Annotated in this window: 56 protein-coding genes (1 of these 56 running past the window's edge); 25 read left to right on the forward strand and 31 right to left on the reverse strand. The window is 71.1% G+C overall.

Going from position 1 to position 55922, the window contains the following annotated elements; all coding sequences use genetic code 11:
* The 8 genes from FLX08_RS18850 to FLX08_RS18885 form a co-directional block, all read right to left on the reverse strand.
* Window positions 1-921: 13E12 repeat family protein (locus FLX08_RS18850; protein WP_142620187.1), on the reverse strand; the 921-nt coding region annotated here is incomplete at its 3' end.
* Between the two features lie 605 nt (window positions 922-1526).
* Window positions 1527-2684 (reverse strand): cysteine--tRNA ligase, encoded by a 1158-nt coding sequence (locus FLX08_RS18855; protein WP_142620188.1) that lies wholly within the window; start codon window positions 2682-2684, stop codon window positions 1527-1529.
* Between the two features lie 154 nt (window positions 2685-2838).
* Complete coding sequence (locus FLX08_RS18860) at window positions 2839-4704, reverse strand: sigma factor-like helix-turn-helix DNA-binding protein (protein WP_142620189.1); 1866 nt, start codon at window positions 4702-4704, stop codon at window positions 2839-2841.
* 55 nt (window positions 4705-4759) lie between these two features.
* Window positions 4760-6820 (reverse strand): UvrD-helicase domain-containing protein, encoded by a 2061-nt coding sequence (locus tag FLX08_RS18865; protein WP_142620190.1) that lies wholly within the window; start codon window positions 6818-6820, stop codon window positions 4760-4762.
* 3 nt (window positions 6821-6823) lie between these two features.
* Entirely contained in the window at window positions 6824-8470 is a 1647-nt protein-coding gene (locus FLX08_RS18870) for a hypothetical protein (protein WP_142620191.1), read from the reverse strand.
* A gap of 47 nt (window positions 8471-8517) precedes the next feature.
* A complete protein-coding gene (locus FLX08_RS18875; RefSeq protein WP_142620192.1) occupies window positions 8518-9294 on the reverse strand; it encodes a class I SAM-dependent methyltransferase in 777 nt (258 codons plus the stop codon).
* Between the two features lie 136 nt (window positions 9295-9430).
* Entirely contained in the window at window positions 9431-10528 is a 1098-nt protein-coding gene (locus FLX08_RS18880) for an ABC transporter substrate-binding protein (RefSeq protein WP_244312741.1), read from the reverse strand.
* Between the two features lie 86 nt (window positions 10529-10614).
* The gene (locus FLX08_RS18885; RefSeq protein WP_142620194.1) at window positions 10615-10845 is read right to left on the reverse strand and encodes a putative acetyltransferase; all 231 of its coding nucleotides are present in this window, start codon (window positions 10843-10845) and stop codon (window positions 10615-10617) included.
* A 97-nt stretch (window positions 10846-10942) separates the two neighbouring features.
* Between FLX08_RS18885 and fdxA the strand changes: the two genes are divergently transcribed.
* The 7 genes from fdxA (at window position 10943) to FLX08_RS18920 (ending at window position 16621) form a co-directional block, all read left to right on the forward strand.
* Entirely contained in the window at window positions 10943-11269 is a 327-nt protein-coding gene (gene fdxA / locus FLX08_RS18890; protein ID WP_142620195.1) for a ferredoxin, read from the forward strand.
* Window positions 11270-11340: 71 nt separating this feature from the next.
* On the forward strand, window positions 11341-12420 hold the full coding sequence (gene dapC, locus FLX08_RS18895; protein WP_142620196.1) for a succinyldiaminopimelate transaminase: 1080 nt from the start codon (window positions 11341-11343) through the stop codon (window positions 12418-12420).
* Window positions 12421-12431: 11 nt separating this feature from the next.
* Entirely contained in the window at window positions 12432-13079 is a 648-nt protein-coding gene (locus FLX08_RS18900) for a DUF4178 domain-containing protein (RefSeq protein WP_142620197.1), read from the forward strand.
* 48 nt (window positions 13080-13127) lie between these two features.
* Window positions 13128-13901, forward strand: a complete 774-nt coding sequence (locus FLX08_RS18905) for a hypothetical protein (RefSeq protein WP_142620198.1) — start codon at window positions 13128-13130, stop codon at window positions 13899-13901.
* Window positions 13902-13937: 36 nt separating this feature from the next.
* On the forward strand, window positions 13938-14993 hold the full coding sequence (gene dapE / locus FLX08_RS18910) for a succinyl-diaminopimelate desuccinylase (RefSeq protein WP_142620199.1): 1056 nt from the start codon (window positions 13938-13940) through the stop codon (window positions 14991-14993).
* Window positions 14994-15286: 293 nt separating this feature from the next.
* Window positions 15287-16033 (forward strand): LOG family protein, encoded by a 747-nt coding sequence (locus tag FLX08_RS18915; RefSeq protein ID WP_142620200.1) that lies wholly within the window; start codon window positions 15287-15289, stop codon window positions 16031-16033.
* A gap of 9 nt (window positions 16034-16042) precedes the next feature.
* Entirely contained in the window at window positions 16043-16621 is a 579-nt protein-coding gene (locus FLX08_RS18920; protein WP_142620201.1) for an LOG family protein, read from the forward strand.
* A gap of 9 nt (window positions 16622-16630) precedes the next feature.
* Here FLX08_RS18920 and FLX08_RS18925 read toward each other — a convergent pair whose 3' ends face one another.
* Window positions 16631-16903 carry a hypothetical protein gene (locus tag FLX08_RS18925; RefSeq protein ID WP_142620202.1) on the reverse strand — a complete coding sequence of 91 codons (273 nt, stop codon included), beginning with the start codon at window positions 16901-16903 and terminating at the stop codon, window positions 16631-16633.
* Window positions 16904-16946: 43 nt separating this feature from the next.
* Between FLX08_RS18925 and FLX08_RS18930 the strand changes: the two genes are divergently transcribed.
* Complete coding sequence (locus FLX08_RS18930) at window positions 16947-17369, forward strand: hypothetical protein (RefSeq protein ID WP_142620203.1); 423 nt, start codon at window positions 16947-16949, stop codon at window positions 17367-17369.
* The gene (locus tag FLX08_RS18935; RefSeq protein WP_142620204.1) at window positions 17363-17947 is read left to right on the forward strand and encodes a DNA-3-methyladenine glycosylase I; all 585 of its coding nucleotides are present in this window, start codon (window positions 17363-17365) and stop codon (window positions 17945-17947) included. Before FLX08_RS18930 ends, FLX08_RS18935 begins: the two co-directional genes overlap by 7 nt.
* Before the next feature lie 125 nt (window positions 17948-18072).
* On the opposite strand, the gene FLX08_RS18940 is transcribed toward FLX08_RS18935, so the two are convergent.
* Complete coding sequence (locus FLX08_RS18940) at window positions 18073-18852, reverse strand: enoyl-CoA hydratase-related protein (protein WP_244312742.1); 780 nt, start codon at window positions 18850-18852, stop codon at window positions 18073-18075.
* Between the two features lies 1 nt (window position 18853).
* Complete coding sequence (locus FLX08_RS18945) at window positions 18854-19627, reverse strand: PaaX family transcriptional regulator (RefSeq protein ID WP_142620206.1); 774 nt, start codon at window positions 19625-19627, stop codon at window positions 18854-18856.
* A 180-nt stretch (window positions 19628-19807) separates the two neighbouring features.
* Between FLX08_RS18945 and FLX08_RS18950 the strand changes: the two genes are divergently transcribed.
* Window positions 19808-19975: a DUF3117 domain-containing protein gene (locus FLX08_RS18950; protein WP_076433904.1), complete on the forward strand. Its 168-nt coding sequence runs from the start codon at window positions 19808-19810 to the stop codon at window positions 19973-19975.
* A gap of 78 nt (window positions 19976-20053) precedes the next feature.
* On the forward strand, window positions 20054-21490 hold the full coding sequence (locus FLX08_RS18955; RefSeq protein ID WP_142620207.1) for a leucyl aminopeptidase: 1437 nt from the start codon (window positions 20054-20056) through the stop codon (window positions 21488-21490).
* A gap of 71 nt (window positions 21491-21561) precedes the next feature.
* Here the strand turns inward: FLX08_RS18955 and FLX08_RS18960 are convergent, their stop codons facing one another.
* The gene (locus FLX08_RS18960; RefSeq protein WP_142620208.1) at window positions 21562-22191 is read right to left on the reverse strand and encodes an O-methyltransferase; all 630 of its coding nucleotides are present in this window, start codon (window positions 22189-22191) and stop codon (window positions 21562-21564) included.
* A 185-nt stretch (window positions 22192-22376) separates the two neighbouring features.
* Between FLX08_RS18960 and sigE the strand changes: the two genes are divergently transcribed.
* From sigE to FLX08_RS18980, 4 genes are all read left to right on the forward strand, one after another.
* A complete protein-coding gene (gene sigE, locus FLX08_RS18965) occupies window positions 22377-22985 on the forward strand; it encodes an RNA polymerase sigma factor SigE (protein ID WP_142620290.1) in 609 nt (202 codons plus the stop codon).
* Window positions 22982-23545 (forward strand): anti-sigma factor family protein, encoded by a 564-nt coding sequence (locus FLX08_RS18970; protein WP_142620209.1) that lies wholly within the window; start codon window positions 22982-22984, stop codon window positions 23543-23545. The genes sigE and FLX08_RS18970 overlap by 4 nt, the downstream gene beginning before the upstream one ends.
* A 106-nt stretch (window positions 23546-23651) precedes the next feature.
* Entirely contained in the window at window positions 23652-24941 is a 1290-nt protein-coding gene (locus FLX08_RS18975; RefSeq protein WP_142620210.1) for a S1C family serine protease, read from the forward strand.
* 88 nt (window positions 24942-25029) lie between these two features.
* The gene (locus FLX08_RS18980; protein ID WP_142620211.1) at window positions 25030-25380 is read left to right on the forward strand and encodes a sec-independent translocase; all 351 of its coding nucleotides are present in this window, start codon (window positions 25030-25032) and stop codon (window positions 25378-25380) included.
* Window positions 25381-25413: 33 nt separating this feature from the next.
* On the opposite strand, the gene FLX08_RS18985 is transcribed toward FLX08_RS18980, so the two are convergent.
* The 3 genes from FLX08_RS18985 to FLX08_RS18995 are packed head-to-tail and all read right to left on the reverse strand — an operon-like array spanning window position 25414 to window position 28267.
* Window positions 25414-26553 carry an Mrp/NBP35 family ATP-binding protein gene (locus FLX08_RS18985; protein ID WP_030507453.1) on the reverse strand — a complete coding sequence of 380 codons (1140 nt, stop codon included), beginning with the start codon at window positions 26551-26553 and terminating at the stop codon, window positions 25414-25416.
* A gap of 17 nt (window positions 26554-26570) precedes the next feature.
* Window positions 26571-27065: a DUF1003 domain-containing protein gene (locus FLX08_RS18990; protein ID WP_142620212.1), complete on the reverse strand. Its 495-nt coding sequence runs from the start codon at window positions 27063-27065 to the stop codon at window positions 26571-26573.
* Complete coding sequence (locus tag FLX08_RS18995; protein WP_142620213.1) at window positions 27062-28267, reverse strand: magnesium transporter MgtE N-terminal domain-containing protein; 1206 nt, start codon at window positions 28265-28267, stop codon at window positions 27062-27064. Before FLX08_RS18995 ends, FLX08_RS18990 begins: the two co-directional genes overlap by 4 nt.
* An 85-nt stretch (window positions 28268-28352) precedes the next feature.
* On the opposite strand from FLX08_RS18995, the gene FLX08_RS19000 reads away from it, so the two are divergent.
* Window positions 28353-29297, forward strand: a complete 945-nt coding sequence (locus FLX08_RS19000) for an EamA family transporter (RefSeq protein WP_142620214.1) — start codon at window positions 28353-28355, stop codon at window positions 29295-29297.
* On the opposite strand, the gene FLX08_RS19005 is transcribed toward FLX08_RS19000, so the two are convergent.
* Window positions 29298-29675, reverse strand: a complete 378-nt coding sequence (locus FLX08_RS19005) for a hypothetical protein (RefSeq protein WP_244312743.1) — start codon at window positions 29673-29675, stop codon at window positions 29298-29300.
* Between the two features lie 48 nt (window positions 29676-29723).
* On the opposite strand from FLX08_RS19005, the gene FLX08_RS19010 reads away from it, so the two are divergent.
* From FLX08_RS19010 to FLX08_RS19020, 3 genes are all read left to right on the forward strand, one after another.
* Window positions 29724-30662, forward strand: a complete 939-nt coding sequence (locus FLX08_RS19010) for an HpcH/HpaI aldolase/citrate lyase family protein (protein WP_142620215.1) — start codon at window positions 29724-29726, stop codon at window positions 30660-30662.
* Window positions 30663-30690: 28 nt separating this feature from the next.
* Window positions 30691-31782: a CPBP family intramembrane glutamic endopeptidase gene (locus FLX08_RS19015; RefSeq protein WP_142620216.1), complete on the forward strand. Its 1092-nt coding sequence runs from the start codon at window positions 30691-30693 to the stop codon at window positions 31780-31782.
* Window positions 31783-32556: 774 nt separating this feature from the next.
* Window positions 32557-35352, forward strand: a complete 2796-nt coding sequence (locus FLX08_RS19020; protein ID WP_142620217.1) for a sialidase family protein — start codon at window positions 32557-32559, stop codon at window positions 35350-35352.
* On the opposite strand, the gene FLX08_RS19025 is transcribed toward FLX08_RS19020, so the two are convergent.
* Window positions 35339-35746: an NUDIX hydrolase gene (locus FLX08_RS19025; protein WP_142620218.1), complete on the reverse strand. Its 408-nt coding sequence runs from the start codon at window positions 35744-35746 to the stop codon at window positions 35339-35341. The genes FLX08_RS19020 and FLX08_RS19025 overlap by 14 nt on opposite strands.
* Window positions 35747-35818: 72 nt before the next feature.
* On the opposite strand from FLX08_RS19025, the gene FLX08_RS19030 reads away from it, so the two are divergent.
* The 3 genes from FLX08_RS19030 to FLX08_RS19040 are packed head-to-tail and all read left to right on the forward strand — an operon-like array spanning window position 35819 to window position 38260.
* On the forward strand, window positions 35819-36463 hold the full coding sequence (locus FLX08_RS19030; protein ID WP_142620219.1) for a DUF6758 family protein: 645 nt from the start codon (window positions 35819-35821) through the stop codon (window positions 36461-36463).
* 41 nt (window positions 36464-36504) lie between these two features.
* Window positions 36505-37218, forward strand: a complete 714-nt coding sequence (locus FLX08_RS19035) for an MBL fold metallo-hydrolase (RefSeq protein WP_142620220.1) — start codon at window positions 36505-36507, stop codon at window positions 37216-37218.
* A 4-nt stretch (window positions 37219-37222) separates the two neighbouring features.
* A complete protein-coding gene (locus FLX08_RS19040; RefSeq protein WP_142620221.1) occupies window positions 37223-38260 on the forward strand; it encodes a RecB family exonuclease in 1038 nt (345 codons plus the stop codon).
* Here FLX08_RS19040 and FLX08_RS19045 read toward each other — a convergent pair.
* The 3 genes from FLX08_RS19045 to FLX08_RS19055 form a co-directional block, all read right to left on the reverse strand.
* Entirely contained in the window at window positions 38211-39122 is a 912-nt protein-coding gene (locus tag FLX08_RS19045; RefSeq protein WP_142620222.1) for an oxygenase MpaB family protein, read from the reverse strand. The two genes, FLX08_RS19040 and FLX08_RS19045, sit on opposite strands and share 50 nt — an antisense overlap.
* Window positions 39123-39132: 10 nt before the next feature.
* Window positions 39133-40014: an alpha/beta fold hydrolase gene (locus FLX08_RS19050; RefSeq protein ID WP_142620223.1), complete on the reverse strand. Its 882-nt coding sequence runs from the start codon at window positions 40012-40014 to the stop codon at window positions 39133-39135.
* Window positions 40015-40317: 303 nt separating this feature from the next.
* On the reverse strand, window positions 40318-42405 hold the full coding sequence (locus tag FLX08_RS19055) for a DEAD/DEAH box helicase (protein WP_244312744.1): 2088 nt from the start codon (window positions 42403-42405) through the stop codon (window positions 40318-40320).
* A 433-nt stretch (window positions 42406-42838) separates the two neighbouring features.
* Between FLX08_RS19055 and FLX08_RS19060 the strand changes: the two genes are divergently transcribed.
* Window positions 42839-43498: a ferritin-like fold-containing protein gene (locus tag FLX08_RS19060; protein ID WP_142620225.1), complete on the forward strand. Its 660-nt coding sequence runs from the start codon at window positions 42839-42841 to the stop codon at window positions 43496-43498.
* 454 nt (window positions 43499-43952) lie between these two features.
* On the opposite strand, the gene FLX08_RS19065 is transcribed toward FLX08_RS19060, so the two are convergent.
* From FLX08_RS19065 to ligD (FLX08_RS19085), 5 genes are all read right to left on the reverse strand, one after another.
* Window positions 43953-44183: a DUF3107 domain-containing protein gene (locus FLX08_RS19065; protein ID WP_142620226.1), complete on the reverse strand. Its 231-nt coding sequence runs from the start codon at window positions 44181-44183 to the stop codon at window positions 43953-43955.
* Window positions 44184-44276: 93 nt separating this feature from the next.
* Window positions 44277-44897, reverse strand: coding sequence for a TetR/AcrR family transcriptional regulator (locus FLX08_RS19070; RefSeq protein ID WP_142620227.1), 621 nt, complete (start codon window positions 44895-44897; stop codon window positions 44277-44279).
* A gap of 72 nt (window positions 44898-44969) precedes the next feature.
* Complete coding sequence (locus FLX08_RS19075) at window positions 44970-45170, reverse strand: hypothetical protein (RefSeq protein WP_142620228.1); 201 nt, start codon at window positions 45168-45170, stop codon at window positions 44970-44972.
* 66 nt (window positions 45171-45236) lie between these two features.
* Window positions 45237-46118 (reverse strand): non-homologous end-joining DNA ligase, encoded by an 882-nt coding sequence (gene ligD, locus FLX08_RS19080; RefSeq protein WP_142620229.1) that lies wholly within the window; start codon window positions 46116-46118, stop codon window positions 45237-45239.
* A complete protein-coding gene (gene ligD, locus FLX08_RS19085) occupies window positions 46115-47044 on the reverse strand; it encodes a non-homologous end-joining DNA ligase (RefSeq protein ID WP_244312745.1) in 930 nt (309 codons plus the stop codon). Before ligD (FLX08_RS19085) ends, ligD (FLX08_RS19080) begins: the two co-directional genes overlap by 4 nt.
* A gap of 104 nt (window positions 47045-47148) precedes the next feature.
* Here ligD (FLX08_RS19085) and ku point away from each other — a divergent pair, with 104 nt between their 5' ends.
* A complete protein-coding gene (gene ku / locus FLX08_RS19090; RefSeq protein ID WP_142620231.1) occupies window positions 47149-48039 on the forward strand; it encodes a non-homologous end joining protein Ku in 891 nt (296 codons plus the stop codon).
* A 233-nt stretch (window positions 48040-48272) separates the two neighbouring features.
* Here the strand turns inward: ku and FLX08_RS19095 are convergent, their stop codons facing one another.
* The 6 genes from FLX08_RS19095 to FLX08_RS19120 all read right to left on the reverse strand — a co-directional run bounded on the left by FLX08_RS19095 (window position 48273) and on the right by FLX08_RS19120 (window position 54705).
* Window positions 48273-48575, reverse strand: a complete 303-nt coding sequence (locus FLX08_RS19095; RefSeq protein ID WP_142620232.1) for a hypothetical protein — start codon at window positions 48573-48575, stop codon at window positions 48273-48275.
* 703 nt (window positions 48576-49278) lie between these two features.
* The gene (locus FLX08_RS19100) at window positions 49279-49821 is read right to left on the reverse strand and encodes a hypothetical protein (RefSeq protein ID WP_142620233.1); all 543 of its coding nucleotides are present in this window, start codon (window positions 49819-49821) and stop codon (window positions 49279-49281) included.
* 785 nt (window positions 49822-50606) lie between these two features.
* Entirely contained in the window at window positions 50607-51140 is a 534-nt protein-coding gene (locus FLX08_RS19105) for a hypothetical protein (protein ID WP_142620234.1), read from the reverse strand.
* An 820-nt stretch (window positions 51141-51960) separates the two neighbouring features.
* A complete protein-coding gene (locus FLX08_RS19110; protein WP_142620235.1) occupies window positions 51961-52407 on the reverse strand; it encodes a hypothetical protein in 447 nt (148 codons plus the stop codon).
* A 683-nt stretch (window positions 52408-53090) separates the two neighbouring features.
* Window positions 53091-53708, reverse strand: coding sequence for a hypothetical protein (locus FLX08_RS19115; RefSeq protein WP_142620236.1), 618 nt, complete (start codon window positions 53706-53708; stop codon window positions 53091-53093).
* Between the two features lie 400 nt (window positions 53709-54108).
* Window positions 54109-54705, reverse strand: coding sequence for a hypothetical protein (locus FLX08_RS19120; protein WP_142620237.1), 597 nt, complete (start codon window positions 54703-54705; stop codon window positions 54109-54111).
* 391 nt (window positions 54706-55096) lie between these two features.
* Here FLX08_RS19120 and FLX08_RS19125 point away from each other — a divergent pair, with 391 nt between their 5' ends.
* Window positions 55097-55922: the 5' portion of an alpha/beta fold hydrolase gene (locus tag FLX08_RS19125; RefSeq protein WP_142620238.1), read on the forward strand. It continues 89 nt past the right edge of the window; only the first 826 of its 915 coding nucleotides appear in the window; it begins with the start codon at window positions 55097-55099; the stop codon falls past the right edge of the window.

The following is a 55922-nucleotide window of genomic DNA, read 5'->3' on the forward strand; positions in this document are numbered from 1 at the left end:
GTCGGGGTCGAGCACCGCCCGCAAATGGCGGCCGGCTTTGGCCACCTCCGCCGCCCCCGCTTTGCCCGCCAGCTCCACCAGGATCGGCTCCGCCAGTGCGGCCTGCTCATCGGTCAACCCGGCGACAGCGGCGCAGATGGCCTCCACCACCCCCGCCGCCAACTCACCCACGGCGAACTTCTCCCGCACCACCGGTAGCCGCGGCAGCTCCGCGCCCAGCATCAGCAGGCGGCCCGCACCCCCCACCGTCATCCCGGCGGCGGTACGCAGCCAGGAGCGGGTGGAGGCATGCCCATGCTGCTTGGCCTGACCCGCTCGATGGACCCGGCCTACCCGGTCGGCCAGGGCGCAGGTGATCCGATCCTGGGCGAACAGCAACTCCTCCGCCTCAGCAAGGCACATGTCCACATCGTCGGGAAGCGGGACCAGCGCCAGCTCCTGCGCCACCTCACGAATAGACCCCACCACCACCCACGACGGCCGAGCACGGCGGCGGCCATCCGCGTCAGCGGCATCACCACGGGCGGCACCCGAGCCAGAGCCATCCGCGCCAGCAGCGTCCGCACCATTAGCGTGATCAGCGCCCACACCATCAGCACTTCCACGGGCGGCATCCGCGCCAGCGCCGTCCGCGCCAGCGGCCTTCGCGCCGACGGCAGTCCCAGGCGTGGCATCCGCGCCGGCGGCAGTCCCAGGCGTGGCATCCGCGCCGTCGGTACCCATGTGCGGGCTGGCTGGGCTTGTGGCGCCGGGGGTATCCGCAGGATGCCGGGGCTCGAAGCCGATGATCGGGAAGGGCTCGCGGGCGGATGAGCCGTCGGACGACCACAGTGGGGAATTGGCGATCAGACGGCCCCACCAACCGTCGTCAGGATTGTTCGAACGATGAAGGTGCTCAGGATCGATGTCGAACAGATCCATCACACCCTCCTCACTTGATTCGAACTGATGTATGCATTCTCTCACGGCCCGTGAGCGAGTGGCAACTGTGCGGAGCGAAGGGTTGGAGCCGCAGGCCAGGCCGAAAAAAAGGGCGTACCGGCCGCCGAAGGGGCTGCCCGGAAGGCAGCAAAGGAGCCGCTCAGAGAGCGCGGAAGGCACTACCCCAACAAACGCCGAAAGTTCGGAAACGGCGACGGGGCTGCCCGGGAAACGGCGGCGGGCTGCCTGGGAAACGGCGACAGCGCTGCTCCGAAAGTGGCGAAGGCTCAATAACGGCAACAGGGCTGCTCAGAAGGCGGCGATGGCGCGCTCGACGGCGTGCAGGGCGCGGTCGAGTTGGACGGCGCGGTCGGCGGTCACGTCCCGCATGGGATCACCGGCGCGGATCCTGATGCCGGCGACGTACGCGGCGAGGGAGCCGAGACATGGCGGCGCGGGGCGCGTTCGCGCGGGGAAACGCCGGCTGTGGCGGACACCGGGGCAGCGACGGCGGAACGGGCGCGTTCGCGCGGGGAAACGCCGGCTGTGGCGGACGCGGGGGCGGCGACGGCGGGACGGAGCCCGTTCGCAAAAGAAAACGCCCGTCAGGTGCGGCCGATGTCGGCGGGCAGGTCGAGGGCGAGCACGTGGTCGAAATGGAGGAAGGTCTCGAACTTGGACCCCGGCTCGACCGACTCGTCGGCCTCCAGGTCGCGCAGCAGGCGTAGCGCCGCAGGAGTGTCGAGGTCGTCGTCCAATGCCCGCTGGACGCGCTCGGCATGGACGCCGTCGATCGGGCGGCTCGGTGACTCCGCCCATTCGGCCACCCGACGCCGGAGTCGCCGCAGTTCCTGGTCGGCGGCGCGCAGGGCGTCCCAGGTGAGGTCGACCGGCCGCCGGTAGTGGTGCTCCAGCAGGGCCAGCCGTACGGCGAGGGGATCGAGACCGGCGGCGACGACGCCGGACAGCGGCACGACGTGGCCGGTGCCGGCCGGGCGACCCTCGAACAGCAGGTGTCCGGAGTGCGCCCAGTGGACGGCGGCCTCCTGGCCTGTGGCGGCGTTCGACTGGGCCCGTGCCCTTTCGTGGTGGGGGAAACACAGGTCGGCGCGGCCGACGTACAGGTCGAAGCGGGGCCCGAGGAACCGCAGGGGCGTGGCCGAGCATTCCAGGTCGTGGCCGGGGAGCCCGCGGCCCCAGGGCCCGTTCCAGACCGGTCTGGCGTCGTCGCCGGTCGAACCCCGCGGCGGTTCCGGCACCGGCTCCCAGAGGGGCCAATCGGGCGCCGAGCCCGGCTTGCCGGAGATCTCGCCGTACGTGGGGAAGGACGTCGCGTCGAAGAACACGGCCCCCTCCGGGGTGGCGTACGCGTGCCCGCGCTCGATGAGCCGCCCGATGAGCTCGATCACCAGGCCCATGGTCTCGCTGGTCCTGGGGGAGTGCTCGGGAGCGCGCATGTTGAGCGCGAGCGCGTCGGCGTCGAAGGACGCGCCATCACCATCACGATCACCAGCACCGTCGCCGTCGCCGTTGACACCGCGACCGCCGTTCCGGCGGGCGAGGTCGGAGACGCTGCGGCAGGCGAGCACACGTAACCCGGCGCGTTCGGCGACGCGGCGGACGAGGTCGGCGAGCAGGGCGGGGCGCAGGTCGGCGAGGCCGGCGGGCTCGTGCGCGGTGCAGGTGTACATCCGCAGGATCCGCGAACCGGCCGGGGCGACAGGCACGACCTGCCGGGTCAGGGTGTCGTGGAGCCGCAACATGCTCCGAGCCTACGTGCTGCCACCGACATCCCCGCCCCTGAACAGCCGCGGCCTCTGAATAGCCCCGCCCTCTGAACAGCCCCGGCCCCTGAACAGCCCCGGCCCCTGATCACCCGGCCCCGATCACCCGCCCCTGATTACACCCAAGCCGGAATCAGGGGAGGAAGGTCAGGATGTCGCGGTCGCCGCGTTCGCGCAGGCGGTCGAGGACCTCCTCACGACCGGCTCCCTCGGGCAGGCCGATGCGGGCGCCGATGAGCCGCAGGCCCTCGGCCTCCGACGCCACCGGAGCGGTGTAGCCGATCAGGTGCAGCGCATGGTTGATCGCGGGCAGCCCGGCCACCGCCGCGGGCAGGAAGCGCGTGAGCAGCTCGCCGCCGTCGGAGACGGTGAGGAAGACGTGGTCGCCCTCGGACGCGTTGTATTCGGCGAGAACGTTCCTGATCGAGCCGATGGTCGGCTGGTTGTGCCAGCTGATCACCACCTCGCCCGACGCGGTGGAGGCGGTGAGCTGCCCCCCGGGCGCCATGCCGAGGTGCGCGGCGAAGCCGGTCGGCAGCGGGGAGCCCGAGCCGCGCAGGTGCTCGGCGTTCACGTCGACGCGGTGCCACCAGCGGCCGTCCCTGCTGCGGAAGCAGCGGCGGGTCATCGACACGTCCCGGCGCGGCTGGTAGGCATCGGCCTGGTCGGGGACGGCCACCCTGATGTAGCCGCGCTGGGTGCGCTCGAACCCGGGCCCTCCGGCGTACGCCCTGATGGAGCTCTCGCTCACGTCGTAGCGGGAGGTCAGATTGTCGACGACCGTGCTCACGGAGGCCTCGCCGCCCGCGCGCTCGATCTCCCGGATGATCATCTCCCGGATGCCGAGGTATTCCTCGCCGCCCCAGCGCCGCAGGCCGTACTTGCTGCGGTCGAGCCGGATGAACCGTTCGTCGGAGGCGAGCTGGTTGCGGATGCCGACGAGGCTGTAGTCCTCGCCGATGCGCGACTGGATGTCCTCGGGGGTGAGCGGGGCGTGGGCGACCGCCAGCACGGCCTCCGCCTTGTCGCCCATGCTGCGCGGCCAGAGGACGACGTGGCCGTCCATGACGCGAAGCTGCGGCACCGACGCCAGCCAGCGCTCGGCGACGTCCTCCCGGATGCCGAGCTGGGCGACGAGGGCGACCGCCTCCTCCAGGGGCCGGGGGCCGTCGGCGAACAGCTGCCGGGTCTTCTCCCTGAGCTCGTCGGCGCCGCCCGCGATCATCCAGCCGTCCACCTGCTCATAGCCGGTCAGGAGCGTACGGACGAACCGCCAGGCGGGAATCGCGAGCGTGATCAGCTCGGTGCGGTGCCACGGCACGGCGGCGGCGAGGTCGTCGGCGGGCACGGCCGAGCCCAGCCGGGTGCGCAGCCAGGCCAGGTGGGCGTTCAGCGGCGCGGCGGACGGGCCGTTGAGCCACTCGCCCACGTGGTCGCGCAGGTCGCGCTCGATCTGCCGGATGCGCTCGCGGGTGACCGAGAAGCGCTGGGCCAGCTCGTCCAGCGTGGCCCGCTGGCCCTGACCGGGGTGCTGTGAGGCGTCGAAGTAGAGCCGGTCGCGGGCGATGGCCCGCTGACGGTCGTCCAGCCGGGCGAAGATCTCGTCGATGATCTCGGGCATCGGCCGCTCGGGGAGGGCGGGCGGAACGGCCGCCCCGGCCGGTTCGCCCGCGGGCTCCGTGGCGAGCAGCTTGTCGATCACGTCGACGTACAGGTCGTGGACGCTCTCCCGGGGGCCGGGCGTCTGGAGGCTCTCCTCGGGGTGCGTGAACCTGAGCAGCGGGAGGATGTCGCCGAGGACCAGGTGCGCCCAGCACGCGGTGGTGAGGTCGGCGAGCCGGGAGGCGACCTGGCCGGTTCCCACCGCCGCGCAGGCCCGGTCGAGGGGGAGCGCCTGCCACCACGCGTCGGGAAGACCGGGGTCGCTCGCGATCGGCTCTACCTGGCTGGGCGCGGTCCAGCGCAGCGGAGGCACGATGTCGCTAAGGCTGAGGTTCATGCAGGTCCAACCGGCAAGGGGAATATATCCGCAGTTCAGACTAGGGGATCGGACGTCAGGCCGGGATGAATGGACTGGCGCGCCCCGAATAGGACACGTAGAGGACTTCCCCCGCCCGCGTACATGCCACGTAGAGCAGCCCCCGTTCGCGTTGCAGATCGTGCGCCCGGGCCGTCGGGTCCTCGTCGGCCGGGGTCAGCGCGTCCGGCGCCGGCACGATTCCGTCAGCCACGCCTATCACGGCCACGCGACGGAATTCCAGCCCTTTCATTCCATGAAGAGAGGTGACTTTGACCGTGATGCCCGCTTCGCGTAATGCGGTGCGCGCGGTACGCACGAGGTCCGGGGTACGCGCGGCCACCGCGATCTGGGCCGTCGGCACGCCCTCCTCCAGCCATTCGGCCACGGTGGAGACGAGCCCGGCGATCTCCGCCTCGGCGTCCACGTATCCGCGCACCATCGGGCGCAGGCCGTTGTCCAGCGCGCGATAGCCGTACATCGCGGCGTTGCCCGCGACCAGGCCGTCGGCGGGACCACCGCCGCGCAGGCGCACTCCCCACGAAAGGATCTCGGTGGGCAGCCGGTGGGAGATCCGCAGGCGGAAGTGGCGGGCGGGAATGCCGACGTCCGTCAGCGCCACCCGCGTGTCGAACATGCGCTGGTGCGGGTCTCCCACGATGAACAGGTCGTTCGGGGCGACGGGGACCGCCGCCCGCAGCAGCCGCCACTGGGCCGGGTGCAGGTCCTGCGCCTCGTCCACCACGATGTGCCGGTACGGCTCCCGCCCCGGCGCCTCGTCGCCGAGCAGGTCGCCCACCGCCCGCCCGAGCAGGCCCGCCGCCTCCGAGGCGAGTTGGAGCAGGGTCCGCCGGCCGGACTCGCGCAGGCGCCGTACGACGTGCTGGACGGCCTCCCACACCAGCGCCCTGGCCTCGGGGTCGAGCCGGACGCCGCGGCCGGGCCTGCCGGCGGCCTGATACTCCTCCAGCGTCCGCAGGTCCTGCGCGAGGATCACCTGCTCCCACTCGCGCAGCAGGAACGCGCTGCCGAAGCGTCCGGCGGCCGCCTCCTGCCACAGCCCGGCCAGGTCGTCGGAGGAGACGAGGGCGGGGGCGCGGCCCTCCGCCTCGGCGACGATGCGGTGCGCGAGCCTGTCGACGTTGCCCACCTCGACGCGCTTGCGGACGACCTCGTCGTCGATGATCATGTCGAGCCGCGCGGACAGCTCGGTCGCGAGGCCCTGGGAGAACGTCACCAGCAGCACCGGGCCGGTGGCCGCACGGGCGAGCAGGGCCGCCCGGTGCAGCGCGATGACCGTCTTCCCGGTGCCGGCGCCCCCGGTGATCAGCACCGGCTGCTCGTACGCCGGCCAGTTGGCGTACGTGTGCTGCGGCGGATAGAGGAACGTGCACCAGGCGGGCAGCGTGAGGACGCGTTCGAGCTCCGCCGCGTCGGCGGCGAACACGGCCCGGTCGGGGCTGCGCCGCAGCGCCGCCAGGAGGTCGTCGGGGTCGATCTCGTCGGCGACGCGGGAACGGCAGGCGTCCAGCTCGCGCCAGGCCGCCGGGAGCGAGTCGCCGCGGGCGAGCGCCGCGAGCGGCGCGTACTGGCTGTACGGGAGCAGGGGCTCCACGGCCGCGAGGTGCGACTCCGACGTCATCAGCCGCAACAACGGCAGCAGGTGGGCGTCGACCCCGATGTTCAGCAGGTCGGTGTCGCACCAGTTCTCGAACAGCGGCCGGCCGCCGCTCGCCGACGCGCGGCGCAGGGCCGGCTCGATCCGCTCCAGGGCCTCGGCGTCCCAGGTCTCGACGATCCCGATGGCGGTGTTGACCCCGAACCTGTAACGCTGCGCGTACGACCACGCCTCGGCGTCCGGCAGCACGGTGAGCAGCCAGTAGACGTCGTCCTGCCGCACCACCACGCCCCGGTGGCGGTCGGCGAGCCGCAGGGTGGCGACGCGGGGATCACGGCAGTTGCGCACCTTCTCTGGGTGCGGCGCGGCGGACGCGTTCAGCAGGAACCGGCGTATCGCGACGGCGACGTCCAGGCGGACCGGCCGGGTGAGCGCGCCGAGCCCGCGCAGGAACTCCGGGGAGATGGCGAGCCGGGGCATCGGCTATCCCAGCAGGGACAGCAGGTCGCGGTCCCCGCGTTCTCGCAGCCGCGCGAGGAGATCGGGCCGACCGACGGGCGCGGTGAGGCCGACGCGCGCGGCGATCACCCGCGCCGCCTGCTCGGGCGTGCCGCTCGGCGCGGTGTAGCCCACCAGGCGCAGCGCGCGGCTCGTCGCGTCGCCGCCGTCGGCCGCCGGCAGGTGCCGTACGCGCAGCATGCCCTCCTCGGACAGGGTCAGGAAGATGTGGCTGCCCTCCTCGGCCGCGACCTCGTCGAGAATCCGCCGGAGGGAGCCCAGGACCGGCCGCGCGTGCCAGGAGAGGCCGACCTCCCCGGCCGCGCTGCGCACCGTGCGGTCCTCGCCCGGCGCGAGACCGACGTACGCCGCGAACCCGCTCGGCAGCGGCACCTCGGCGCCCTGGATGTGGTCGGCGGAGACGTCGAGTCTGAGCCACCACCTGCCGTCCGGCTGCCGGAAGCACCGCCGGGTCAGCGCGACGTCCTTGAGCCCGCCCTGCTGCCCGCCCTGCTGCCGGTCGGGGTCGATTTCGGACGCCTTCTGGGCGCGCAGCTGCGGCACGCTCTCCAGCCACTGCCTGGCGACGTCGGGACGGATGCCGAGAGAGCCGATCATCTCCAGCGCCCGGGGGACGGTCGGCGGGCGCTCGGCCGAGGCGATCAGACTCCGCGTCCGCTCCCGCAGGTCCTCGATGTCGCCGTCCACGAGCCAGTCGCCGGAGAGGCGATATCCGGGGAGCGTGGCGAGCACGAACCGCCAGGCGGGCACCTCCAGCGAGCGCAGTTCGCGTTCGTGCCACTCGGCCGCCGAGACGAACCGGTACTTCGGGATCGCGGTGCCGAAGGTGTCGGTGAGCCGGGTCAGATGCTCGTTGTACGGCTTCGCCTCCGGCAGCGCGAGCCAGCGGGACAGCCGGTCGCGCAGGGCCGCTTCGAGGTCGTGGATGACGGCGGGATGGACGGCCAGCAGCCTGGCGAGCTGCTCGGGGTCGGACGGTTCGTCGGAGAAGACCCGGTTCTGCGCCACCATCCAGGTCTGGTCGTCCAGGTCGCCGAACGCCGCATCGATCAACTCGGGGATCTCCGAGACCAGCTCTTCCGGTGGATCCTCAACCGGCCCGGAGACAGGCCCGTCGATCAACTCGGGGATCAGTCCTGGGACAGGATCGAAGACCGGCTCGAAGACCGGCTCGAAGACTGGGGCCTCCTCGGGGGACATCCGTAAGAACACGGCGGTGAACAGCGCGGTCAGCACGGGGCGGGCCTTGACGAACGGCTGGTCGGCCAGCTCCCGGCCGGACAGCGCGAGCAGGCCGTGCCACGACCCCGCCCGGTCGAGCGCGATCGCGACCTGGGGGTCGTCGGCCTCGTCGGGGTCGAGCACGTGCAGCGCGGGCAGCACGTCGCCGACGGCCGCCGCCGTCCAGTGGTCGAGCGCGAGCCCGGTGAGCAGGTCGCCCAGCGCCTCGGCGTCCAGGACGGCGAGCACCCGGTGCAGGGGCAGCGTCCGCCACCAGGCGTCCGGCAGGCCGGGCCGGTCGGCCAGGGCCGTGATGCGGGCAGCGTCACTCCAGCGCAGCGGTGGCACAAGGTCACTCAGGCAGAAGTTCATGCGTTCCCCATCACTCACGAAGACCAGTCCATAGTCTGGCAAACCGCCCCGTCGTGGTGGAGAGGTCAGTGACGTTCTGCGGCGAAACGGAGGCGGACGTAGTCGGCCATCCAGCCGGTCTCCCGGCGGAGCGCGGGGGCGGCCAGCTCGTTGACCCGGCGCAGCAGCGGCTCCACGGCCGCCGGGGGGACCCGCTCGAGCAGCGAGCCGGCGAACATCCTGACCCAGTCGGCCGCGCCGTTCGGGCACTCGTCGAGCGGGGTGGGGCGGTCGAAATACTCCAGCAGCCGGACGGTGAACCCGCCCTTCTCCAGCCGGAGGGCATACTCGGCGGGGCTGGGGAAATACCAGGGCAGCTCGGGCTCGGGCAGGCCGTACTCCCGCCAGGCGGTGAGCACGGCCGAGGTCAGGGTCGCGCAGTTGCCCGCGCCGCCCATCTCGGCGACGAACCGGCCGCCAGGCCGCAGCGCCTCCCGCACGCAGTCGATCACCGCGTCGGGGTCGCGGCTCATCCAGTGGAGCGCGGCGTTCGAGAAGACCGCGTCGTACGGCTGGGCGACCGTGAAGTCGTAACCCTCGCCCACCGTGAAGTCGAGTCCGGGATGGTGCGCGATGGCCTGCTCGATCATCGAGTGGGAGCCGTCGATGCCCAGCACGTGGGCGCCGCGCCCGGCGATGTCGGCGGTGAGCACGCCGGTGCCGCACCCGAGGTCGAGCACGCGCTCACCGGGGCGCGGGTCGAGCAGTTCCACCAGTGGCGCGCCCTGAGCCGAGACGTAGCCGAAGGAGCTGTCGTAGGCGCGAGCGTTCCACCGGCTGAGACTGGGGGTTTCGTACCTCAAGATCGGCTCGCATTCTGACACGTGGTGCCCTGTGTCGGGATTGCCGCAATCTCGTGCCGACTTGTGAGACTGCTGGGATAACGACACACTTTACGGCTTCCGTCGCGTCTGCGAGATCGGGAGACGGCCGGCAGGCTCAGCCGACCATCTTGGCCCAGTGCTCGGCCACGTACGCCTTGGCCTTGTCCTGCTCGGGGATGCTCAGGATCACCGGCTCGCCGGACACCTCCGGCAGCCTGGCGGCGGCGTCCCCGTCCAGCGCGTCGCGCATCTCCATGGCCTCCATCCGGGCGGGCCGCGCGTACGCCTTGAGGAACAGGTTCTGGCCCTCGTCGGACAGCAGGAACTCCTCCCACAACCGGGCGGCGGCCGGGTGCGGCGCGTCGGCGCTGATCGCCTGCATGTAGTAGGAGGCGAGCACCTCGTTCTTCGGGATCGTCACCCGCCAGGCCGACTCGCCACGGCCGGAGGCGGTCCGCGCCGCGTTCATGAAGTCCCAGTCGACCACCGCCGACGCCTGGTCGGGCCGGCCGAGCATGCCGCCCTTCTTCAGCCGCGCGAACAGGTCGACGCCCCGCGCGGCGTCCGGCAGCCCGTGGCCGAGCGAGGTGGCCATCACGGCGCTGAACGCCGAGGCCGTCCGGCGCGGGTCGCCCGGCAGCGCCACGATCGTCCCCGGCCTGACCAGCGCGCCGTACGTCGCGGGGGCGGGGACCTTCTTCGAGTCGTAGCCGATCGACATGTATCCGCCGTAGGCGGCGAACCAGCGTCCCCGCTGCTCCTTGGCCTCGTCGGGGATGTCCGCCCAGCCGGTCACCCGGTAGGGCGCGAAGAGCTTGGCGTTGGCGACCGCGACCTCCAGGGTGAGGTCGAAGACGTCCGGCGCCTGCTTGGTCCCCTTCAGCCGGGCCGCGGTGTCGATCTCCTGCTTGCTGCTCGCCTCCGGCACGATCGAGGTCACCTTGATGCCGTACTTGTCGGAGAAGCGGGCCATGATCTCCTTGTAGCCGACCCAGCCGCCCGGCAGGCCCACGACCGTGAGCGCGCCCTCCTTCTTGGCCGCGTCGACGAGCCTGTCCATCGTGCCGAACCCGGACTGGAGGCTGTCGGCGCGGGGGTTCAGAGGAGGCAGCGGCTTGTCCGACGAGGACGACGTCGGCTTCGAGCACGCGGAGATCGCGAACAGGAGGAGGGCAGCCGAGGAGATCGTCACGGCGCAGGCACGTATCGTCACGCCGCGTATGCTCCCCGCGCGGAGGCGGTCGTTCGCGGCGGCACGCTGGGGCATTACCGACTCGGCCCCCAGAGCAGGCCAGGGGATTACCGGGCGGGCGGCGGCGGCACGACCTTGGCCGCGGCCAGGGTGTCCTCGGCGATCTCCACGAGGCTTCCGTCCCGTTTGCGCACGGTGAGCACACCGTCGCGCCAGGATTCCAACACGCCGACGGCGTCCCGGTGCCCACCGGGCACCCTGCGCCGTGTCGTCACCCTTTTGCCCACGTCGGCGGGGCTGATGGCGACCACGAGACGGGCTCCGAGCCGAGGGGCCACGACGTTTGCCCCCCTCCTGTTCCGGCTAGTCGGCAGGCACCGCAATACTAGGGCTAGCAACCCGCGGTCGAGCCGTGCAACCCAGAAGGAGCCCGAGGTGACGTACGTCATCGCGCAGCCTTGCGTGGACGTCCTGGACAAGGCGTGCATCGAGGAGTGCCCCGTCGATTGCATCTACGAGGGCGAACGCATGCTCTACATCCACCCCGACGAGTGCGTGGACTGCGGTGCGTGCGAGCCGGTGTGCCCCGTAGAGGCGATTTTCTACGAAGACGACCTTCCCGAGCAGTGGAAGGACTTCTACAAGGCCAACGTCGAGTTCTTCGAGGAGCTGGGCTCGCCCGGCGGCGCCTCGAAGGTCGGCAAGATCCACAAGGACCACCCGCTCGTCGCGGCGCTCCCGCCGCAGGGCGAGGACCACTGATCGACGAGCGACCGGCACGGCGCCCGACCGGCGCCTGACCGGCGCGGACCGTGACGACTGGGGGATTCTCTTTGCTTGCGTTGCCGGACTTCCCATGGGATCGGCTCGTGCCCTATCAGGACCTGGCGCGGGCGCATCCCGGCGGGATCGTCGACCTGTCGGTCGGCACGCCCGTCGACCCGGTTCCCCCGGTCGCCCGTGAGGCGCTCGCCGCCGCCGCCGACAGCCCCGGCTATCCCCTGACGTACGGCACGCCGCGGCTGCGTGAGGCGGCCGCGGGCTGGCTGCGGCGGCGGCACGGCGTCACGATCGATCCCGCTGATGTGCTGCCGACCATCGGCTCCAAGGAACTGGTGGCCTGGCTGCCGACGCTGCTCGGCGTGCGGCCCGGCGAGCGCGTGGTCCTCCCCGAGCTCGCCTATCCCACGTACGACGTGGGCGCGAGGCTGGCCGGGGCCGAGCCCTACGCGACCGACGGGCTCCTCGCGCTGGGCCCCGAGCGGGTGCCCCTGGTCTGGGTGAACTCGCCGTCCAACCCCACCGGACGCGTCCTGCCCGCCGAGCACCTGCGCAAGGTCGTCGCATGGGCGCGCGAGCGCGGCGCGATCGTCGCGTCCGACGAGTGCTACATCGAGCTGGGCTGGGAGGAGCAGCCTGTCTCCGTCCTCCACCCGGACGTGTGCGAGGGCTCCCACGAGAACCTGCTCGCGGTCCACTCCCTGTCGAAGCGGTCGAACTTCGCCGGATACCGCGCGGGCTTCGTCGCCGGCGACCCCCGGCTCGTACGGCGGCTGCTGGAGGTGCGCAAGCACGCCGGCATGATGATGCCCGCACCCGTCCAGGCCGCGACGGCGGCCGTGCTCGACGACGACGCGCACGCCGACGAGCAGCGGGAGCGGTACGCCCGGCGCAGGGCGGTGCTGCGGCCCGCGCTGGAGCGGGCCGGCTGGCGGATCGAGCACTCGACGGCCGGGCTCTACCTGTGGGCCACCAACGGCACCGGCTGCTGGGACCAGGTGCGCGCGCTGGCCGAGCTCGGCATCCTCGTCGCGCCGGGCGAGTTCTACGGCGACGCCGGGCGCGAGCACGTCCGCATCGCCATCACCGCCACCGACGAGCGCGTCGATGCGGCGGTGAGCCGCCTCCAGTAGGATCGCGCGCCATGACGACAGCGATCGTGATCGTGCTTGGCCTCGCCACGGTCGTCGTCGTGCTGGGCGCGGTCGTGGGCGCGGTCGCCGCGAGCCGGCGGGCACGCACGCGCGAGCCGGTGCGTACGCCGCCCGCCGATCCGGGAGCGGCGCAGGCGCACGACCCCGTGGCCGAACCCGACTTCTTCGATCCTCGCACGATCAGGGTGGGCGACACCGTCTATGTGGAGGCCGCCCGTTATCGGGCGGCCGGCGCCCTGCACTGCACGATGCAGGGCGAGAAGTGGACGGAGTATCTGCTGGACGAGGGCGCCCGGCGCTACAACTGGCTGTCGGTCGAGGAACGGCCGGGCACGGAGGGCGAGTCCCTCCACCTGGAGGTCCTGTTATGGACCGACGTGCCGACCCAGGGAATGGTGCCGGCCAGGCACATGCTCATCGTCGACGGCCTGGAGTTCTATCCCGTCGAGCGCGGCACGGCCGCCTTCCGGTCCGAGGGGAACACCGGGCTGCCCGAGCGCGGCCTGCTCGACTTCGCCGACTACCGGACGGGCGACGGCCGCCTGCTGTCCTTCCAGCGTGTGCAGGGCGGCCAGTGGGAGGCGTCCTATGCCAGGCCGCTGACCCCTGGATCGATTCGCGTGGATCGGCTTCCCTGATCATCCGGGTAGGTTCTGCTTGTGGAACGGCGCCTTACCAAACCTGTCGTGACCGTCGTGGTCATCGTCGCCCTGCTGGGCGCTGCCATCTTCTACGGCGCCTATCACCTGCTGAAGCGGACCGAGCCGTTCGCTCTCGGCGAACACTGCATGGTCACGACCCCTGACGGCACGCTCGACCTCGACATCGAGCAGGCCCAGGTGGCCGCGACCATCGCCGCCGTCGCGGTGCGGCGCAAGCTGCCCGAGCGCGCCCTCCAGATCGCCTACGTCACGGCGATCCAGGAGTCCAAGCTGGCCAACCTGCCGTACGGCGACCGCGACTCGGTGGGCGTCTTCCAGCAGCGGCCCTCGATGGGCTGGGGGACGCCCGAGCAGCTGCAGGACCCGGTCTACGCCGCGCGGAAGTTCTTCGCCGCCCTGGAGAAGGTGCGGCACTACACGACCCTGCCGCTGCACGAGGCGGCCCAGGCCGTGCAGCGCTCCGCCGACGGCTCGGCCTACGCCGACCACGAGTACAACGCCAAGATCCTGTCGGCGGCGTTCATCGGGCGCGTGCCCCAGGCCGTGCACTGCTGGTATCCGCCGTCCGACAAGCCGGTCACCCCGCAGGCCGTGGCCGCGCGCAAGCAGCTCGTGCGCGCCCTCGGCACGGACTCCTCGACCAAGCGCGGCTGGCTGATCGCCGCGTGGTACGTCACCCACGCCCAGAAGTACGGCCTCCGCCAGGTGCGCTACGAGGGCGTCACCTGGACGGCCGCGAGCGGTCACGACGGCTGGCGCAAGGCCACCAAGCCCGTCGCCACCGTGCAGGTGGCGTGACCGGGCCGGCCGGCAGGTCAACTAAGGTCGGGTGACATGCGGCTTGACCTTTCCCAGGACGTGGGCGCGCTGACGGCGCGACTGGTGGACATCGAATCGGTGAGCGGCGGGGAGAAGGCGCTGGCCGGCGCCATCGAGGAGGCGCTCGCTCCGCTGCCCCACCTGACCGTGCTGCGGGACGGCGACGCGGTGGTGGCGCGGACCGATCTCGGCCGGGCCGAGCGCGTGGTGATCGCCGGGCACATCGACACGGTGCCGGTGGCCGGCAACCTGCCCAGCAGGGTCGAAGACGGCGTGCTGTACGGCTGCGGGACGTCCGACATGAAGAGCGGCGTGGCCGTCCAGCTCAAGCTCTGCCTGCTGGCCGAGCCGAACCGCGACCTGACCTTCGTCTTCTACGACTGCGAGGAGGTCGAGGCCGAGCGGAGCGGCCTGCTGCGGCTCACCCGCACCCATCCCGAGTGGATCACGGGTGACTTCGCGGTCGTGATGGAGCCGACCGACGGGCTGATCGAGGGCGGCTGCCAGGGCACGCTGCGCGCCGAGATCAGCGTGAAGGGCGTGCGCGCGCACAGCGCCCGGTCGTGGGAGGGCGTCAACGCCATCCACGACGTCGCGCCGGTTCTGGACATCCTCCGCCGATACGAGGCGCGGCAGCCGGTGGTGGACGGCTTGCAGTTCCGCGAAGGCCTCAACGCGGTGGGCCTACGTGGCGGGGTGGCCGGCAACGTCATCCCGGACGAGTGCGTGGTCACCGTGAACTACCGCTTCGCCCCCGACCGCACCCTGGAGGAGGCGTTCGCCCACGTCGAGGAGGTCTTCGACGGCTTCGAGGTGCGGCTCACCGACGGAGCGCCGGGGGCGCGGCCGGGGCTGACCCACCCCGTCGCCGCGGCGTTCGCCGCCGCGATCGGCGGCACGCCCCGGGCCAAGCTCGGCTGGACCGACGTCGCGCGCTTCTCCGCCCTCGGGATGCCCGCCGTCAACTGCGGCCCCGGCAACCCCGACATCGCGCACACGGCGGGAGAGAACGTGAGCCTCGCCAAGATCGCCGAGAGCGAGCGCCGCATGACGGCCTGGCTGGCCGAGTAGGCCGTGGAAAGCCGCAGATAGAAGAAAGTGGCTTTCCTCGCCGGCCATTTGGCGGGGAAAGCCACTTTCGTCCCGAGCAGCACCCTCGTTTCTTAGACGGGGCCTCGGCGACGACCGGTTCCATCCTTCCGAGGATCTCTTTCAAGATTCTTCCGGTGTGTTTGGAGCGCGAGGCGCCGGGGCAGTCCGTGCGTCTCGCACCATGCGAGATCCCATGCCCGATCCCGTGCTCGATCCCATGCCCGATCCGATGCCCGATCCGATGCCCGATCCCGACCGTTAGCGTGACCGTCATGAACCACATCCGTCCCGAACGCCGCCAGGGTCCGTCGCTGGTCCGCGGCGGACTCGTCCCCGAATCGACCCACGACCAGCGCCTGCTCGACCGCCGCGGCCCGATCGGCTGGCTGCACGAGGACCCCTGGCGGGTGCTGCGCATCCAGGCGGAGTTCGTCGAGGGCTTCGGCGCCCTCGCCGAGCTTCCCCCGGCGGTGACCGTCTTCGGCTCGGCCCGCACCGGTCCCGACAGTCCCGACTACGAACTCGGTGTGAAGGTCGGCGCCGCGCTCGCCAAGGCGGGCTACGCGGTGATCACCGGTGGCGGTCCCGGGGTCATGGAGGCGGCGAACAAGGGGGCGCTCGAAGCCGGCGGCATCTCGGTCGGTCTCGGCATCGAGCTGCCGCACGAGCAGCGCCTGAACGACTACGTGGACCTCGGCATCGAGTTCCGCTACTTCTTCGTGCGCAAGACGATGTTCGTCAAGTACGCCAGCGGGTTCGTGGCCCTGCCCGGCGGGTTCGGCACGCTCGACGAGCTGTTCGAGGCGCTGACCCTGGTGCAGACGCGGAAGGTCACCTCGTTCCCGGTGATCATGATGGGCGTCTCGTTCTGGTCGCCGCTGATCGACTGGATCCGCGACTCGCTGGTGGCCACGGGCAAGATCTCGCCGCAGGACGTGGAGCTGGTCTCGGTCACCGACGACCCCGACGAGGCCGTGCGCATCATCGTGGAGGCGGACCGGCGCGCCTCCAGTCAGTAGGGTTGCGACGTGTTCGTCTGCGTGTACTGCTCGTCCAGCCAGAAGATCGATCGCAAATACCTCGACCTCGCCCGGGAGGTGGGCGCCGAACTGGCCCGCCGCGGCCACGGTCTCGTGAGCGGGGGCGCCATCGTCTCCTGCATGGGCGAGGTCGCCCGGGCCGTCCGCGAGGGCGGCGGCCACACGGTCGGTGTGATCCCCCAGGCCCTCGTCGACATCGAGATCGCCGACACCGACTCCGGCGAGCTGATCGTCACCGCCGACATGCGCGAGCGCAAGGGGATCATGGACGCCAGATCCGACGCGTTCCTCGTGCTCCCGGGCGGCATCGGCACCCTGGAGGAGCTGTTCGAGATCTGGACCTCCCGGGTGCTCGGCATGCACGAGCGGCCACTGGTCGTCCTCGACCCGTGGGGCCTCTACGGCCCGCTGCGCGACCTGGTCGACGGCATGTACGAGCAGGGCTTCACCCGGCCGAACGTGTTCGACGCGATTTCCTGGGCGACCACGGTGGAGGAGGCGCTCGACCTGCTGGAGCGGCCCGCCCTCCACCTCAGCCCCACGGGCGAGGAGCTCGGCGAAAGCTAGGAGCGCCTCTCAGGCCAGGCCGCGGCGGGTCAGGGCGGGGGGCCGGCGGCCCAGCAGGGCATCGGTCATGTCGAGGGCCTGCCGTACGTCGTGGGACGTACGGAAGACGCTCGCGCCCGCCCAGGCATACGCGGCGGCGGCCGCGACGGCCTCGGTCTCGTCGGCGGGGAGCGTCACCACGACGGTGTGCCCCGCCCGGGCCAGCGCGGACACCTCCGGCAGCGAGGCGGCCTCCACCCAGGCGGGCTCGATCTCGTCGTCGGGCCCGATCACGCGCGTCATGCTTCCATGCTCGCACGCAAAAGAGTTGTGGCACGATTCGTATGTGCTGGTCGTACTCGTCATCGCCGGACTCGCCGTGATCGCCTGCGTGGTCATGGTCTCGCTGGGACACGGCGGGGAGATGGCGGAGTTCCCCCCGGACGTGCCGCCTCTCGAACTGCCCGTGGCCGGCCAGGTGACTCCCGCCGATCTGATCGCGCTCCGGCTCCCGATCGGTCTCGTGGGCTACAGCACCCAGGCGGTGGACGAGACGCTGCACCGCGTCTCGGTCGCCCTCGGGGAGCGCGACACCCGCATCGCGGTGCTGGAGCAGCGCGTAGCCGAGTTATCGTACGCACGGCCGCGGGCCCGCGAGGAGACGAAGCAACCCGAGACGACACGGCCCGAGACGAAGCAACCCGAGACGCGGCAGCCCGAAGACATCGACGTCCGGGCCGAGCGCGTCGACGCGGAAGAGGCATGGTGACAGCGCACGACGACGGGCTGGTCCGCTGCGGATGGGCCGGCACGACACCCGACTACGTCGCCTACCACGACGAGGAGTGGGGCCGCCCCGTCCACGGGGACGACCTTGTCTTCGAGCGGATCACCCTGGAGGCGTTCCAGTCCGGCCTGTCGTGGCTGACGATCCTGCGCAAGCGCGACAACTTCCGCAAGGCGTTCGCCGGGTTCTCGATCCCGGCGGTGGCGGCCTTCGGCGAGGACGACATGGAGCGCCTGCTCGCCGACGCGGGCATCGTGCGCAACCGCGCCAAGATCGAGGCGGCCGTGGCCAACGCCCGCGCCGCGCTTGAGGTGCCGGGCGGGCTGTCGGCGCTGGTGTGGAAGTACGCCGAGGAGCCCGGCAGGGTCCCCGCCACCCTCGCCGACGTCCCCGCCCGCACCCCCGGATCCACGGCGCTGGCCAAGGACCTCAAGAAGCACGGCTTCCGCTTCGTCGGCCCCACCACGGCGTACGCCCTGATGCAGGCCATCGGCCTGGTCAATGACCACGTCGCCGACTGCCACGTCCGCGAGGCCGTCACCGCCCTGCGCTGTGTCTGATTGCTTCGTAGCGCCTATCGGCCTGCGCCGTGTTTGATTGCTTCGTAGCGCCTATCGGCCTTCGCTGTGCCTGATTGCTTCGAGGCGCCTATCGGCCTTCGCTGTGTCTGATTGCTTCGTAGCGCCTATCGGCCTTCGAAGTGGGGCCGCTCTTTACTGAGGAACGCCTTGGTCGCCGCCACGTGGTCGGCGGTGGCGACGCACTCGTCCTGAAGCTCCGCCTCCCGCTCCAGCGCCTCGGCGAGGGAGGACGACGCCGCGTGGTCCAGCGCCGCCTTGGTCGCGGCGTACGCCCGGGTGGGCCCCTGCGCCAGCCGTACGGCGAGGTCGCGGGCGGCGGACGCCAGCCGCTCGGCCGGGACCACCTCCCCGACCAGGCCGAGCTCCAGCGCCCTGGCCGCGTCCACGACGTCGCCGAGCAGCAGCATCTCCCGGGCACGGGCCGGGCCGACGAGCCGCTGCAGCGTCCAGGACGCGCCCGAGTCGGGGGCGAGCCCGATCCCGGTGAACGCCATCGAGAACTTCGCGTTCTCGGCCGCCACCCGGAAGTCGCACGCGAACGCCAGCGAGGCGCCCGCCCCCGCGGCCACCCCGTTGACGGCGGCCACGACGGGCTTGCCCATCGTCGCGATGGTCAGCACGACCGGGTTGTAGTGCTCGCGCACGGTGTTTGCCAGGCCGAGGCCCCGGCCGAGGTTTTCGGCGTGCTCGCGCAGGTCCTGCCCTGCGCAGAAGGCCCGGCCCGTGCCGGTCAGGAGCACGGCCCGCACCGACGCGTCATCGGCGGCGCGCCGCACGGCCGCGAGCAGGTCGGTCTTCGTCGCGAGGGTCAGCGAGTTCATGGCGTCGGGGCGGTTCAGCGTGATCGTGGCGACGGCTTCGTCGACGTCGTAGGTCACGGTCATGTCAGGCTGCTCCATTCAGTGTGCGGTCCACGAACGCGGCGGCGGCCGGCAGCAACCGAGTGGCCTCCTGCTCGAAGAAGGTGCGGGCCTTCTCTCCCGGCCAGCCCGGCGGCAGCAGGTCGGCGGGCAGCCCGGGGTCGCGGAACAGGAAGTTGCGCCACCCGTGCACCAGCCTGCTGCGGACCGCGAAGACCCGGTCGTCCGGGGCGTCCTCCGGCAGCGAGCCCACCAGGTCCGCCGCGCTGGCCAGCCAATCCTCGTACGCGCTGCCGATGCCGTCCAGATCCCACGCGCGGGCGAGCAGGTCCCGCGGGTCGCCCTCGTAAGCGGCGTCGAACCGGTGGCCGGGAATCCGCAGCGCGTCGAGCTCGGGCGAGGGCCGCGGGCCGATCCAGGTCGTCTCCGACAGCGGGGCGTACCCGAGGAAGGCGAGGTCGGCACGCAGCCGCTCGCGCCGTGCCCGGTCCCTGACCGGTTCGAGCACCAGGACGTGCCAGCGGCCGGCCCACGGCGCGTCGCCCCGCCGATAGACGCGGGCCGCCGTCTCGTCGAGCCGGCGTTCGCACTTCGGCGTGACCGCGTACCCCGGCCCCTGCGGCAGCCGTACGGGGTCGAGCCAGCCCTGCCTGACCATGCGGGATATCGCGGTCCTGACGGCCGGGGCCGCGATGTCGAGCGGCGAGAGCAGCCTCACGAGCGCGGCCACGGAGGCACGGCCGCCACGCGCGAGTAGGTGGTCCCCAAAGAGATCGAAAAGCGCGGCTCGGGCGTTCACCCCACCCAGTGTGGGGTCACGTCCGGTCCGTCCACAACGCGTGTCTCACGGCATTGATCCACTGACCGGATCCGGGCCGTTACCTTTTTGAGCTCGGAGGCGGGATAATAGAACATCACAGAAACGTGAATACGCCGGTTACCCTCCGGGGCGGCCGACAACGCGGGAAGGGATACACGCATGGCGGCGATGAAGCCGCGGACCGGTGACGGTCCGCTGGAGGTCACCAAGGAAGGACGGGGCATCGTCATGCGGGTCCCTCTCGAAGGTGGCGGCCGACTCGTCGTGGAGCTGTCCGCGGACGAGGCCAGCGCCCTCGGTGACGCGCTCAAGAAGGTGGTCGGCTGACCTCGTCGGCCGACCCGTTCGAACTACGGCCCTGGCGGCGGGTGTTCCCGCCCCGGGGCCGCCCTATTGGAGGTGGACGTGCCCATCCAGACCACGCCGGTCCTCACCGGTCCTGACGGCGCCGGGCCCGCGCCGGACGCCGACCTGGTGGCCGTGCCGTTCGGACCCGGACCGGACCTTGCCCCGGCGCCCTGGCTGGAGTCTCCCGTGCCGGTCGACGCGCTGCTCGCGCACCACGAGGTCAAGGGAGAGCCGGGCGAGGTCGTGGAGGTGCCCACCCTCAGGGAGGGTGGTGTGCGGCGCGTCCTGCTGTACGGCACCGGCGACGGCTCGGCCGCCGCGCTGCGCAAGGCCGGGGCGGCCCTCGCGAGGCGGGCGAAGGGCCGGGCGTCGCTGTCGGTCGTCGTCCCGCCCAAGGGGGAGACGGCCGCCCTGGCCGAGGGCGCGCTGCTCGCGGCGTACACGTTCACCATCGGCAACGGCGGCACGAAGCCGGTCGGGGAGATCGTCTTCGTCGGCGGGGACGAGCGGGACCTGAAGCGCGGAGAGGCGGTCGCGCGGGCCACCGCGCTCGCCCGCGACCTCGTCAACACCCCGTCGTCGGTCAAGACGCCCGCCTGGCTCGCCGAGCAGGCCAAGGCGATCGCCGCCGAGTCGGGGCTCGGCGTACGCGTGTGGGAGGGGGCCGAGCTCGGCGAGTTCGGCGGCATCCGGGCCGTCGGGCAGGGGTCGGTCAGCCCGCCGTGCCTGGTCGAGCTCTCCTACACGCCGGAGAACCCGCGCGCCCACGTGGTGCTCGTCGGCAAGGGCATCACGTTCGACACCGGCGGCCTGTCCCTGAAGCCCAACGAGGGCATGAAGGCGATGAAGACCGACATGGGCGGCGGGGCCGCCGTCATCGCCGCGATGAGCGCGCTCGCCGCCTTCGAGGCGCCGGTGCGGGTCACCGGCCTCGTGGCGTGCGCGGAGAACTCCATTTCCGGCTCCGCGCAGCGGCCGGGAGACGTCATCACCCAGTACGGCGGGCGCACGGTCGAGGTGCTGAACACCGACGCGGAGGGGCGTCTCGTGCTGGCCGACGCGCTGGCGTACGCGCACGCGGAGCTCGACCCGGACATCGTGATCGACGTCGCCACGCTGACCGGCGCGGCCAAGGTCGCGCTCGGGGTGAGCCTGGGCGCGCTCTACGCCACGGACGAGGCGCTGGCCGCCGACCTGATCGCCGCCGGGGAGGCCGGCGGGGAGCGGCTGTGGCGGATGCCGCTCGTCGAGGACTACCGCACGATGCTCGACTCCGACGTGGCCGACCTGGCCAACGTCGACAGGACGAAGTCGGGCGCGGCGGGGTCGATCGCCGCCGCGCTGTTCCTGCGGGAGTTCACCGGCGGGCGGCCGTGGGCGCACCTCGACATCGCGGGGCCCGCGCGGGCCGCCTCCGACGACGGCGAGATCACCAAGGGCGGCACCGGCTTCGGCGTCCGCCTGCTGCTGCGCTACCTCACCGCCGCGTCCTGAACGGCCGCTCACCGGCCGCTCACCGGCCGTGAGCGTCGTGTGAACGGCCCGTGAACGCGTCGTGAACGGGCTCAGTCGAGCTTGACGGCGGCCAGCAGCCCGGAGCCGAGCGGCAGCATCAGGGGCCGCAGCCGGTCGTCGTTCCTGACGAGCTTGCCCAGCTCCCGGAGCGCGACCGTGTCCGGGTCGCGCTGGGTGGGGTCGGCCACCTGGTCGTCGCAGAAGGCGTCGCCGAACACGACGACCCCGCCCCGGCGCAGGAGCCGCACCGACTCGGTGAGGTAGTCGATGTACTCCTGCTTGGCCGCGTCGCAGAAGACCATGTCGTAGCCGCCGTCGGCGAGGCGGGGAAGGACGTCGAGCGCGCGGCCGCCGATCAGGCGGATCCGGCTGCCGGAGAACCCCGCCTCCGCGAACGTCTGCCGGGCCATGCGCTGATGCTCCGGCTCCACGTCCACGCTCGTGAGCGTGCCGTCCGGGCGCATGCCGCGCAGCAGCCACAGGCCGGAGACCCCGCACCCGGTGCCGACCTCCACCACCGAGCGTGCGTTCACCACGGTGGCGAGGAAGCAGAGCGCCGCTCCGCACCCGGGCAGGATCGGGCGCGCCCCGACCTCGATGCCACGCCGGCGCGCGGTCCGCAGGATGTCGTCCTCCGGGACGAACTCCTCCGCGTACTCCAGGCTGGCCGGTGTCGCCATCGGCCTCTCCCTCCCCTGCTTCATCTTGGACGCAGCCTAGGGGAGTCGGACCGGAACGGGAACTCACGCCACAACGGGGACGTTGCACGCTTTGAACGGTCTTTGTAAGAGACCGCTCAGCCCGCGGTGCGCAGGAAGGGGCGAAACCAGGCACTATGGCTGTAGCGACGATCCTGCAGAGAGGAATGCCGGTGGACGAGCACGACCACCAGGCGGAGACTTCGGTGTCCGACTGGACGCCTCCCACCTGGGAGGAGGTCGTTCGAACTCATTCCACTCGGGTCTACCGGCTGGCCTATCGGCTGACGGGCAACGTCCACGACGCCGAGGACCTCACTCAGGAAGTCTTCGTCCGGGTCTTCCGGTCCCTGTCGAGCTACACCCCGGGCACGTTCGAGGGGTGGCTGCACCGGATCACGACGAACCTCTTCCTCGACATGGCGCGGCGCAGGCAGCGCATCCGCTTCGAGGGGCTGGCGGACGACGCCGCCGAGCGGCTGCACGGCCGCGAGCCGTCGCCCGCGCAGGCGTACGACGACGCGCATCTGGAGCCCGACATCCAGGCCGCGCTCGACGCCCTGGCGCCGGAGTTCCGGGCGGCCGTGGTGCTGTGCGACATCGAGGGACTGTCCTACGAGGAGATCGCCGCGACGCTCGGCGTGAAACTCGGCACGGTGCGTAGCCGCATCCATCGCGGCCGCGCCCAACTGCGGGAGGCACTCGACCACCGGGCGCCCTCCGCGAACCGGAACGGCGATCAAACCCCCCCTTCTATCAGCAGGGAGGGACTGTGAGTCATCTTGGCGAGCGCGTCTCCGCGCTCATCGACGGCGAACTCAGTCACAACGAGCGGGAACGCGCGCTCGCGCACCTGACGTTCTGCGCGGACTGCCGCGCGGAGGTCGACGCGATGCGCGCGCTGAAGACCCGCCTGCGGTCCATGGATCCGCCCGCCATGCCGGCGGACCTCACCATGTCGCTGCTGCGCATGGCGGAACCCGGAGGGCCGTTGCCGCCGCGGATGCGGCCCTTTCCCGACCATCCGGCCTTCGGTGCCGGGCGGCTTCCCGGCATGCACGCCGCCGGACCCATGGACAACCGGCCCAGGGGCCGGGACGAGGGACGATCGGGACCGGGGCGGCCCGGAAGGGCCAGAAGGGCGGGATACGTCGCCGTGGGAATGGCCGGCGCCGCCGTCGCCCTCGGCACCATGCTCATGGCCGGAGGATCCACGGCCACCCCGAACCCGGCACCCGGGCAGATGTTCGTACAGCATCCCGCGCAGAACAGGGCGCCCGTGGTGAACCTGTCACCCACCCCGTCACCCAGCGTCACCAGGGGTCTTTCGCGCTGATTCGAGGGAACGGCATACGATCGGACACCGCAGCCGTCGTGTGCCGCCTTCCTCGTTACCGCGGCTGCCCAGCGGATGACGCCGTGTGCGAGGAGTGACTGCCGCGATGACCGACAACACGCGTCCGTACGGCGCGTCGGACCGGCCCGAGTTCCTGCCCGCGGGCGAGGAGCCGCAGGGCCCTCCCGATGCCCCTGCGCCCGCCACCGGTCCGTACGGCATGGGCCCCGGCTGGGCCCCGCCGCCGCTGTATCCCGTCGGGCCGCAGCGGGAGCCGCGCGGCCCCAACATCGCGCTCTTCGCGGCCCTGGCCGTGGTCATCGCGCTCGTGGCGGGCGGGGTGGCGAGCTGGGGCACGTTCCTGCTGACGCGCCCGTCCTCCGGCATCGACCCGTCCTACACGCTGAGCACGCCGTCGAAGCAGCCCACGGCCCGGCCGCCGGACTCCGTGGCCGGGGTGGCCGCCAAGGTCCTGCCCAGCGTGGTCTCGCTGGAGGTCAAGGGCAACAGCGAGGCGGGCACCGGATCGGGCTTCGTCGTCAAGGGCGGCTACATCGTCACGAACAACCACGTGGTGGCCGTCGCGGGGCAGGCCGGGGAGATCCGCATCCGTTACAACGACCGCAGCTCCTCGGGGGCGCGCGTCGTCGGCCGCGACCCCAACTCCGACATCGCGGTCGTCAAGCCGGACGGGGCCGTCAGGGCGCCGGAGCTGCCCCTCGGCAACTCCGACGGTGTGGTGGTCGGCGACCCGGTCATCGCGGTCGGCTCGCCCCTCGGGCTGAGCGGCACGGTCACCACGGGCATCGTCAGCTCGCTCAACCGGCCCGTCGAGGCGGGCGGCAGCACCGGGTCCGACTACGCGCTCATCAACGCGATCCAGACGGACGCCGCCATCAACCCCGGCAACTCGGGCGGCCCGCTGGTGAACGCCGCGGGCGAGGTGATCGGGGTGAACTCGGCGATCGCCACCGTCGGCGGCTCCCTGCTCGGCCAGCAGTCCGGCAGCATCGGCCTCGGCTTCGCGATCCCGGTGAACCAGGTGCGCCGGATCGCCCAGGAGCTCATCACCACCGGGACGGCCCGCACCTCCAGGATCGGCATCACGATCGACCAGAGCTACCAGGGCAAGGGAGTGCGGATCGCCACCCGGACGGAGGGCGGCGCATTGCCGGTCACGCCCGGAGGCCCGGCCGCCAAGGCGGGCCTGCACGCGGGGGACGTCATCCTGGAGGTCGACGGCCAGCCCGTGAGCGACAGCCGGGAGCTGATCGTCACCATCCGCAGCAAGGCGCCCGGAGACCAGGTGCGGATCAAGTTCCGGCACGACGGCGAGGTGCGGACGGCGACGGTCACGGTCGGCGCGGCCCCCGCTCCCGCCGCGCGACCGTCCTAAGAGCGGCCCAAGAGCCGACGACCCCTGTCCATAGCGTGGGGTGCGGGCATTAGTCTGATTTCAGTCGTACGCGCAGGAGGAGATCGCCATGTTCGGACTCGGCTGGGGGGAGGCCCTGGCGCTGGTGGTGATCGCCCTGGTCGTCTTCGGGCCGGAGAAACTGCCTCAGGCCGCCTCGCAGGCGGGCCGTACGCTGCGGCAGCTCCGGCAGATGGCCAACAACGCGAAGGCGGACCTGCAGGCCAACATGGGGCCCGAGTTCGCCAACTTCGACCCGGCCGACCTCAACCCGAAGAACTTCGTGCGCAAGCACCTGCTCGACGACCTCGAGAAAGACTGGAACGACACCTCGGCGACGACGGCGGCCGAGCCGGTCGCCGCCCCCACGCCGGAACTGGGCGTGGGGGAGATCCCGCCGTACGACAACGAGGCGACCTGATCGGGCCGGTCAGCGCTTGAGTCAGGGCTTGAGTCAGTGCTTGACCGGTGAGATGTCGAGCTTCAGGCCCTTGAGGCTGGTCGACTTCTTGCCGAGCCCGGCCGCGATCCGGCGCAGCTCCGCGGCCGCCGGGGCGTCGGGGTCGGTCAGCACGAGCGGCTTGCCCTCGTCGCCGCCCTCACGCAGCCGCATGTCGATCGGCACCTGGCCGAGCAGCGGCACGCGCGCGCCCAGCGTGCGGGTCAGCGCGTCGGCCACGGTCTGGCCGCCGCCCTCGCCGAACACCGAGATGCGCTCGTCGCAGTGCGGGCAGGGCAGCCAGGCCATGTTCTCGATGACGCCGGCGATCTGCTGATGGGTCTGGGCCGCGATCGACCCGGCGCGCTCGGCCACCTCGGCGGCGGCCTGCTGCGGGGTCGTCACGACGAGGATCTCGGCCGTGGGCATGCGCTGGGCGACCGAGATCGCGATGTCGCCGGTGCCGGGGGGCAGGTCCATCAGCAGGACGTCGAGGTCGCCCCAGTAGACGTCGGTGAGGAACTGGTAGAGCGCGCGGTCGAGCATCGGGCCGCGCCACACCACCGGGGTGTTGCCCTCGGGCTTGAACATGCCGACCGAGATGACCTTGATGTCGTGGGCCACCGGCGGCATGATCATGTCTTCGACCTTGGTGGGGCGCTCGCTCACGCCGAGCATGCGCGGCACCGAGTGGCCGTAGATGTCGGCGTCGACGACGCCGACCTTCAGGCCCTGGGAGGCCATCGCGGCGGCGAGGTTCACCGTGACCGACGACTTGCCGACGCCGCCCTTGCCGCTCGCGACCGCGAAGACGCGGGTCAGCGAGCCGGGCTTGGCGAAGGGGATCTCCTTCTCGGGCCCGCGGTCGCCGCGGAGCTTCGTCTGCAGTTCCTTGCGCTGCTCGGCGCTCATGACGTCCATGTCCACGTGGACGCGGGACACGCCGTCGATCCGGGACACGGCGCCGGTGACGTCGCGGGTGATGGTGTCCTTCAGCGGGCAGCCGGCGACGGTCAGGTACACGCCAACGCGCACCACCCCGTCGGGGGAGATGTCGACGTTCTTGACCATGCCGAGCTCGGTGATCGGCCGGCGGATCTCCGGATCGTTCACCGTCGCCAGCGCGGCCATGACCAGTTCAGGGGATGGTGCCATGAATCCATGCTATGGACTCAGCGCGAATCCTCCGAACCCGCCCCACGTGATCTCCCCCCGTCCCCCCTCAGCTCCTCCTGCAGGCGCTGGAGCTCCGAGCGGATGAAGTCGCGCGTGGCCACCTCGCCGAGCGCGATCCGCAGACCGGCGATCTCCCGGGTGAGGTACTCGATCTCGGCCTGGTTGCGCTCGGCCGCCAGCCTGTCCTGCTCGTACTGGATGCGGTCGCGGTCGGCCTGCCGGTTCTGCGCGAGCAGGATCAGCGGCGCGGCGTACGACGCCTGGAGCGAGAGCATCAAGGTCAGGAAGATGAACGGGTAGGGGTCGAACTTGTACGGCGAGAACACGTTCCACAGCAGCCAGAACGCCACGAACACGGTCATGTAGACGATGAATCGCGCGGTGCCGAGGAACCGCGCGATCCGTTCCGAGAGCTGGCCGAACGCCTCGGGGTCGTAGTAGAGCCGCAGGCGGGGAGTCAGCTCGCGCGGCTGGTCGAGGCGGTCTGTCATGGGCGTTCCCGCCAGTCCTCCGGCAGCATGTGATCGAGCACGTCGTCGACGGTCACCGCGCCGAGCAGCCGGCCCAGCTCGTCCACGACGGGGACCGCGACCAGGTTGTACGTCGCGAGGTACGACGCCACCTCGCGCACCGTGAGCTCGGGCCTGATCGGGTCCACCGTGATGTCTATCACGCTGCCGAGCAGCGTCGACGGAGGCTCCCGCAGCAGGCGCTGGAAGTGCGCCACCCCGAGGTAGCGCCCGGTCGGGGTCTCGGTCGGCGGTCGGGTGACGTACACCTGGGCGGCGATGGCGGGGGTCTGCTCCTGCTGGCGGATGTGCGCGAGGGCCTCGGCGACGGTCGAGGTCGGCGGGAGGATGACCGGCTCGGTCGTCATCATGCCGCCGGCGGTGAACTCGCCGTAGGTCAGCAGCCGCCGGACCGGCGCCGCCTCCTCCGGCACCATGAGCCGCAGCAGCCCCTCGGCCTGCTCCGTGGGCAGCTCCTGCAGCAGGTCGGCGGCGTCGTCCGGGCTCATCTCCTCCAGCACGTCGGCGGCGCGCTCGCGGTGCAGCCGGCTGAGCACGAGCACCTGGTCGCGCTCGGGCAGCTCCTCCAGGACGTCGGCGAGCCGGTCGTCGTCCAGGGCGGCGGCGACCTCGGCCATCCGCTTGGTGGGCAGCTCGTGCAGCATGTTCGCCAGGTCGGCCGGGCGCAGCGCCTCGAAGACGGCGAGCAGGTTGGCCGCGCCCTGGTCCTTCTGGATCCCGGTGAAGCCGGTGACCTCGTCCCAGTCCACGATCAGCGTCTCGCCCCTGCGCCGCGTGCCGCGGCGTATCGCGACCTTGGTGATGAGCCACTCGGACGGCCGCGGCTGCTCCATGGCGAGGTCCTGCACGGTCACCCGCTCGCCCTTGTATTCGACGGTGCGGTCGAGCATCTCCCCGATGGCCAGCGTCTCGGTGTCGCGGCGCTCGAACCTGCGCATGTTGAGCTTGCCGGTGAAGATGAGGGCGCGGGCCTCGATGCTGGTGATCCTGGTGATCGGCAGGAAGACCCGGCGGCGTGGCTGGACCTCCACGACGAAGCCGTGGACCCGGGGGAGCAGCGGCCCCCGCAGCGAGACGACGACGTCCCGGATCCGGCCGATCTGGTCGCCGGCCGGGTCGAAGACCGCCAGTCCGGCCAGGCGGGCCACGAAGATCCGATCCACTCTGTCAGGTTACGCAAGGATGCGGACCGCTCCCGGTTATGACAGGATCAAAGCCGTTTATTGGTAATTACATGGGCAGGTGACGATGAGGGCTGTCAGCCTGGCGATCGCGGGCGTCTCGGCCTTCTGCTTCGGGTTCTCCGGACCGATGGCGAAGATCCTCGGTGTGGCCGGGCTCGCGCCGCTGGAGGCCGTGTGGATCCGCATGGCGGGGGCCGGCGTGCTCCTGCTGGCGGTCCTGGCCGTCGTGAAGCCGCGCGCACTGCGCATCCCCCGCGACCGTCTGCTGTTCTTCGCGGCGTACGCCGTGATCGCCGTGGCGGCCGTGCAGGCCCTGTTTTTCGTGGCCATCACCCGGCTGCCGGTCGGCGTGGCGCTGCTGATCGAGTACACCTCGCCGGTGCTGGTGGTCCTGTGGGTGCGGTTCGTCCGGCGGCTGCGGCTGCCGCGCTCGGCCTACCTGGGGGCGCTGATCGCGGTCGTGGGGCTGGCGATCGTCGTGCAGGTCTGGGAGGGGCTGCGTCTCGACGCGCTCGGGCTGCTGCTCGCCCTGATCGCCGCCGCCTGTTGCGCCGGATATTTTCTGATGAGCGACTCGTTCGGCGACGACGTGGACACGCTGGGCCTGATCGGCTGGGGCATGCTGGGCTCGGCGGTGGTCCTGCTGCCCGTCTCCCGGCCCTGGAACATCGACTGGACGGCGTTCACCCGCGCCGCCGAGGTCTCCGGTCGCACGGTCCCCGTCGCCGCGGCCGCCGTGGTGCTGGTCGTGGTGGCCACGGTCGTCGCGTACGCGACCGGGATCACGGCCGTGCGGCGGCTGTCGGCCGCGGTCGGGTCGACGGTCGCCTCGGTGGAGGTCATCGCGGGGGCGCTGGTCGCCTGGGTGCTGCTCGGCGAGCGCCTGGGAGCCGCCCAGATCGCCGGAGGCGCCATCGTGCTCGCCGGGGCCCTGCTGGCCCAGACCGCGACCGTACGGCTCGGCTCCGAGCGCCACGCCGCCGAGGCCGTGGAGACCGTACGCGTCTGATCAGGCGCGAGGGGTGAGCCGCACGACGGTGGACCCCTCGGCCCAGCGGGTGGTCAGACCGGCGGCGTCGCGGGCGTTGAGGCGCTCCTTGGCCAGCGCGGCCACCGCCTCCGGGGCGGCCGCCTGGTCCACCACCTCGGCGACGGCCGGGAAACGAACGAGCTCGGCGCCGTTGTCCTTGCTGCGCAGGACCACCTCGATCTCGCCCCGCCCGGCGGCGAGCTCGGCCAGCCCGGGCAGCGACTGCTCCTCTCCGCCGCTCACCACGTAGATCGCGCCGTCGTGCCACGCGTGCCAGGCCAGCCGGACCCCGGACGGCAGGCCGAGCCACAGCACGCCGGACTTCTTCGCGCCCTCTTCGATCACCGGCAGCGCCATGCGTCCCAGCGTAATCACCAGAGCTGATCACCACGCTACGGTGTGCCCATGCGCGCTCGACGATCGTGCCTGGCGGTGCCGGGCAGCAACCCGCGATTCCTGGAGAAGGCCCAGGGCCTCGCCGCCGACGAGGTCTTCCTCGACCTGGAGGACTCGGTCGCCCCCGGGGCGAAGGACGAGGCGCGCCGCAACGTCGTCGCCGCCCTCAGGGAGGGCGACTGGGCGGGCAAGACCCTCGTCGTCCGGGTCAACGACCTCACCACCCACTGGACCTACCGGGACGTCATCGAGGTCGTCGAGGGCGCCGGAGACCGGCTCGACTGCCTCATGCTGCCGAAGGTCGCCGACGCCTCCCACGTGGCCTGGCTCGACACCCTCCTCGGCCAGATCGAGCGGGCCACCGGCCTGCCCGAGGGCGGCATCGGCATCGAGGCGCAGATCGAGGACGCCCGGGGCCTTGTCAACGCGGACGACATCGCCGCGTCCTCGCCCCGGCTGGAGACGCTGGTCTTCGGCCCGGCCGACTTCATGGCCTCGATCGGCATGCGGACTCTGGTCGTGGGCGAGCAGCCGCCCGGCTACGACGAGGGGGACGCCTACCACTACATCCTCATGCGCATCCTGATGGCCGCCCGCGCACACGGCCTCCAGGCGATCGACGGGCCATACCTGCAGATCCGCGACCTGGACGGCTTCCGCCGGGTCGCCAGACGGTCGGCCGCGCTGGGATTCGACGGCAAGTGGGTGCTCCATCCCACGCAGGTGGAGGCGGCCAACGAGGTGTTCTCGCCCTCGCAGGAGGACTACGACCACGCCGAGCTCATCCTCGACGCGTACGACTACTACACGACGGTCGAGAAGCGGGGCGCGGTCATGCTGGGGGACGAGATGATCGACGAGGCGTCGCGGAAGATGGCCCTCGTGGTGGCGGCCAAGGGCCGCGCCGCCGGCCTGTCCAGGTCGAGCTCCTTCACCCCGCCCAGCTGATCACCCGCGGCACGCGAAGAATGGACATATGAACGAACCACAGCCGGGCCCGGACCAGGCTCGCGGCCCGAACCAGCTGCCCGGTCCCTACCTGGCTCCCGGGCCGTACGCGGGCGGGGCCGCCTGGCCGGCCGGTCCGCCGCAGCCGCTGCCTCAGCCGCCGCCCCCCGTGGCGGGGCCGTATCCCGGCCCCTATCCGTGGGGACCGCCGCCGCGTGCCCGCTGGGACGTTCCGCCCCCGCCCGGCCTTCCTTATGACCGCCTGGCCCGTACGCCCCTGCACCGCTGGTGGCGGCCGATCGCCGGCACGGTGGCGATCATCGCGGCCTTCCTGGTGCTCTCGATCGTCGTCGGCCTGGTGGCCTTCGTGGTCTCGCTCGTCACGGGTGTGCCCATGGCGCGGACGGGGACCCGGCTGTTCGCCGACCCCGTCCTCGACCTCGGGTTCCAGCTGGGGGTCATCGCGCTGCTGCTGCCGCTGGTGCTCGGCGCGGCGTGGCTGTTCCAGCGACGACCGCCGGGATCGTTGTCGTCGGTGGCCCTGCGGCTGCGCTGGCGCTGGCTGGGGGCCTGCGTGCTGGTCGCGCTGGTGGCGGTCGTGCTCGGCCAGGCGGTCGAGGTGGGGATGCTGATGCTCGCCGGGATCGATCCCGGATTCAGCTGGGCGGGCTGGGACGAGTTCCTCCCCGCCATGATCGTGATCCTGCTGCTGGTGCCGTTCCAGTCGGCGGCGGAGGAGTACGCCTACCGCGGGTGGATCATCCAGGCGTTCGGGGCATACCTAAACACCCCATGGCCGGCGATCCTGGTGGGCGCGGCGGCCTTCGCCGCCTCGCACGGCTACACGGGCTGGGGGATCGTCTACGTCTTCGCGTTCGGCACGCTCATGGGGTGGCTGGCGGTCCGCACCGGCGGGCTGGAGGCGCCGATCGCCCTGCACGCGACCAACAACATCGTGGCGTTCGGAGTCGTCGCGGCCTCGGGGGACATGGGAAGCGCCCTCGAACAGGGCGAGGTGCCCTGGCAGTCGCTCATCGGATCGGCCGTCCAGTTCGCGGTTTTCGGCATCGGGGTGCTGATAATCGCCCGAAAGTGGGCAATTCAGACTGTCTCCCGATAAATCTCACTAGAGAGGTATGGCCCCCGCGCGCTTCCCGTGTTGCTCTGGATTCGTGTTGGGGTATCACTGTGATCGCTTTGCCGTACGACAGGTGGAACGGTCCGGATTGACCTCTCCGGGGAGGAGGTGCTGAGCGTGGCCTCAGGCCCCGACGAGCACGAGCGTGACCGCCGGCGCGACGCCGGCGAACCCTCCTCCCTGCCCCCGCCGGAGCTGCACCACCGGCCGCCCGTCCCGTCCCCGTGGGCGCTCCCGCCGTTCGGGGCCCCCATCCCCGACGACGCAGCCCCTGATGACGCCGCCCCTGATGACGCAGCCCCTGATGGCGCAGGCGGGCCGGCGGACGACGAGGACACCCGGCCGTATCGCAAGATCGACGATTCGGATTTACGCGACCCGGACTTATCCGGCGGCATCTGGGCTCCGCGCCCGGGATCGGACGCGGCCCACGGGCCCAGGGCGGGCCGCAATCCGTACGCGGCGCCGTACGGGACGGGGTCGCATGGGAAGGGGCCGCACGGGACGGGCGAACCGCGCCACAGCCGCTCCGGCGGCCGAAGACCCGGGGACCCCGGGAAGCCCGGCGAGCCCGGCGAGCCCGGCGACGCGGGCGCCCCCACGACCTGGCACGGCGAGGGTGCCAGGTCGGCGGGGGAGCCGGCACAAAACAGGGCCCAAGACTCCGCACAAAACAGGGCCCAAAACTCGGCCCAGAACGCCGCACAGGAATCGGCGCAGGAATCGGCGCAGGAGGAGGGCCCGCGTCGCCGGATCGTGAACCGGCCGGACAAGCTGGTCGCCTCCGGCCCGCCCCGGCCGCGGCGGGCCCAGATCCCCCGCGAGAACCCGGACGGGCCCGGCGCCCCCGAGCTCGACACCCCACCGTCCGGACCGCTGCGCGAGCACGTTCCCCCGGAACACGACCGCACAGAACACGACCGCACAGAACACGACCGCACGGAACCTGTGTGGACGCACACGCCGCCCGAGCCCGCTCCCCGGCACGGCCTGGGGAGGTCCGGCGGCATCCGCATGAGCCCCGAGATCCCGGTCGAGCCCGAGCACGACGGCCCGCCCGTCGAGCCACGCGTCGAGCCGGTCGAACCCGTCGAACGCGTCGAGCCGGTCGAGCGCATCGGTCGTCCGCCGGGAGGCCGCCCGGCCCGGTCCGACGTGCTCGTGGCCTCCGGCCCGCCCCGGCCGGGCGGCGGACGCCGTCACAGGCGGGTGCTGCCGGTCCGGCGTTTCCCTCCGCGCCTGCCCCGGATGGTCGCCCCGGCGGTGATCGCCCTGGTCCTCGTGGCGGCCGCCGTGCTGGGCGTGGCCGTCGTCAGGTGGGCCGGCGGCCCGTCCACGGCCGGGCTGCGCCTCGCCGCGGGTGACGGCCAGTCGGGCGACGCCGCGTTCTCGGCGCCCGGGCTGCCGGGCAACGGCTCCAGCCAGGTGCTCAACGCGTTCGCCGCGGCGGGGGCGACGGTGGTGGCGGCGGGCGGCGACACGACGAGCCCGCTCACCCGGCCGCTGTTCCTCGTGTCCGCCGACGGAGGCGCGCACTGGCAGACGGGCCGGGTCGCCGACGCCCCGGGCTACGAGTCGGCGCCCGGGGCGGTCGGCAGGGTCGCGGGCGGCGACGGGCGCTGGCTCGCCGTCGGCACCGACGCGCCCGGCTCGGCGGGCCCGGCCGCGCGCGGCATGTGGGTCTCCTCCGACGGCCGGTCCTGGACCGCGGTGGACCCCGCCCGGCTGACCGCGTTCTGGAGCCAGGACAGGATCACCGACGTGGCGCGGACCGCGACCGGCTTCCTCGCCGTGGGCGCCACGACCCTGCGGGACGGCACGGCGGGCCCGGTCGCCTGGGTGTCGCCCGACGGCGTCGGCTGGACGAGGGTGGACAGCGACCAGATCGGCACCCCGGACAAGATCAGGGCGATGCGGGCGGTGGCCGCCAGGGGCGACCGGGTGGTGGCGCTCGCCGATCCGGGCTCGGGCGACTCCGTCTCGGTCGTCCTGCGTTCCGACGACGGCGGCCGCACCTGGCTGCGTACGGCCGCGGCCCTGGCGGACGTACGGGCCGAACCCGGAGCGCTGGCCGTCACCAAGAAGGGCTTCGTGCTCGTGCCCACCCGGCAGAAGTCGGACGCCGGCGAGGTGCGGGTCTACTGCTCGCCGGAGGGCGCCGACTGGACCCAGTGCGGCGCGATAGGGCCGCTCGGCGCGGAGGGGACGGGCGTGCGGGGCCTGGCGGCGTCGGCGGCGGGCCTCGCGGCGGTGGCCGAGTCGGGCTGGGAGCGGTACGCCGTCTACACCAGCCAGGACGGGCGCACGTGGACCAGGAGCGCCGATCTCGGTGCGATCCCCGGGACGCTTCGCGGGCTGGCCGTCACCGACGCCGGGGTCCTCGTGGCGGGCGGCGACAAGCGCGGGCCCGGCGACGTGGAGAACCTCCCCGTGCTGATCACCGCGGGAAAGGGCGAGGCGGCGCGCACCGTGCCGCTCAAGGAGATCGCCGGGCTCAACCGGCTCGCCAGGGACACCGCGGACGTCGCGGCCTCCGGCGGCACGTTCGTGGCCGTGGGCGCGGCCAACGGCGACGCCGCGATCTGGACGAGCGGCAACAACGGAGCCAACTGGAAGGACGCGGTGTTCCCCGACCTGCTGGGCGGGCCGGGGCGCCAGGCGCTCACCGGCGTGGCGCACGGCCCCAAGGGGTGGCTCGCCGTCGGCAGCACGACGACCGACCCGGCGGTGACCCGGCCGCTGCTGGTCACGTCGGCCGACGGGAAGAGCTGGCGGCCCGGTCCCGCGATCGAGGTGCCCGCGGGCCACTTCCTGCTCGCGCCCGGCGTGGTGGCCGCCGGGCCGAAGGGCTACGTCCTGGCCGGAGAGGACAAATCCGCGACGGGGACGCTGCCCGCCCTGTGGTTCAGCCCCGACCTCAAGCGGTTCACCCGTTCCGCGCCGGGCAGCATGCCGGCCGGAGGGGCGGGCGTGCGCCTCTACGACGTCACGGCGACGCCCGGCGGGTTCGTGGCGGTCGGCGGGTCGGGCACGGCCGACCGCGAGACCGGGGTGGTCTGGGTCTCCTCCGACGGGGTCAACTGGAACGCCCGCGGCCGCGTGCTGCCGCCGGAGACCACCTCGGCCGGGCTGCGCCACGTGGTCGCGACCGAGGCCGGTGTGGTGGTCGTCGGCACCGCGATGACCGAGGACGGCCCCCGCCCGTTCTCCGCGCTGTCCACAGACGACGGCGCGAGCTGGGAGTACGGCATGCTGCCCGCCGACGCCGCCGCCTCGGTGCTCGACCTGACCACGACCGGGCGGGGACTCGTCGCCGTCGGCTCGCATCGGTCGCCCGAGGAGGGCGGCGAGACCGACAGCGCCGCGTGGGTGTCCGAGGACGGGGTGGAGTGGTCGCGGCGGACGCTCACCCAGGACGGCCTCGGCGGCCAGGGGGCGCAGTGGCTCGGGGCGGTGGCGGTCTCCGGCGACCGGGTGGTGGCCGTCGGCAGGTCGGCCGGCCACGCCGACGACCACCTGACGATCTGGCGCAGCACGGTCACGGAGCACTGATCCCGGAGACGATCCCCCATTCGGCGAGGGCGTCGGCGAGGCCGTCGGTCAGCGGGAGCCGCGCGAGGTCGGCCGGCGCCCACCAGCGGGCGTCGGCGGCGTCGTCCCCGGCGACCGGCACGCCGGAGGCGGTCGCCACGTAGTCGTGGATCTCGTAGGTCGCGCCGCCGGGGGCGGGCCGCAGCACGGTCCCCGCGAGCCGTACGACGGTGACGTCGAGGCCGGTCTCCTCGCGCAGCTCGCGGCGCAGGGCCTGCTCGTCGGTCTCGCCGGGCTCGACCCTGCCGCCCGGCAGCGACCACAGCCCCTCGCCGGGAGGGCGTCCCCGCCGCACCAGCAGCAGCCGCCCTTCGGGGTCGGTGACGATCGCGCCCACACATCTGATGCACCGCACATCACCAAGATTACGACTAGATAACGGGCAGACTCTTGACGTACGGACATGACGGAAGCACCGTGAATATTTGTGAGAACCGCGCCAACATGTCCGCGGTGCTTCGGGCCGCTACACGAACCGAACGTCTGGTCGAGTTCCTGGCGATGCGCCGCTCACGGGGACGTCCTGCCCTTCCAGCCGCCCCGGCGGCCCTCTCAGGCCGCTCTGGAGGCCCTGTGCGAGGCGGCGCGGGTGCCCGTCTGGCTCCCGTGGCCGCTGCCCTCCGGATGGCTGGTGACCGGCTTCGCCGAGGTGGGTGACGAACGCACCGGCGTGAGGGCGAGCGTCGTCGCCCTCTCGGGCCCCTCGGTCACCCAGGGCCCCGCCGACATGCTGCTCATCGCCGAGGAGCCCGGCATCGGCCTCGGGGCCGCGTACGCCGGGCTGCCGGGCCCGGATCCCGGTGCCGGCTTCGACGCCGACCCCCCGCACGCCAAGATCGACGCACGCGGCCATCCGACGGCGCTGTGGTGCGCGGGGCGGGGAGTGCCGGAGGACCGGGCCGTCTATGTGGGCGAGGCCCTCGGCAACTGGCTGTGGACGGTCGCCTGGCCGGCCGAGGCCGGCTGCTTCATCGCCCTGGCCAACCTGTCACTGCGTGACCTGCGGGACCAGGACCAGGCGCTCGACCTGCCCTTCGGCGCCTTCTCGCCGCGTCTCGACGGGGATGTCTGAACGGCGGGCTGGATCCGCGAGAAATAGTAAGGTTCTGAGCCGTGACAGCGCGCATCGAACGAGTGGTGACCTCGGGCCTCGTGGACATCGAGGGTGACGAGCACAAGGTCGAGAACAACACCTGGATCGTGGGCGACGACGACGAGGTGATCGTCATCGACCCGGCGCGAGACGCCGACAAGATCCTGGAGAAGGTCGGCGACCGCGAGGTCCTCGCCGTCATCTGCACCCACGGCCTGCCCGACCACGTGGGCGCCGCGATCGAGGTGGCGGCCAGGGACGAGGCCGTGATCGCCGTCCACCCCAAGGACAAGCGCCTGTGGCGGCAGACCTGGGAGGAGACCTGGCCCGACATCGACATGGAGGACGAGGGCCTGTTCTCCGTGGCCGACGTCGAGCTGGAGGTGCTCTCCACGCCGGGCGTCACGCCGGGCGGCGTCTCGCTCTACTGCGAGGGCCTCGGCGCGGTCTTCACCGGCAAGACCCTGCTCATGGACGGGCCCGGCAGGCTCGGCGGGGAATACCCCGCGCTCGCCGACCAGCTCACCTCGATCGGCGAGCGGCTGTTCACGCTGCCCCACGAGACGAGGGTGCTGCCCGCGCACGGCGAGGAGGGCAGGATCGGCGACCTGGAGCCCGAGTTCGACCGCTGGCTGTCGGGGTCGCTGACCGGCGCCCAGGAGACCGAGGCGGCGCCGCCGCCGCTCGCGGACGGCACCGCGGCGTCCGGCATCAAGCTGAACCTGGACGAGTAGGGCCGTGGAGCAGCTCGGCCTCGACGGCATGCCGAGGCGGCTCTACACCTGCACGCCGTCGCGCCTGAACACCTGGCTCGACTGCCGGCGTCGCTATCGCTTCACCTATCTCGACCGGCCCGCTCCACAGAAGGGGCCCCCGTGGGCGCACAACAGCGTGGGGGCCTCCGTCCACAACGCGCTGGCCGCGTGGTGGCGGGAGCCGTACGACCGGCGTACGCCGGTCATGGCGGCCGTGCTGCTCACCAACGGCTGGATCCGCGAGGGGTTCAGGGACGAGGAGCAGTCGGCCGCGTGGCGGGACCGGGCCCGCTCGATGGTCTCCTCCTACGTCGCCACGCTCGACCCCGGCGACGAGCCGGTGGGCGTCGAGCGCACGGTCGCCACGCGTACGTCGGTCATCGCCGTCTCGGGCCGGGTGGACCGGCTCGACCGGCGCGGGGACGAGCTTGTCGTGGTCGACTACAAGACCGGTCGCCGTCCGCCGACCTCCGACGACGCCCGTTCGTCGATCGCGCTGGCCGTCTACGCGATCGCGTCGTCCCGCATGATGCGCCGCGCCTGTCACCGGGTGGAGTTACACCACCTGCCCACCGGGACGGTCGCCGAGTGGGAGCACACCGACGAGTCGCTCGCCCGTCACCTGCGCCGCGCCGAGGACATCGCGACGGAGGCGGCCGACGCCGACGATGCCTACCGCGAGTGGGCCGGACGCGACAGGAAGCGCGACAGGAAGGGCGTGCCGGCCCCACGGCGGGAGGCCGGCCCCGGGGCGGTCACGGGAACGGCCTCGGGAACGGACAAGGGCATGGGCACGGGCATGGGCGCGGGAATGGGCGCGGGAATGGGCACCGTGCCGCCCGAGATCGACCGGCTGTTCCCGCCCGAGCCGGGCCCCATCTGCTCCTGGTGCGACTTCCGCCGCCACTGCCCCGAGGGACGGGCGGCCTCCCCGGACCGGCTCCCCTGGGACGGCCTGGCGGAGACGCCGGTCAGCCCGTCGCCGGGTCTGGACGGCGGCGAGGATCGACCAGCGCCCTGAGGCCGCTGCCGACGTCATATCCGGCGGCGCCCAGGCGTTCGCGGGAGGCCCGCAGCATCGCCCTGGTGCCCTCGTCCAGCACCTGCTGATGCACGGAGTCGGGGATCGTGTTCATGGCCAGCCGGAAGGCCCGCAACGCCGCCGTGACGGCGATCTGGGGCACCTCGGGCAGCGCGCCGTACAGGCGGCGGGCCCAGCCGGGCAGCGTGTAGTAGCACAGCGCGCCGAACGGGAAGTAGACCGGCTTGGCCGGGGACAGGAAGCGCATGCTCTCCGGCAGGCGCGGCCAGAGCAGGAACCGCACGGCGGCGGCCGATTCGGGGATGACCCGCAGGACCGGACGCATCCGGGCGAAGTAGTCGTTCATCTCGGCGACGGTGCCGGGCACGTCGTCGGCGTGGAGCCCGACGTACGTGGCGCTGCGCCGTTGCTCCGCGAGGTACTGGTCGGCCTGCCGGTCACTGATCGGGACGCCCGCGCGGCGGACGACCTCCAGGTAGGACATCACCTCGGCGCAGTGGACCCACAGCAGCAGCTCGGGGTCGTCCACCCGGTGGCTCCTGCCCGTGTCGGGGTCGCGGATGCGCAGGGTCCGGTGGATCGCGCGCACCCGCCTGCCGATCTCCTCGGCCTCCTCGGGGCTGCCGTACGTCACGCGGCCCACGAAGTCGGCCGTACGCCGCAGCCGTCCGAAGGGGTCGTCGCGGAAGTTGGAGTTCTGCCACACGCCCCGCATCGCCAGCGGATGCAGGGCCTGCAGCATCAGGCCGCGCACGCCCGCCACCCACATGGTGCGGTCGACGTGGACCAGCCACGTCGCCGATTCCGGGGGCTGGGCGGTCAGGCCGCTGGCCGGGGGCATGGCGGCCGGGTCATCCGTGCTGGTGCTGGAGCAGCCGGCTCTCCGCCGCGTTCCAGAACCGGGTCAGGGCCGCCGCGGTGGTCTCGGGGGCCTCGACGGCCGGCGAATGGAGGGCCCCGGGCACCACGACGCACTCCGCGTCGAGCCTGCGGGCCATCTCCGCCTGCAGCACCGGCGGCCAGCCGTCGTCGTGCTCGCCGTACAGGACCAGGAGGTCGAGATCGCACTCGGCCAGCTCCGCGCAGCGGTCGGGGGCGCCGAGCACCTCGTGCGCCATCGCCACGAGACCCGTGGGGTGGTTGGAGAGCAGCCGCTTGCGCAGGAACGCGACGATGTCGTCGGGGACGCCCGCCGCCAGCGCCTCGGGCTCCAGCCGGTTCGACCACATGTATTCCAGGCCGTACTCCGGAAGCTCGGCCAGCAGGACGCGCCCCATCCGCTCGCGCGGCCCGACGATGCCCCCGGGCCCGGAGCTCATGAGCGTGAGCGAGGCGAGCTTGGCGCCGTTCAGCGCCGTCTCGCGGGCGACCAGCCCGCCGAAGGAGTGGCCGAGCAGGTGGACGGGCTCGCCCTGGCCGACCACCGCGGCGAGCGCGTCGATGTCCGCGCCGAGGGCCGCGCACGAGTACGCCGCCGGATCGTCCGGGCCCGGCGTCTCGTACTGCCCGCGCATGTCGACCGCGATCACCTTGCGACCGGCCTGCGCGAGCGTCTGCAGCACGGCGATGAAGTCCTCCTTCGACCCCGTGTAGCCGGGGACGAGAAGGGCGGGCCAGCGCTCGGGGACACCGCTGACCGGAAGCGCTTCGAGCACCGCGAACGAACCGAGCGGCGTCTCGATCTGCTCACTGCTGACACCTGGAGGAAGCGTCAGGAACCGTGGCGTGCTCACGAGGCCTCCTTCACCTCACCCCGGATCCCGGGAACCGATGGGCCGGACCGGACCCACGTCCTGGACCGTCTGCTGAAGGCTCGCTCACTCACGTGGCATCACGATACCCAGGGAAGATCCCAGCGACACTACCGAAGCAACTATGAGGGTTTCGGACGGTCATTGCGCATGCCTCCTGTCCAGGTCATACCCACTGCGGGCGAAGCGGCCCTCAAAGAACTGGGGCAGGGAGAGCGCCGGTTGTCCGGTGCTCTCCCTGCCCCAGCGGTCGTGCTCATCGCCGAGCGGGCCTGTGCCGGCCCCTCACCCCGTACGGCGGGGCCGTGGCCGGGGCGGGCGGCGCCGCTGCTGGGCGCGCTCGGTCGCGGCGGACGGCGCGGGATCGTCGTCATCGGTCGCGAGGTCGGGAGACTTGAACACGATCATGAACGGGCTGGCCGGGATGATCCGTTCGGGCTCCGGCTTCGGAGCCGGCCGCTGCTCGGCGGGCTCGTCGGCGATTTCGCTGACAGGTGCTGCCACCGTCGGCTCCGCCTCCACCGGGAGCGCCTGCTCGGCGCCGTCGGCGGCGCGGCTCCTGCGGCGGCGGGCCGGGCGCTCCTCCACCTGCTCCTCGGCCACGGGCGCGGGCGCCGGGTCGGCGGCGCGGGTCCTGCGGCGGGTGGTCCTGCGCGGGGCCGCCTCCGGCTCGGGTCCGGCTCCGCTCTCGGTGGGGGCCTCCGCGTCGCTCACCGGGTCGCTCACCGGGTCGCTCACCGCGTCGCTCACCGGGTCGCGTGCCGGGTCGCGTGCCGGGTCGAGTACGGGATCGTCCGCAGGGGACGCCACGGCCGCGACGTCGGCCAGCGCGCCGCTCAGGGCCGCCGTGTTCGCGCCCCTGCGCCCACGACGCTTCGGCGCGGCCTCGGCGGCGGCGTCCACAGTGGCGTCGACAGTGGCGTCCACAGTGGCCTCCATGGTGACCTCAGCAGGTGCCTCCACGGTGACCTCGGCAGGGGTCTCCGCGAGAGCCTCCGCGAGAGCCTCCACCGGCGCCTCGGTCTCCGAGGGGATGGCGGCGTCCTGGAGGCGGCCCCCGCGGGTCCGCCGCCGCTCGCGGGTGCGGGCGGGGCGTTCACGCCGCTCTTCGGCGCTGTCGCGGGCACTGTCGCGGGCACTGTCGCGGGCACTGTCACGGGCGCTGTCACGGGCGCTGTCGCGGCGGGACTTGCCGCGGGAGCGGGTGCGCCCGGTCTCCCCGAGGTCCTCGATCTCCTCGGCCTCCAGGCCGGCCCGGGAGCGCTGGGCGCGCGGGAGCACGCCCTTGGTCCCCTCGGGGATGTCGAGGTCGGCGTACAGGTGCGGGGAGCTCGAATAGGTCTCGACGGGGTCGGTGAAGTCGAGCGAGAGGGCGCTGTTGATGACCTTCCAGCGGGCCAGCTCGGTCCACTCGACGAAGGTCACCGCGACGCCCGTGCGGCCCGCCCGGCCCGTGCGGCCGATCCGGTGGACGTAGGTCTTCTCGTCCTGCGGGCAGTCGTAGTTGACGACGTGGGTGACGTCGTCGATGTCGATGCCGCGCGCCGCGACGTCGGTCGCCACCAGCACGTTGATCTTGCCGTTGCGGAACGCCCGCAGCGCCTGCTCGCGCTGGCCCTGGCCGAGGTCGCCGTGGACGGCCGCCACCGCGAAGCCCTTGTCCCTGAGCTGCTCGGCGACCATGTCACAGGCCCGCTTGGTCTCGCAGAAGACCATCGTGAGCCCGGCGCCCCTGCTCTGCAGCAGGCGGGACACGATCTCGATCTTGTCCATGCGGTGCGTGCGATAGACGTGCTGCGTCGTCAGCGTGGTCGTCTCGGCCTCGGCCGTGCCGCTCTCCGCCCTGACCCGGGTGGGCCGGGTGAGGTAGCGGCGGGACAGGTTGACGATCTCGCCGGGCATGGTGGCGGAGAACAGCATGGTCTGCCGCTTCTCCGGCACCAGCTTGATGATCCGCTCGATGTCCGGAAGGAAGCCGAGGTCCAGCATGCGGTCGGCCTCGTCGAGGACGAGCATGGTGATCTGGCCGAGGTCGAGGTGCTTCTGCTTGACCAGGTCGAGCAGCCGCCCGGGCGTGCCGACGATCACGTCGACGCCGTTCTTGAGCGCCTCGATCTGCGGCTCGTACGCGCGCCCGCCATAGACGGTGAGGATGCGCGACCCCAGCTTCCCGGCGGCGAGGACCAGGTCCTCGGTCACCTGGAGGGCCAGCTCACGGGTCGGGACGAGGACGAGACCGCGGGGCTTCTTGCGGTTCTTCCTCGGCTTGCCGACGAGCTGGAGCATGGCGACGCCGAAGGCATAGGTCTTGCCGGTGCCCGTGCGCGCCTGTCCGATGACGTCCTGGCCGGCCAGCGCCAGCGGGAGCGCCATCTCCTGAATCGGGAATGGTGAAGTGATGCCCTCGGTCTCGAGCGCATCGGCGATCTCCGGGATGACTCCCAGGTCTCGGAACGTCGTTGTCAGCGTGGCCTGCCTCAATCAGTGCGAAGGCGACCCTCCGGGACAGCCGACCGGCAGAGCCTCCCCGGTCCGGGTCCTCGCGGACGGTCACGCCCTCGTCGTGAATCAGCGACCGCGGCATCCAGTGGTTCCTGGGGTCCGGGGATTGGCCCCGGATCGACACAGAGATCGGCACGGTGACTTCACAGTCCCGATCCACACAGTGCGGTCGCACTTCCACGAAGCAGTCTACTCGATACCACAACACGGAACCGATTTCTGCGTCTTCTCGCTAAAAGCTCTTGCTGAGCCGGTCACGGGCGAGGGCTCCGGCGGGAAAGCCGCGGAGCCGTACGCTGCACCCATGAGTGATTCCTCTCCCGGGATTGTGGACCTGCTCGGCGTCCTCGCGTACGCCGAGCTCACCGCCTTCCTCCGGCTGGCCGAGGACGCCGCCCTGCTGGCTCCGACGCTGAACGACAGGGCCGCCCTCGGGGACGTGGCCGCGACCGAGTACGGGCACTTCCGGGTGCTGCGGGACCGGCTGGCCTCGCTCGGCGTCGATCCGGAGGAGGCCATGGCCCCCTTCGTGGAGGCGATCGACGCCTGGCACGCCCAGACCAGGCCGAAGGACTGGTACGAGGCGCTGATCAAGGCGTACGTCGGCGTGGGGATCGCGGGCGACTTCTACCGCGAGGCGGCGCGGCACACCACTCCCTCGATCAGCGCCCTGGTCGACGAGGTGCTGGCCGACGAGAGCCGCGCGGAGTTCGCGGTGGAGCGGGTGCGCGCCGCGCTGGAGGCCGACCCGCGGCTGTGCGGCCGCCTCGCGCTGTGGGCGCGCCGCATGGTCGGCGAGGCGCTGAGCCAGGGCCAGCGGCTCGCCGCCGCCCGGCCGCAGCTCGCCGCGCTGCTGGTGGGCGAGGAGGGGGAGAACCTGGCGGAGATCGGGCGGATGTTCGCCAGGCTGACCGAGGAGCACGGCAAGCGGATGGCCGCGCTCGGCCTCACCCCCGGGCCGTGATCTTGATGGGTTCGCGCGGGGGTCGCCGGTGCGGGGCTTCGTGCCCGCGATCCCCCTGACCTGGCCGGAATCCCGAAACGGCGGCGATCGGCAGGGCGGGGAGCCCGTCGCGGGCATCGGCCGGTCCGGCGTTCATGGGTCGCGCACGTGCCAAACGGATGTACGGTGCGAGCATGAGGGCCTCGCGCCGCTACGGCACTTCCTTGACGAGATGTGGGCCGAACCCCTGGACTCCGCGTGCGGTGTTGCGGAGAGGAAGCGCGGGCTGTCCGACGATCAGCGGGAGGCGGGATCCCCATCATGCGGATCTGACTCGCCGTCCCCGCGGATGCGGTTACGGACGCTCCTGACCCCGCAGGCACCCGATCCCGAGTGGAATCATCGTCGGCCGCAGGGACGGCGCGCGGGGTAAGCGCGCGCCGTCCCGGCAGGCCGGCGGTGATAACGGAGGCGCCTAGAGCGTTCCGCCGAAGCCGACGGGACGCGATTCGTCCTCGCCGATCTCGACGAAGCCGAGCGAGGCCACGGGGACGACCACACGGCGGCCCGTGGTGTCGGTGAGAGAGAAGATGCCCTTTTCGGAGGCGAGCGCCTTGCGGAGTTCCTCCTCTATCTGCTCGGCCGACAGGTCGGTCTCCACGACGAGCTCACGGTGCACCGACTGCACGCCGATCTTTATTTCCATCGGGCTCCCCTTTCACGAGGGCTGGTCCCTACCCATCGTCGCCGCCTCAGGGAACGACCGGCTCCGTGATCGCGCGAAGCGAACATGATTCCGTCAGCCGGTGCGCGGGAAACCGCTGATCCCGCGCCAGGCGAGGCGCGCCATCAGCTGGGTCGCCGCCTCCTTGGGGATCGAGCCGTGGCTGCTCAGCCAGTAGCGCGCGCTCACCTCGGCCATGCCGACCAGGCCGACGCCGAGCAGGTGCGCCTCGTCGCTGGAGCAGCCGGTGTCCTCCTGGATCACCCGGCTGATCGCCTCGGCGCTCTCGTGCAGCGAACGCTCCATCCGCTGCCGTACGGGCGCGACGTTCCGCAGGTCGGATTCGAAGACGAGCCGGAACGCCTCGCCCTGGCTGGAGACGAAGTCGAAGAAGGCGCCGATGGCGGCCTGCACCCGCTGCTTGTTGTCGGTGGTGGACTCGAGCGCCTGACGGCACCGGCTCACCATGTCGTCGACGTGCAGGTCGAGCAGCGCGAGGTACAGCTCCAGCTTGCCCGGGAAGTGCTGGTAGAGCACCGGCTTGCTCACACCGGCCCGCTCGGCGATCTCGTCCATCGCCGCCGCGTGGTAGCCGTTCTCCACGAACACTTCCTGCGCCGCGCTCAGCAACTGGCGGCGGCGGGCCATCCGGGGTAGCCGGGTGCCCCGGGGCTTGGCGTCCGGGGTAGCGGTCACGGCAGTCTCCTTGCAAGATGCGCATCGGGGGCTCCCGCCCCGCGGCCTCATCCTACGTGTCGGTAAATCGGATCAGCGATAGTCGTCGTCGTCGAGGTCGACCGTACGCTCCTGCTCGGCCACGTCGGCCGGGTCGGCGTCGAACGGGACGTGCTCGGGCCAGCGCCTGTCTTCGACCACCTTGACGAGCTGGTGCTGCTCGACCGCGTCGGCCTCCGGCGCCTCGATCGAGATCTCCTCGGCCGTATCGTCGAGGGGGTCCATCTCAGGCATCTGCTTGTCCTTCCGTTCGACGGTCGGCTGCGACAGGTCCACACTACGGCCAGGGCGGCGGCGCAACTACGCGGTGAGGGGTGCGAACAGGTCGCCGTGTTTCTCCACGCGCTTCAGCACGTCGGGCGCGGTGAACACCAGCAGGTCGGGGCTGTCGCACGCCTCGACCTCCTCCCACAGCAGGGGCGTGGACACGGTCGGCCGCCTGGCGGCGCGCAGCGAGTAGGGCGCGATCGTCGTCTTGGCCGGGTTGTTCTGGCTCCAGTCGATGAAAACCTTGCCCGGCCGCTCCTTCTTCGCCATCACGCTCGTCACGAACGGATGCTCGGCCTGCATCCGGCGCGCGAGCGCCTTGGCGTAGCCGGAGGTGTCCGGGCCCCGGTCCCAGGGGACGTAGAGCTGCATGCCCTTCTGGCCGCTGGTCTTGGGGAAGCTCTCCAGGCCGTCGCCGGCCAGGGCCCGCCGCAGCAGGACGGCGACCCGGCAGCAGTCGACGATCGTGGCGGGGGCGCCGGGGTCGAGGTCGAAGACGAGCGTGTCGGGCGGCTGCGGCTTGCCGTCCTTGTCCACCCGCCACATCGGCACGTGTATCTCCAGGGCGGCCAGGTTGGCGTAGTAGACCAGGGTCGGCAGGTCGTCCACGACCGCGAACTCGATCTCCTCGCGGTTCTTCGTGCTGCCCGGCGCGGGCAGGGTCACCGTACGGACCCAGTCGGGCGTGTGCTCGGGGGCGTTCTTCTCGAAGAAGAACTGGCCGTCGACGCCGTTCGGATAACGCTTGACGGTGAGTGGGCGCCCCTTGAGGTGCGGCAGCAGGACCGGTGCGATCCGGGTGTAGTAGTCGATCACCTCGGCCTTGGTGAACGCGGCGTCGGGATAGAGGATTTTGTCCAGGTTGGTCAGGACAAGCAGGCGGCCCTCCACGTTCACCCGCACCTTCTCCGTCATCGCAGCTCCTCCCGCCGCACCTCCGCGGGGATCTTGTCGGTGCGCAGGCCCCGCCAGACGGGGTTGCGCAGCCGGCCGTCACGGGTCCACATGGTGAACGCCACCTCGCCGGCCAGTTCGGGCCTGACCCACCGGGCGTTCCGGGAGATCTCCCTCGGAAGCCCGTCAGAGAAGGGGCTCTGCCCGATCTCGAGCGGCTCAATCAGGCGGAGGAGGTCGCCGAGCATCGCGTCGGTGAACCCGGTGCCCACGTGGCCGACGAAGAGGAACTCGGCCGGCGAGGACCCGGCGTACACGCCGAGCAGGAGCGAGCCGACGCCGCCCGCACGGCGGCCCTTGCCCGGGCGCCAGCCGCCGACGACCACCTCGGCGGTGCGCAGGTTCTTGACCTTGATCCACCACTCCGCCCTGCGCCCCGGCCGATAGGGGGAGTCGAGGCGCTTGGCGACCACGCCCTCCAGCCCCTGCCGCCTGGTCGCCTCCAGCACCGCCGGTTCGCAGGGGAGGTAGGGCGGCGCGCCCAGGCCGAGCGAGTCGAGCAGCGCCCGCCGGTCCAGGTAGGGCAGGTCGAGCAGCGTGTGCCCGTCGAGATGGAGCAGGTCGAAGGGCAGATAGGAGACCGGCAGCCGGCCGAGCAGGTGGGCCCCGGCCGGATCGGTGACGTGCATGCGTCTTTGCAGCCGGGAGAAGCTGGGCCGGCCCTCGGAGTCGAAGGCCACCACCTCGCCGTCGACGACCGCCCTGCGCCCGGCGAGCGGGGCCATGGCGGCGGAGATCTCGGGATATCGGGAGGTGAAGTCGGCGCCGTGCCGCCCGCTGACCCGCACGCCGCCGTCGACGTACGCGAGCGCGCGGATGCCGTCCCACTTCACCTCCAGCGCGTACGCACCGGGGTCGGAGGGGATTTCTCCTGGGATGGCAAGCATCGGCTCGATCGGATACGGCACCGCCATAGTGGGTACCTGCCCATGAGGTAACTCCCTTGAATCCCACCATAGCGTCGTTCGAACACAGAGACGAGAATGTGGCCATGCGCAGCATCTGGAAAGGCGCGATCTCGTTCGGTCTTGTCACCATCCCGGTGAAGCTCTACTCCGCGACCGAACAGAAGGACGTCACGTTCCACCAGGTGCACCGCAAGGACGGCGGAAGGATCAAATACAAGAGGGTCTGCTCGATCGACGGCGAGGAGGTGCCCTACTCGGACATCGCGAAGGGGTACGAGCTCCCGACCGGCGAGATGGTGGTGCTGACCGAAGAGGACTTCGCCGGCCTGCCGTTGACCACCTCCCGTAGGATCGACGTGCTGCAGTTCACCCCCGCCGACCAGATCGACCCCATCTACTTCGCCAAGTCCTACTACCTGGAGCCGGAAGGGCAGGGCGCCAAGCCGTACGTGCTGTTGCGGGACGCCCTGGAGCGGTCGGGCCAGGTGGCGGTCGTGAAGGTCGCGCTGCGGCAGCGCGAGTCGCTGGCCGCCCTCCGCGTCCGCGACGGCGTCTTCGTGCTGGAGACCATGCTCTGGCCCGACGAGATCCGCAAGCCCGACTTCGCGTTCCTGGAGGAGGACATCGACGTACGGCCCCAGGAACTGAAGATGGCCGAGTCCTTGATCGAGACGATGGTGGCGGACTTCGATCCCACCGAATACAAGGACGCCTACCGGGAGGCGCTGCAGGAGGTCATCGAGGCCAAGGTGGCGGGCAAGGAAATCGTCGCCCCCGAGGCCCCGGCCGAACCCGGGCCGGCCGTCGACCTCATGGCCGCGCTGCGGGCCAGTGTGGAGGCGGCCAAGCGGGAGCGCCAGGGTGCCGCCCAGGCCAAGCCGACCGGCAGAGCCGCCAAGGCCAAGGCCGCGTCGGACGGCGCGGATGAGGAGGAGAAGGTGCCCAAGAAGCGGAAGACCCGCCGCTCCGCCTGAGCGGTCCCGCTGTCGGGTTCTGTCGGTTCTGCTCGGAGGGCCCCGGCGGGCGGTTTCCGCCGGGGCTTTCTTCACGGTACGGAAGTGGGCGATCCGTACAGGGCCGCGAGCTCTCGGCCGCCCGTTCACCGCCGCCCGATCGCCACGAAGGTGGCGGAGGCGTGATCAGGGCGGGCCCGGACACCGCGGCGTCGCGCCGACGGCCCCGTACGAGTGGGTGTCACCCGTCAGTGTCAGTCGTCGTCGTCGCCGTCGATCTCGATGACGGCGTCACCGGATGCGAAGGCCACGTTCTTCCGGTTGACCTTCTTCTCCTTTTCGTACTTGAAGAAGCGGAAGTCGTTGCGGTTGACCGCCGTGTTACGGCAGCCGCGTCCGTGACGCCCGCAGTGGCCCTTGCCGTGGCCCCAGTTGCTGCTGATCGTCGGGGTGCCGGAGGTCGACGCGTGAGCGGTGGTGGTGCTCAGGGCGAGCGCGCCGCCGGCCATTACGGTGCTGACGGCCAGACCGGTGATGACGTTGCGGAATTTGGGCATTGAGGTCCTCCTCGAAGGATGGAGTGCCCGAGTGCGACATTCCCGGTGACTGTCGGAAATGTCAGGCGATGTCCTGTATGTCCGGTCATCGCCCGTGGCGTCTTAATTGCCGATGTGGCCTAGCGGCAAACTGAGCCGGTGGGAATTTGAGCCCGCGTTGTGGCGCGCCGTCCCAGGTTAGGGGACCGCTGACCTGATCGACGTTCAGGTCTGACGTGTCCGTGCGGCATCAGGGGTAGGGCAGGTGGCGGTTCCCCGCCGTGGTGTTCCTCAATCCCACGTTCTCGTTCGCTTCGGCCCGTGAATCCCGGTCGCCCGGGACGGCACATGAGGCGGTGGCGGGTCGGGATCCGTGGGGGCTGGGCGGGGGGATGAGCGGGGTTCTGCGGCGGGGGATCGGTGGGGGATGAGCGGGGTTCGGCGGTGCCGGGGAGTGGTGGGGGGATCTGCGCGGGATCTGTGGGGGAAAAGGTCAGGGCTCCGGCGAGGATCTCGCCGGAGCCCTTGTGTCATGCCATCTGGTGGAAGGTGCTTCCAGGCTCCCCGGCGCTCGGCGTGGAGATGCACTGGACGCACCCGGCTGCACTTACCCGCGCCGTCGCCCCCGGCAGCTGGCGGAGAGGCACTCGTGGGCGGGACCGCCCACCGGCTCCTGTCACCCGACCGGATAGCGCGGTGTCGCGCGAGGCGTCACGCCATCGGATCAGGCGTGGTCGCCGTTGTTGTTGTTCTCGTTGTTGTGCTCGCGGTCGTTGCGGTTCCACCAGTCGTTGTTGTTGTGGTCCCACCAGTTCTGGTCGGCGTACCAGTTGTTGTTGAGCCAGTTGAATGCGCGGTCGTCCTTCTCCTGGAAGCCGAACGCGACATCCTTGGCGACGAGGCCGAAGGCGTCGTGCCCCGACTTGTCGTCCTTGTAGAAGTTCTGGCCCCACCAGTTGTTGGTGTCCCACCAGTTGTTCTGGTTGCGGTCGTTGATGTTGTGGTTGCGGTCGTTGCGCTCCTGCGTGGTGTTCGGGGTGAACGTCTGCGGGAAGAAGCCGTCACCCTTCTTGTTGTCCTGGGCGATGCCGCCCGTGCTGTCGTCGACGCCGTTGGCCGCGCCCTCCTTGGCGACGGGGCGGTCGCTCTTCTTGAAGAAGAAGGGGTTGTCGTCGGCGCTGGCGGCCGTGGCGCCCATGGCGACGGCTCCGCCGACGACCGCGGTGCTGAGCGCGAGCCCTGCGAAGATCTTCTTGAGCTTGGGCATTATTGTTCCTCCCTGACAGGATTCGATTTCGAATTGCCCTGCGTCTATCGGCATTTCCCGTCCGCCTGCAGTGGGCGGGAATTCCTTCGTGGCTCTTATTGAGCCTTGCTTCCGACGCTAGTGGTGATTTCCTGCCGGGCGGTCCGACAAACTGACGCCTGCTGCTTTTAGTTAATGATTAGCTGCGTATAGGATTGATTCGATGGATAATGCGCCTTATGTAGGGATAGGTACGATTTGCACCCCTGGTGTGGAGCTCGCGCCGACGAGGGTTCCGGGAGCGGCCGCGAATCGTGCTCCGGGAAAGGCCGCCGCTGAGGGGAGCGCCGGAGGAGAGCACAGAGGAGAGCGCTGAGGGAGAGCACGGAGGGAGAGCACGGAGGGAGAGCACGGAGGAAGGGCACGGACGAAGGGCGCTGAGGGAAGGCGCGGGGGTGAGCGCGGGCGGAGGGCATGGGCGGGGGCGCGGGGAGAGCGCGGGCGGAGGGCATGCGCGGGGGCGCGGGGAGAGCGCGGTGGCGATGCTGCGGGCGTAGAAAAGAGCAGGGCTCCGGCGGAACCTTCCCGCCGGAGCCCTTGGTTGTAACTGTAGGAGGATTGACGGCCGTTCCCGTTCAGGCCGCCGTCGCTCGGTGAGCGAGCGGCCGGCCGTTCGGAGAACGTGTCTCTGCACTCAACGGCGCCAGTCCGTGTGCCGGAGTCGGATGCCCCATGAGAGGTTCTCCGGATCCGTCACCTGGTCGGAACGGCGCGATCGTCTCGCAGGAGCCGCTGGACCTGCCTTCTCAGTTCACCCGGTCGTTGTTGTTGTGGTTCCACCAGTTGTCGTCGTTGTTGTTCCACCAGTTGTTGTTGTTCCACCAGTTGTTGTTGAACCAGGTGTTGTCCTTGTTCGTCTTGTCCTGGAAGCCGATCGCAACGTCCTTCGCCACGAGCCCGAAGCCGGAGAAGTCGTCGCGCCGGTCGGCGAACGCCCCCTGGTTCCAGAAGCTCTGGTTGTCCCACCAGTTGCTGTTGTCGCCCTGGTTGAAGTTCTGGTTGCGGTCGTTCCGTTCGAAGTTGTCGTTGTTGTTGTTCGGACTGACGAAGACAGGGAAGCCGTTCCCCAGATCACCGTTGTCGCCGACGCCCCTGTTGCCCTGGGCGATGCCGCCCGTGCTGTCGTCGACACCGTTGGCCAGGCCGCCCCGGGCGATGGGGCGGTCGACGTCGCCGGTCCTGGTCGCGGCGCCGGCGGCACCGGCGGCCAGAGCGAGCGCACCGCCGACAGCGGTGGTGCTGAGCGCGAGACCAGCGATGATCTTGTGGAGCTTGGACATGCGTTGTCCCCCTTGACAGGATTCAGTGTCCCTGAATTTGTTTTAGGGCATTTCTCTTGATTAGGAGAGATGTCCTTCGGGCTCTTAATTGAGCCCTAACTTCCTGTGCTGTCATGATTTCCAGCGTGCTGGCCCCACAAACGGCCATCTAAGCCTTTTGATCACTAGTTAGAATCTTATGAACTGACTTAGATAAATTAAGAGGGAAATGTCTCGATTGACCGATTTTGCGAGGGCGTTCACCGTCGCCGGAGCTCGGCTCGGAGAGGGAAGCGGTGATGGCCGGCCCGAGCGCTGCTGCCGGGCCCGGGCGCTGCTGTCCGGCCCGAGCGCTGGTGGCCGGCATGAGTGCCTGTGGCGGTGTGGGCGTCGTCCGCGGTATGCCGCCGCTGTAGGACTGTGGCCGTCCAGGCCGGCCGCGAGAGGCGACGGGAGGGCCTCTGGCTGCCCATGAGGTGGCTGCCCGGATGGAGCAGGCCGGAGGTGGCTGCCAGGGAAGGCGGCCGTCCGGAATCGTTCGCGAATCTGTGGCCTCGGGCTCCTGGGCCCGTGGTGCGGGGACGCGTGGTGCGGGGAAAAGGTCAGGGCTCCGGCGAGAGTCTCGCCGGAGCCCTTGTCTCTGCTCCATCGAACGGCCGTTCCCGGAGCGGGGAGTGCTCACGGAGCTTTCGACGCCACGGGAACGTGACTGCGCCTAGGGCGCCGTTCTCCTGTCAAGGCTGTGGAGGACGGTGCGGCCGGCCGTTCACGTCACCCCTTCACCTGCCGGGATTCCGAACGGCGCGGTCGTCTCGCGGACCGTTGCCGGCCCCCCGCCTCGTCAGTTGCAGAAGTTGTTGTTGTTGTTGCACCAGTTGTTGTTCTGGTTGTTGTTGAACCAGGAGTTGTTGTTGAACCAGCTGTTGTTGAAGAAGTTGCTGTCACGGTTGGTGCTGTCGCTGAAGGCGATCGTGGCGCAGGGGCCGACGATCGCGAAGTTGGAGTCGCTGTCGAGGTTGTCGCTGAACGCGCTCTGGTTGTTGAAGTTCTGGTTGTTCCAGAAGTTGTTGTTCTGGTTGTTGCACCAGTTGTTGTTCTGGTTGTTGCACCAGTTGTTGTTGTTGTTGCAGTTGAAGGGAACGAAGGTGTTGTTGTTGCAGGGCATGCCGCCGAGACCGAAGCAGTCTCCGGTGCCGGCGCTCGCGGCTGTGGCGCTCATGGCGATCGCGCCACCGGCGATCGCGGTGCCCAGGGCGAGTCCGGCGAGAACGTTCTTGAACGTAGGCATTGCTGTCCCCCTTGAAAGAATTGGAAATCCCCGCATCCTTCGATATTTCTCGCTGGTGATTCGAGAGAAATATCTCTATGGCCCCCGTGGGCCGGGTTCCTGCGATACGTTGATGTCCGGCAGCATCGCCCGACAAACACGCCTCTATGGCTTTTGATCAGCTATTAGCAGGCTATGGAACGAATTGGAGACAAAAGGGGCGACTTGTCCCACAATGTCCGATTTCAATGTCGGGGCGCCGTGCGTGCGGAAGCGGTGGCGGGGGCGCGGTGGCAGGACGGTGGGAGTGGCGGGGAGGGACGCGCGGTCTCGCATGGCGCGTTCGAGGGGACGGCATGTCGACAGGCGCTTCGGCGGGCGCTTCGAGGAGCGTTTCGAGAGGGCATGGAGTGAGCCGGCAGGAGGGACGGCCCCAGCGGTCATGCCCCAGAGACTGGCGGATCCGGTTGAGAACGCGTCCGCGGGCGGCCGAGGAAGGCCGGCCCCGATGACCAACCGGGAAGCGGGGGGAGACGGCGAGTGCCCGTGCTCGCGAGAGGGCGTGACTCCACGCCTCGGCGAGCACGGGCACATTCATCCACATTCATCCGGCACCCGGGCCGGCGGCCCAGGGCTCAGCGTGACCGCTCAGCGTTACCGTTCAGTGTGGCCGGTCGGCGCGGCCACGGGATGGACGCTGAGAATCAGGGGATGGGCGTGAGCGACGGCTCAGTCCACTGATGCGGCGCGTGCTTCCGCTTGCCATCGTCCTTCTGGATGTCGGCGTCGACGTCGAGGTCGACATCCTTGGTCTTGGCCTCAGGGTTGACCTGGGTGGCCGTGTTCGTGCGCGGCTCGGCCTGCGAGTCCTGGTCCTGCCACGGCCGGTTGTGCAGCTGGTTGTAGTCGCTCGTGTTCGTGTACGGGACCGTGGAGTTCTGCGAGTACTGCGAGTTGTAAGGAACCGCGGCCGAGCCGTTCGACGACTTCTGGAACGGCGTCAGAACGAGCGTGAAGTCACGCAGCAGGAACTGGCTCTGGTTCTCCGACTGACGCAGGTGCTGCCACTCGTGGTTCTTGTTCTTGTTCTTATTCTTGTTCTTGTTCTTGCCCTTCTGCCCCTGGCGCTGCTTGTTGGTGTTGTAGTTGCGGTTGTAGCTGGGCCGGACGTAGCGGACACCGCCGGACGGAGCCGGGACGTACCCGCCCATGACAGTGGTGGCGCTGGCCGTGCCGGCGGTGACGCCACCGAGCACGATGGCCGCGCCGCTCAGCGCGGTGCCGAGGGCGAGGGCCCCGGCGATGTTCTTCAACACGGACATCTGGGTGTTTCTCCTCTGAATATCGCAACCCCGGCCCGGCCCCGTGAGGGACCAGGGCGGGTGGTAGTGAGTTCGGCGCCGTCGTTTGTGACGCGGCGCGATGCGTTCGCCTGGCACCGGCTGTCCTCTCCTCGAAAGCGCCGCCGGTGCTCCGCTCTTTCGACTGCTCGTTCACCCGCCGACGGAGCGGCGGACGGGTGGTGCCGGCGCCGTGTCTCACGGTCGTCCGGTCGCCGTCCGTCCAGCCGGGCGGTGTCCGCCGCTCCGTCGCTCGCGTGTGTCTCCCGTCGCTCGCGGTTTCCGGCTCAGGTGAGGCCGCCGGTCACGAGTACGGGTGGCCGTCGGCTGCCGCGTCGCCCGCCGTGCGGGACGCTCGCCGAGGCCGCTCGTGCGAAGTGCGTCAGCGCTCGATGATCGGACCCTCGCCACGGCTGAAGCCGCCGTGACCCTTCTTCTCCTTCTCCAGGTCCACGTCGATGTCCGCGTCGATGTCCTTCTTCTTCACGCGCGGGTTGACCTCGGTGGCCGTGTTGGTGTCCGGCTGGGCCAGCGAGTCCTGGTCCTGACGCGGGTTGTTGAACTGGTCGCTGTAGCTGTTCGTGCGCGTGTACGGGTACGACTGCGTGCTGCCGTACTGCCAGTTGTACGGAAGCGCACGCGCGTCGGTGTCCGTCTTCTGGAACGGCGTGAGGACGAGCGTGAAGTCACGCAGCAGGAACTGGTTCTGCGCCTGGTTCTGCCGCTCGTGCTGCCACTGCTTCGTCTTGTTCTTGTTCTTGTTCTTGTTGGCGTTCGCACCCTTGTTCTTCTGGCGCTGCGCATTGCGGTTGCGGTTGTAGTTCACGGGGTAGTAGCCACCGCCGCCGCCCACGTAGCCGCCCATGACGGTGGCGGCGTTCGCGCTGGTGGCGGCCACAGCGGTACCCAGGGTGACGGCGCCGCCGGTGAGCGCGGCGCTGATCGCGAGGATCCCGACCAGGTTGTTGAACTTGGGCATTTCATGTCCTCCTTGAAGGATTGTTGCCCCGACACTCCGGCGTTTTCCAAGTCGTTCGGAAAATGCCCTTACTGATGACCCTTGGTGGATCATCCCTGCATTGTCTTGTTTTCCTCACCGTCGGAGTGACAAACGGCGGTCGGCGGCTTTTGCCATTCACTTATCGCTTTATTGGCATCGTTGACACCGATAGGGCGGCTTTGGTCCGAATTGCGATTGGTATCCGCATTTCGAAATGTCCGAATGAGGGTGATATTGGCCCTATGTCGCTCTCGCTGGCCGGGGCGAGCCCGGGTGGTCGATCCCGCGTCCCGGGTAGCGGGAGGGCCGCCCGAGGCGGCGTACGGGCGGGGTTATGGTCGAGAAACGCGAAGCGAACAGGGGAGGACGCGTGGGTGTCGAGCCGATTCCAGCGTGGCCCGGCCGGCTTATCGAGGCAGGGGACACGCGCATCCATGTGCGGACGACCCCGGAGGGGCCGCCCGAGACCGCTGTATATGTGCACGGCCTGGCGGGCTCGGCGAGGGACTGGACCGACCTGATGGGCGAGCTCGCCGGCGAGGCGCGGGGGATCGCCGTCGACCTGCCCGGGGCTGGGCACTCCCCGGAGCCCGCCGACGGCGACTATTCGGTCGCCGCCCACGCCAGGGCGGTGGTCCGGCTGGTCGAGTCCGTGGTGGAGGGGCCCGTCCACCTGTTCGGCAATTCCATGGGCGGCGCGGTCTCGGTGCGGATCGCGGCCACGCGGCCCGACCTCGTCAGGTCGCTGACGCTGGTGTCGCCGGCACTGCCCGACCTGCTGCCGAGGTACGGCCCGGCCAGGATCGCCATGTCGGCCACCCCGCGCCTGGGCGAGCTGGCCGTCCGGTGGATCGCCGCGCTGCCGCCGGAGCGGCGCGTCCAGGCGACCCTCGGCATGTGTTACGGCGACGCCGGGCGGGTCCACCCGGAGCGGCTGCGCGAGGCGATAGAGGAGGTGCGCCGCCGCGACGGCCTGCCGCACGCGGGGGCGGCCATGGTCGGCTGCGCCCGCGCGATCGTCCGCGAGTATTTCCGCCTGGGCTCCGGCAACCTCTGGCGGCAGGCCGCGCGGGTCACCGCGCCCACCCTCGTCGTGTACGGCCTGCGCGACCGGCTGGTCCACGCCCGCATGGCGCACCGTGCCGGACGGGTCTTCCGCGACGTGCGCCTGATCACGCTCCCGCACGCCGGTCACG

The organism is Microbispora hainanensis, from assembly GCF_006874475.1.
Taxonomy (GTDB): domain Bacteria; phylum Actinomycetota; class Actinomycetes; order Streptosporangiales; family Streptosporangiaceae; genus Microbispora; species Microbispora hainanensis.

Bases quoted from the DNA above. Each gene is read 5' to 3' on its own strand.
- FLX08_RS18855 (WP_142620188.1), bottom strand. From the start codon at position 2,684: ATGTTGCGGCTCCACGACACCCTGACCCGGCAGGTCGTGCCTGTCGCC.
- ligD (WP_244312745.1), bottom strand. From the start codon at position 47,044: ATGCTTGCCATCCCAGGAGAAATCCCCTCCGACCCCGGTGCGTACGCG.
- FLX08_RS19065 (WP_142620226.1), bottom strand. From the start codon at position 44,183: ATGGAAATAAAGATCGGCGTGCAGTCGGTGCACCGTGAGCTCGTCGTG.
- ligD (WP_142620229.1), bottom strand. From the start codon at position 46,118: ATGACGGAGAAGGTGCGGGTGAACGTGGAGGGCCGCCTGCTTGTCCTG.
- FLX08_RS18940 (WP_244312742.1), bottom strand. From the start codon at position 18,852: ATGACCGTGACCTACGACGTCGACGAAGCCGTCGCCACGATCACGCTG.
- FLX08_RS18915 (WP_142620200.1), top strand. From the start codon at position 15,287: ATGAACCACATCCGTCCCGAACGCCGCCAGGGTCCGTCGCTGGTCCGC.
- FLX08_RS19105 (WP_142620234.1), bottom strand. From the start codon at position 51,140: ATGTCCAAGCTCCACAAGATCATCGCTGGTCTCGCGCTCAGCACCACC.
- FLX08_RS19005 (WP_244312743.1), bottom strand. From the start codon at position 29,675: ATGGCGCTGCCGGTGATCGAAGAGGGCGCGAAGAAGTCCGGCGTGCTG.
- FLX08_RS18960 (WP_142620208.1), bottom strand. From the start codon at position 22,191: ATGGCGACACCGGCCAGCCTGGAGTACGCGGAGGAGTTCGTCCCGGAG.
- FLX08_RS19045 (WP_142620222.1), bottom strand. From the start codon at position 39,122: ATGCCCCCGGCCAGCGGCCTGACCGCCCAGCCCCCGGAATCGGCGACG.
- FLX08_RS18925 (WP_142620202.1), bottom strand. From the start codon at position 16,903: ATGACGCGCGTGATCGGGCCCGACGACGAGATCGAGCCCGCCTGGGTG.
- FLX08_RS19115 (WP_142620236.1), bottom strand. From the start codon at position 53,708: ATGTCCGTGTTGAAGAACATCGCCGGGGCCCTCGCCCTCGGCACCGCG.
- FLX08_RS19075 (WP_142620228.1), bottom strand. From the start codon at position 45,170: ATGCCTGAGATGGACCCCCTCGACGATACGGCCGAGGAGATCTCGATC.
- FLX08_RS19015 (WP_142620216.1), top strand. From the start codon at position 30,691: ATGAACGAACCACAGCCGGGCCCGGACCAGGCTCGCGGCCCGAACCAG.
- FLX08_RS18935 (WP_142620204.1), top strand. From the start codon at position 17,363: ATGGTGACAGCGCACGACGACGGGCTGGTCCGCTGCGGATGGGCCGGC.
- FLX08_RS19055 (WP_244312744.1), bottom strand. From the start codon at position 42,405: ATGGCGCTCCCGCTGGCGCTGGCCGGCCAGGACGTCATCGGACAGGCG.
- FLX08_RS19060 (WP_142620225.1), top strand. From the start codon at position 42,839: ATGAGTGATTCCTCTCCCGGGATTGTGGACCTGCTCGGCGTCCTCGCG.
- FLX08_RS18860 (WP_142620189.1), bottom strand. From the start codon at position 4,704: ATGAACCTCAGCCTTAGCGACATCGTGCCTCCGCTGCGCTGGACCGCG.
- FLX08_RS18900 (WP_142620197.1), top strand. From the start codon at position 12,432: ATGACGACAGCGATCGTGATCGTGCTTGGCCTCGCCACGGTCGTCGTC.
- sigE (WP_142620290.1), top strand. From the start codon at position 22,377: ATGCCGGTGGACGAGCACGACCACCAGGCGGAGACTTCGGTGTCCGAC.
- FLX08_RS19110 (WP_142620235.1), bottom strand. From the start codon at position 52,407: ATGCCTACGTTCAAGAACGTTCTCGCCGGACTCGCCCTGGGCACCGCG.
- FLX08_RS18865 (WP_142620190.1), bottom strand. From the start codon at position 6,820: ATGCCCCGGCTCGCCATCTCCCCGGAGTTCCTGCGCGGGCTCGGCGCG.
- FLX08_RS19010 (WP_142620215.1), top strand. From the start codon at position 29,724: ATGCGCGCTCGACGATCGTGCCTGGCGGTGCCGGGCAGCAACCCGCGA.
- FLX08_RS18990 (WP_142620212.1), bottom strand. From the start codon at position 27,065: ATGACAGACCGCCTCGACCAGCCGCGCGAGCTGACTCCCCGCCTGCGG.
- FLX08_RS19095 (WP_142620232.1), bottom strand. From the start codon at position 48,575: ATGCCCAAATTCCGCAACGTCATCACCGGTCTGGCCGTCAGCACCGTA.
- FLX08_RS18985 (WP_030507453.1), bottom strand. From the start codon at position 26,553: ATGGCACCATCCCCTGAACTGGTCATGGCCGCGCTGGCGACGGTGAAC.
- FLX08_RS18950 (WP_076433904.1), top strand. From the start codon at position 19,808: ATGGCGGCGATGAAGCCGCGGACCGGTGACGGTCCGCTGGAGGTCACC.
- ku (WP_142620231.1), top strand. From the start codon at position 47,149: ATGCGCAGCATCTGGAAAGGCGCGATCTCGTTCGGTCTTGTCACCATC.
- FLX08_RS18980 (WP_142620211.1), top strand. From the start codon at position 25,030: ATGTTCGGACTCGGCTGGGGGGAGGCCCTGGCGCTGGTGGTGATCGCC.
- FLX08_RS19120 (WP_142620237.1), bottom strand. From the start codon at position 54,705: ATGCCCAAGTTCAACAACCTGGTCGGGATCCTCGCGATCAGCGCCGCG.
- FLX08_RS18975 (WP_142620210.1), top strand. From the start codon at position 23,652: ATGACCGACAACACGCGTCCGTACGGCGCGTCGGACCGGCCCGAGTTC.
- FLX08_RS19000 (WP_142620214.1), top strand. From the start codon at position 28,353: ATGAGGGCTGTCAGCCTGGCGATCGCGGGCGTCTCGGCCTTCTGCTTC.
- dapE (WP_142620199.1), top strand. From the start codon at position 13,938: ATGCGGCTTGACCTTTCCCAGGACGTGGGCGCGCTGACGGCGCGACTG.
- FLX08_RS19100 (WP_142620233.1), bottom strand. From the start codon at position 49,821: ATGCCCAAGCTCAAGAAGATCTTCGCAGGGCTCGCGCTCAGCACCGCG.